At 66.3% G+C, this 57208-nt stretch carries 48 protein-coding genes, 1 tRNA gene and 1 pseudogene (2 of these 50 only partly in view); 28 read left to right on the top strand and 22 right to left on the bottom strand.

Annotated features, from left to right (window positions below):
• From ABD017_RS03420 to ABD017_RS03445, 6 genes are all read right to left on the bottom strand, one after another.
• Positions 1-643: the 5' portion of a DUF2064 domain-containing protein gene (locus ABD017_RS03420; RefSeq protein WP_343880146.1), read on the bottom strand. Its footprint begins 38 nt before the window's first position; only the first 643 of its 681 coding nucleotides appear in the window; the start codon lies at positions 641-643; the stop codon falls past the left edge of the window.
• A gap of 44 nt (positions 644-687) precedes the next feature.
• On the bottom strand, positions 688-1422 hold the full coding sequence (locus tag ABD017_RS03425; protein ID WP_343880148.1) for a TIGR04283 family arsenosugar biosynthesis glycosyltransferase: 735 nt from the start codon (positions 1420-1422) through the stop codon (positions 688-690).
• Positions 1422-2498, bottom strand: coding sequence for a methyltransferase domain-containing protein (locus ABD017_RS03430; protein WP_343880149.1), 1077 nt, complete (start codon positions 2496-2498; stop codon positions 1422-1424). The genes ABD017_RS03425 and ABD017_RS03430 overlap by 1 nt, the downstream gene beginning before the upstream one ends.
• A 127-nt stretch (positions 2499-2625) precedes the next feature.
• Positions 2626-3609: an arsenosugar biosynthesis radical SAM (seleno)protein ArsS gene (gene arsS / locus ABD017_RS03435; protein WP_343880151.1), complete on the bottom strand. Its 984-nt coding sequence runs from the start codon at positions 3607-3609 to the stop codon at positions 2626-2628.
• Positions 3602-4348: a DUF3047 domain-containing protein gene (locus ABD017_RS03440; protein WP_343880153.1), complete on the bottom strand. Its 747-nt coding sequence runs from the start codon at positions 4346-4348 to the stop codon at positions 3602-3604. Before ABD017_RS03440 ends, arsS begins: the two co-directional genes overlap by 8 nt.
• On the bottom strand, positions 4345-6486 hold the full coding sequence (locus tag ABD017_RS03445; RefSeq protein ID WP_343880155.1) for an FAD-dependent oxidoreductase: 2142 nt from the start codon (positions 6484-6486) through the stop codon (positions 4345-4347). Before ABD017_RS03445 ends, ABD017_RS03440 begins: the two co-directional genes overlap by 4 nt.
• 311 nt (positions 6487-6797) lie before the next feature.
• Here ABD017_RS03445 and serS point away from each other — a divergent pair, with 311 nt between their 5' ends.
• The 12 genes from serS to ABD017_RS03505 all read left to right on the top strand — a co-directional run bounded on the left by serS (position 6798) and on the right by ABD017_RS03505 (position 19328).
• Positions 6798-8075, top strand: coding sequence for a serine--tRNA ligase (gene serS, locus ABD017_RS03450; protein WP_343880157.1), 1278 nt, complete (start codon positions 6798-6800; stop codon positions 8073-8075).
• Complete coding sequence (locus ABD017_RS03455) at positions 8072-8455, top strand: LrgA (protein ID WP_343880159.1); 384 nt, start codon at positions 8072-8074, stop codon at positions 8453-8455. Before serS ends, ABD017_RS03455 begins: the two co-directional genes overlap by 4 nt.
• A 112-nt stretch (positions 8456-8567) precedes the next feature.
• Positions 8568-8657: transfer RNA gene (locus tag ABD017_RS03460), tRNA-Ser, on the top strand.
• A 181-nt stretch (positions 8658-8838) separates the two neighbouring features.
• A complete protein-coding gene (locus ABD017_RS03465; protein ID WP_343880650.1) occupies positions 8839-9465 on the top strand; it encodes an HD domain-containing protein in 627 nt (208 codons plus the stop codon).
• A gap of 92 nt (positions 9466-9557) precedes the next feature.
• Positions 9558-9806: a type II toxin-antitoxin system Phd/YefM family antitoxin gene (locus ABD017_RS03470; protein ID WP_108472895.1), complete on the top strand. Its 249-nt coding sequence runs from the start codon at positions 9558-9560 to the stop codon at positions 9804-9806.
• 11 nt (positions 9807-9817) lie between these two features.
• A complete protein-coding gene (locus tag ABD017_RS03475; RefSeq protein WP_343880162.1) occupies positions 9818-10072 on the top strand; it encodes a Txe/YoeB family addiction module toxin in 255 nt (84 codons plus the stop codon).
• 145 nt (positions 10073-10217) lie between these two features.
• Complete coding sequence (hsdR, locus tag ABD017_RS03480) at positions 10218-12692, top strand: EcoAI/FtnUII family type I restriction enzme subunit R (protein WP_343880164.1); 2475 nt, start codon at positions 10218-10220, stop codon at positions 12690-12692.
• Between the two features lie 139 nt (positions 12693-12831).
• Positions 12832-14310, top strand: coding sequence for a type I restriction-modification system subunit M (locus tag ABD017_RS03485; protein WP_343880166.1), 1479 nt, complete (start codon positions 12832-12834; stop codon positions 14308-14310).
• A 190-nt stretch (positions 14311-14500) separates the two neighbouring features.
• Positions 14501-16231: a restriction endonuclease subunit S gene (locus ABD017_RS03490; RefSeq protein ID WP_343880168.1), complete on the top strand. Its 1731-nt coding sequence runs from the start codon at positions 14501-14503 to the stop codon at positions 16229-16231.
• A 244-nt stretch (positions 16232-16475) separates the two neighbouring features.
• Positions 16476-17048, top strand: coding sequence for a hypothetical protein (locus ABD017_RS03495; protein WP_343880170.1), 573 nt, complete (start codon positions 16476-16478; stop codon positions 17046-17048).
• Complete coding sequence (locus ABD017_RS03500; protein WP_343880172.1) at positions 17045-18049, top strand: restriction endonuclease; 1005 nt, start codon at positions 17045-17047, stop codon at positions 18047-18049. The genes ABD017_RS03495 and ABD017_RS03500 overlap by 4 nt, the downstream gene beginning before the upstream one ends.
• 421 nt (positions 18050-18470) lie before the next feature.
• Positions 18471-19328 carry a hypothetical protein gene (locus ABD017_RS03505; RefSeq protein ID WP_343880174.1) on the top strand — a complete coding sequence of 286 codons (858 nt, stop codon included), beginning with the start codon at positions 18471-18473 and terminating at the stop codon, positions 19326-19328.
• A gap of 120 nt (positions 19329-19448) precedes the next feature.
• On the opposite strand, the gene ubiM is transcribed toward ABD017_RS03505, so the two are convergent.
• Positions 19449-20768 (bottom strand): 5-demethoxyubiquinol-8 5-hydroxylase UbiM, encoded by a 1320-nt coding sequence (gene ubiM / locus ABD017_RS03510; protein ID WP_343880176.1) that lies wholly within the window; start codon positions 20766-20768, stop codon positions 19449-19451.
• Between the two features lie 201 nt (positions 20769-20969).
• Here ubiM and ABD017_RS03515 point away from each other — a divergent pair, with 201 nt between their 5' ends.
• Positions 20970-22331, top strand: a complete 1362-nt coding sequence (locus ABD017_RS03515; RefSeq protein ID WP_343880178.1) for a GGDEF domain-containing protein — start codon at positions 20970-20972, stop codon at positions 22329-22331.
• A 74-nt stretch (positions 22332-22405) separates the two neighbouring features.
• Here the strand turns inward: ABD017_RS03515 and ABD017_RS03520 are convergent, their stop codons facing one another.
• Positions 22406-23926 (bottom strand): FAD-dependent oxidoreductase, encoded by a 1521-nt coding sequence (locus ABD017_RS03520; protein ID WP_343880180.1) that lies wholly within the window; start codon positions 23924-23926, stop codon positions 22406-22408.
• Between the two features lie 80 nt (positions 23927-24006).
• Between ABD017_RS03520 and ABD017_RS03525 the strand changes: the two genes are divergently transcribed.
• From ABD017_RS03525 to rsgA, 4 genes are all read left to right on the top strand, one after another.
• Positions 24007-24465 (top strand): MarR family winged helix-turn-helix transcriptional regulator, encoded by a 459-nt coding sequence (locus ABD017_RS03525; RefSeq protein ID WP_343880182.1) that lies wholly within the window; start codon positions 24007-24009, stop codon positions 24463-24465.
• A gap of 101 nt (positions 24466-24566) precedes the next feature.
• Complete coding sequence (locus tag ABD017_RS03530) at positions 24567-25391, top strand: helix-turn-helix domain-containing protein (RefSeq protein WP_343880184.1); 825 nt, start codon at positions 24567-24569, stop codon at positions 25389-25391.
• A gap of 81 nt (positions 25392-25472) precedes the next feature.
• Positions 25473-26039, top strand: a complete 567-nt coding sequence (locus ABD017_RS03535) for a DUF1579 family protein (RefSeq protein WP_343880186.1) — start codon at positions 25473-25475, stop codon at positions 26037-26039.
• 302 nt (positions 26040-26341) lie between these two features.
• The gene (rsgA, locus tag ABD017_RS03540) at positions 26342-27409 is read left to right on the top strand and encodes a ribosome small subunit-dependent GTPase A (protein ID WP_343880188.1); all 1068 of its coding nucleotides are present in this window, start codon (positions 26342-26344) and stop codon (positions 27407-27409) included.
• Between the two features lie 99 nt (positions 27410-27508).
• On the opposite strand, the gene ABD017_RS03545 is transcribed toward rsgA, so the two are convergent.
• Entirely contained in the window at positions 27509-27841 is a 333-nt protein-coding gene (locus ABD017_RS03545) for an MliC family protein (protein ID WP_343880190.1), read from the bottom strand.
• A gap of 199 nt (positions 27842-28040) precedes the next feature.
• Between ABD017_RS03545 and ABD017_RS03550 the strand changes: the two genes are divergently transcribed.
• Genes ABD017_RS03550 through ABD017_RS03560 form a run of 3 tightly spaced genes read left to right on the top strand, consistent with a single transcriptional unit; the run spans position 28041 to position 28616 of the window.
• Positions 28041-28199, top strand: a complete 159-nt coding sequence (locus ABD017_RS03550) for a BrnT family toxin (protein ID WP_343880192.1) — start codon at positions 28041-28043, stop codon at positions 28197-28199.
• A complete protein-coding gene (locus ABD017_RS03555; RefSeq protein ID WP_343880194.1) occupies positions 28181-28336 on the top strand; it encodes a BrnT family toxin in 156 nt (51 codons plus the stop codon). Before ABD017_RS03550 ends, ABD017_RS03555 begins: the two co-directional genes overlap by 19 nt.
• A complete protein-coding gene (locus ABD017_RS03560) occupies positions 28320-28616 on the top strand; it encodes a BrnA antitoxin family protein (RefSeq protein WP_343880196.1) in 297 nt (98 codons plus the stop codon). Before ABD017_RS03555 ends, ABD017_RS03560 begins: the two co-directional genes overlap by 17 nt.
• A 78-nt stretch (positions 28617-28694) precedes the next feature.
• Here the strand turns inward: ABD017_RS03560 and ABD017_RS03565 are convergent, their stop codons facing one another.
• The 10 genes from ABD017_RS03565 to ABD017_RS03610 all read right to left on the bottom strand — a co-directional run bounded on the left by ABD017_RS03565 (position 28695) and on the right by ABD017_RS03610 (position 39220).
• A complete protein-coding gene (locus tag ABD017_RS03565) occupies positions 28695-29462 on the bottom strand; it encodes an ABC transporter permease (RefSeq protein ID WP_343880198.1) in 768 nt (255 codons plus the stop codon).
• Positions 29459-30385 carry an ABC transporter ATP-binding protein gene (locus ABD017_RS03570; protein ID WP_343880200.1) on the bottom strand — a complete coding sequence of 309 codons (927 nt, stop codon included), beginning with the start codon at positions 30383-30385 and terminating at the stop codon, positions 29459-29461. The genes ABD017_RS03565 and ABD017_RS03570 overlap by 4 nt, the downstream gene beginning before the upstream one ends.
• Before the next feature lie 156 nt (positions 30386-30541).
• Positions 30542-31324, bottom strand: coding sequence for a 3-keto-disaccharide hydrolase (locus ABD017_RS03575; protein WP_343880202.1), 783 nt, complete (start codon positions 31322-31324; stop codon positions 30542-30544).
• 22 nt (positions 31325-31346) lie between these two features.
• Entirely contained in the window at positions 31347-32249 is a 903-nt protein-coding gene (locus ABD017_RS03580) for a hydroxypyruvate isomerase family protein (RefSeq protein ID WP_343880204.1), read from the bottom strand.
• Positions 32246-33304, bottom strand: coding sequence for a sugar phosphate isomerase/epimerase family protein (locus ABD017_RS03585; protein WP_343880206.1), 1059 nt, complete (start codon positions 33302-33304; stop codon positions 32246-32248). Before ABD017_RS03585 ends, ABD017_RS03580 begins: the two co-directional genes overlap by 4 nt.
• 3 nt (positions 33305-33307) lie before the next feature.
• Positions 33308-33895 carry a gluconate 2-dehydrogenase subunit 3 family protein gene (locus ABD017_RS03590; protein WP_343880208.1) on the bottom strand — a complete coding sequence of 196 codons (588 nt, stop codon included), beginning with the start codon at positions 33893-33895 and terminating at the stop codon, positions 33308-33310.
• 150 nt (positions 33896-34045) lie between these two features.
• Positions 34046-35737: a GMC oxidoreductase gene (locus tag ABD017_RS03595; protein ID WP_343880210.1), complete on the bottom strand. Its 1692-nt coding sequence runs from the start codon at positions 35735-35737 to the stop codon at positions 34046-34048.
• 167 nt (positions 35738-35904) lie between these two features.
• A complete protein-coding gene (locus tag ABD017_RS03600) occupies positions 35905-36789 on the bottom strand; it encodes a sugar phosphate isomerase/epimerase family protein (protein WP_343880652.1) in 885 nt (294 codons plus the stop codon).
• A gap of 2 nt (positions 36790-36791) precedes the next feature.
• Positions 36792-38033 (bottom strand): nucleoside permease, encoded by a 1242-nt coding sequence (locus ABD017_RS03605; protein ID WP_343880212.1) that lies wholly within the window; start codon positions 38031-38033, stop codon positions 36792-36794.
• Positions 38030-39220 (bottom strand): Gfo/Idh/MocA family protein, encoded by a 1191-nt coding sequence (locus ABD017_RS03610; protein ID WP_343880214.1) that lies wholly within the window; start codon positions 39218-39220, stop codon positions 38030-38032. The genes ABD017_RS03605 and ABD017_RS03610 overlap by 4 nt, the downstream gene beginning before the upstream one ends.
• 413 nt (positions 39221-39633) lie before the next feature.
• Here ABD017_RS03610 and ABD017_RS03615 point away from each other — a divergent pair, with 413 nt between their 5' ends.
• The gene (locus ABD017_RS03615) at positions 39634-40713 is read left to right on the top strand and encodes a LacI family DNA-binding transcriptional regulator (RefSeq protein WP_343880216.1); all 1080 of its coding nucleotides are present in this window, start codon (positions 39634-39636) and stop codon (positions 40711-40713) included.
• Positions 40714-41358: 645 nt separating this feature from the next.
• Here ABD017_RS03615 and ABD017_RS03620 read toward each other — a convergent pair.
• The 3 genes from ABD017_RS03620 to ABD017_RS03630 all read right to left on the bottom strand — a co-directional run bounded on the left by ABD017_RS03620 (position 41359) and on the right by ABD017_RS03630 (position 45271).
• Positions 41359-42237 carry a formate/nitrite transporter family protein gene (locus ABD017_RS03620; RefSeq protein ID WP_343880218.1) on the bottom strand — a complete coding sequence of 293 codons (879 nt, stop codon included), beginning with the start codon at positions 42235-42237 and terminating at the stop codon, positions 41359-41361.
• Positions 42238-42261: 24 nt separating this feature from the next.
• The gene (locus tag ABD017_RS03625) at positions 42262-43590 is read right to left on the bottom strand and encodes a PQQ-dependent sugar dehydrogenase (RefSeq protein ID WP_343880220.1); all 1329 of its coding nucleotides are present in this window, start codon (positions 43588-43590) and stop codon (positions 42262-42264) included.
• A 124-nt stretch (positions 43591-43714) separates the two neighbouring features.
• Complete coding sequence (locus ABD017_RS03630) at positions 43715-45271, bottom strand: SDR family NAD(P)-dependent oxidoreductase (protein WP_343880221.1); 1557 nt, start codon at positions 45269-45271, stop codon at positions 43715-43717.
• 251 nt (positions 45272-45522) lie between these two features.
• On the opposite strand from ABD017_RS03630, the gene folC reads away from it, so the two are divergent.
• The 7 genes and pseudogenes from folC to ABD017_RS03660 all read left to right on the top strand — a co-directional run.
• Positions 45523-46830 (top strand): bifunctional tetrahydrofolate synthase/dihydrofolate synthase, encoded by a 1308-nt coding sequence (gene folC / locus ABD017_RS03635; protein ID WP_343880223.1) that lies wholly within the window; start codon positions 45523-45525, stop codon positions 46828-46830.
• Between the two features lie 88 nt (positions 46831-46918).
• Positions 46919-47962 (top strand): SPOR domain-containing protein, encoded by a 1044-nt coding sequence (locus ABD017_RS03640; RefSeq protein ID WP_343880225.1) that lies wholly within the window; start codon positions 46919-46921, stop codon positions 47960-47962.
• Between the two features lie 37 nt (positions 47963-47999).
• Positions 48000-48620: a CvpA family protein gene (locus tag ABD017_RS03645; RefSeq protein ID WP_343880227.1), complete on the top strand. Its 621-nt coding sequence runs from the start codon at positions 48000-48002 to the stop codon at positions 48618-48620.
• Between the two features lie 24 nt (positions 48621-48644).
• Complete coding sequence (purF, locus tag ABD017_RS03650) at positions 48645-50120, top strand: amidophosphoribosyltransferase (RefSeq protein ID WP_343880229.1); 1476 nt, start codon at positions 48645-48647, stop codon at positions 50118-50120.
• Positions 50121-50215: 95 nt separating this feature from the next.
• Positions 50216-51037, top strand: coding sequence for a ferritin-like domain-containing protein (locus ABD017_RS03655; protein WP_343880231.1), 822 nt, complete (start codon positions 50216-50218; stop codon positions 51035-51037).
• Positions 51038-51474: 437 nt separating this feature from the next.
• A pseudogene (locus ABD017_RS16760) lies at positions 51475-51603 on the top strand (ESPR domain-containing protein); the annotation flags it as partial.
• A 33-nt stretch (positions 51604-51636) separates the two neighbouring features.
• Positions 51637-57208, top strand: the 5' portion of a protein-coding gene (locus ABD017_RS03660; protein WP_343880233.1) for an autotransporter-associated beta strand repeat-containing protein. It continues 152 nt past the right edge of the window; only the first 5572 of its 5724 coding nucleotides appear in the window; the start codon lies at positions 51637-51639; the stop codon falls past the right edge of the window.

The raw sequence follows: 57208 nt of genomic DNA on the forward strand, positions 1-57208 counted from the left end.
GCAATCTTTCGAGGCCTCTCGGGTCGTCCATGCATTCGTCCAGCAGCCACGCGAGCAGTTCGCGTTGTTCGGGCAGCGGCTCGGCCAATGCTTTCAGCTCGGTGACGAGCGACGCCAAATCGTCGACGTCATCGACGTCATCGAGCATGGGCAGCGACGCGATCGCGCCATGGCGCGACAAGGCATCGATCAACATGCTGGCGGTGTCGGCGCATGAATAACGCGGCGCCAGCCACACCGCTTCCGGCACCCGCTGGCGCGTGCCGAACAGCCAGAAACCGCCGTCGTTCGCGCGTCCCAGCACGAAGGGCGTGACTGGAGCGCGCAGCGCGTCCACGGCGGCGCGCAACAGCCCGGCGCCGATCTGCGGCGCATCGGCGCCGATCAGCAACACGCGCCCGTGGCGCTGCTGCAGCGACGCACAGACGTGATGCAGCCGCGCGCCCAGCGAGCCTTCCCCTTGCCACAGGGTGGGCAGCGCGTGCCACATCGGATCGTCGAGGGCGTCGCGTTCGGCGACCGCCCAGCACGGTTCAACCGCGGGCATCGCGGCTCGCGCCACGGCGGCCACGGCGGCGGCTGCCCGTCGATGGAACTGTTCTGCACGGCGTTGCCCGATGCTCGCCGCCAGGCGCGTCTTCACCGGCGAATGGCCCGGCGTCTTGACGAAGATGGCCAGCGCCGTGTTCATCGCCGCTCACGCCGCAGGCGGCGCCATTGCGGCCACGCCTGCACCAGGGTCAGCCAGAGATGCCGCGAAGTGGTTCGCCACCAGCCATGCCGCGCGTATTTGCGAGCACTGGTTTGCAGTGCCGCGCCCACGCCGACGATGGGCAGGCCGGCGCGGCGCGCGGTCCATACCAGCAGGTGATCCTCGCCGTAGCGCACGCGCTCGTCGAAGCCGCCGAGCGCGGTGAAGCAATGCGCCGGCAACAACAGTCCCTGGTCGCCGAACGGCATTTTCAGCCAGTGCGAGCGACGGTTGGCGCCCCAGGCGTTCAACGCGGCCAGCCGCGGGCCGTCGCGATCGAAAGCCAGCTCGAAGAAACCCAGCGCGTCATCCGCGCGCTGCGTGAATCGCTGCAAGGCCGTCAGCGTTTCCGGTTGCAGCCGGGAGTCGGCATGCACGAACCACAGCCAGTGGCCGCGCGCGATTTCCGCGCCATTGTTCTGCTGCCGCGCGCGACCCGCTGGACTGCTGATCTGGCGCAGCGTGGCTCGCGTCGACGGCAGCGGTGGCAACGGCGGCGCGTCGGCGTGCACCACGATCACTTCGCAATCGTCGGGCAGCTCTTCGGCCAGTTGACCGACCAAGCCGCGCCATGCTGTTTCACCCGGCGCCAGTGGCACGATCACCGACAGGCGCAGCGTGCCCGCGGCCACCATGTCCTGATCGATGCCGCTGGCGGGCTTCGCGTTCATCAGCAGCAGGCGCCGCCCGTGCCAGCGACGGCGCGCGTATCAGGCACGCCATCGAACAAGCCGAAGTGCCGTTGCTTGTCGCCGTCGATGCGGAAATGCGCCGCGTAGCGGCTGGCGCTCAGCATGTCGGCGGTGTTGCCGCAGACGCGCAGCGGGCGGCCGGTTTCGAAATGATGGTGGTCATCGAGGTCGAACGCATGCGGCTGGTGCGGCAGCGTGCCCAGATAGGTGGCGACCTGGCCGTAGTCTTCGCAGCGGTCCTCCAGCGGCAGCTTGAACGCGCGCCAGGTGATGGATTCGAAACGGGCAAAGCCGATGCGCTGCGCCACCGCGGGGTCGGTCAGTTCGACCGGGCTGCGCTCGCATACGCGCGCGTCGGCCACACCCAGCGTGCCCAGCAGGCGGCGGAAATCCTCCACGTACAACGCGCCGGCCAGGCATTCGCCCAGCAGCACCGGATCGAGCATCAGTGCGGCGGGCAGGCGGCGGTCGGCGAACACGTCGGAGAAATACAACTCGCCGCCGGGTTTCAGCACGCGCAGGATCTGCGCAAACGCGCGCGCCTTGTCGGGCACCAGGTTGAGCACGCAGTTGGAGACCACCACGTCGACCGAGTTGTCGGCGATGCCCAGCGCATCCAGATCCGCCAGATCACCGGCCAGCAAGCTGACGTTGCTGCGAGCATGGCCGAACGCACGGGCGTGGTAATCGCGATGGCGTTCGGCCACGGCCAGTTGTGCGGCGGTCATGTCCACGCCAATCACGCGGCCTTGTTCGCCCACCAGGCGCGACAACAGGTAGACGTCGCGACCGGTGCCGCAGCCAAGGTCCAGCACGGTGGCGTCGGTCAGCGCGGGCGGGATGGGCGAGCCGCAACCGTAGAAGCGCGCGGTGATTTCCGGGTGCAGCAGGGCGACGGTTTCGCGCAGGTGAAGCGGCATCGCGCTGGTGCTGCAGCACGCTGTGGTACGCAGGTCGGTGCTGTTTTTCAGCGTCTCGCCGTAGTACGCGCGCACGTCGTCGCGAACGCGGGAGTCATCACCGCAGCAGGTTCTGGTTTGGGTGTGGTCGGTCATGGTTGTGATTCGGGTGGTTGTTTGGTGAATGGCGCGCGACCTGCTCCCTTGTGGGAGCGACTTCAGTCGCGACGCTTTTACTGTTCGTCGGAGAGCGTCGCGACTGAAGTCGCTCTTACAGGTCCCGCTACATGGTGAGCGCGCCGCCGCAGGAGCTGCCGGCGCCGGCGGTGCAGCCGTAGCAGTGGCTGCCGAAGGCGATGGGTTCGTTCTCGATTTCGGTCAGCGCCTCGATGTCCCACAACGTGAGCTCGCGGCCGCCCAGCGGCAGCTCCAGGGCCTGGTTGAAATCGCAATCGTACAAATGTCCGCGCCAGTCCACCGACAACTGGTTGCGGCACATCACCCCCAGCGCCGCCTGCGGGTTGAACGCATCCAGCAGGGTCTGCATGTAGCTGTCGTAGCGGCCCTCGCGCTCCAGCAGGTGCAGGAAGCGCTTGATCGGCATGTTGGTGATGGTGAACAGGTGGTTGAAGTGGATGTCGAAATGCAGCGCCAGCTCACGCTTGTAATCCGCCTCCAGCGCGGCCTGTGATGGCGGCAGGGTGGCGCCGAGCGGGTTGTAGACCAGGTCGATTTCCAGCCCGGTACCCTCGCGCCCGTAGCCCAGCTGCGACAGCATGCGCAGCGCCCGGATGGACGGGTCGAACACGTGCTGCCCCCGCTGTTTTTCCACATTGGCCTTGGTGTAGCAGGGCAGGGAGGCCACGATTTTCACGCCCTGGTCGGCCAGGAATTGCGCCGTATCCTCCTGGCCCTCGCGCCACAGGACGGTGAGGTTGCAACGGTCGATCACCGTCTTGCCCATCGCGCGTGACTCGCGCACCAGCTGGCGAAAGTGTGGATTCATCTCCGGCGCGCCGCCGGTGAGATCCACCGTGTGAATGGCCGGCGCGTCGGCCAGCAGCGCGAGCAGGCGATCCACCGTGGCGGTCTGCATGATCTCCGTGCGCCTGGGGCCGGCCTCGATATGGCAGTGATGACAGGCCAGGTCGCACAGCTTGCCCACGTTGACCTGCAGGATTTCCAGCGGCGTGCGCGGCAGGGCCACGCCATGCGTGCGCAGCGTGCGCGCGAACGACGGTCGCGCCTCGACGGTGATGTCATTCATCGGTGGACTCGGATGCGGCGGCGGGCGCCGAGAAGGTGAGGTCGCCGAACCAGGCGTTGACATGGCCGCTGGTGTTGTCGGTGTCGCTGGCGACGGCCACGCCGGTGATTTCTGGCGCCGGGCGACCGAAGGCGGCGCGGAAATCGGCGGCGACATCGCGCCGCTCGCTCTGCCATTGGCCTGCGTGCGCGTTGCCGCTTTGCAGGACGATGGTGCGCACGGCGCCATAGTAGGCGTTCGGCGCGATGGTGCCCACGGGGTGGGTGTTGTCCCACACGTAGCACAACGCGGCGCGTGGCAAGGCGTGGCCCATCACCGCGCGCGCCATGCGCAGTTTCAGCCGCTGGCCGAAGCTCAGCGCGCTGGCCGGCACGTCGAAGAACACGTACACGCGCGCCGCGAAATCGTCGCCGCGCTTCCTTGCCAGGTTGGCCTTCGCCACGCTGTGGTCGACCTTCCAGCGCCAGCTCAGGATCTGCTCCGGCGGCAACCGTAGCGCATGGGCGATGCCGCCCGCGCCGCGGTTGGCATCGATGTGCAGCACGGTGGTGTCGCCGTCGCGCACCAGCCCGATGGTCGCGCGGGTCTTGTGCCGCGACATCGGGTAGTGCTTCCAGCCCGCGGGCAACTGGCTGCCGGTGGCGCTGTCGGAAAAGCGCAGCGACAGCGCCTCGTCGCCCGCCATGGCCGACGAGGCGACAAGGCCCAGCGCGATGCACAGGAGTAACCGGGTCTTCATCGTCGCCGCCAGCGAAACCAACGTTCCGCCCAGCGTAGCGCGCCCTGCGGTGCGTGTGCCTTGCGCCAGGCGCCGGCGGCGTACTTGTTCGCTTCCGCCCAGGTCGGATAGGCGTGGATGGTGCCCAGGATCTTGCCCAGGCCCAGGCCGTGGGTCATCGCCAGGGTGAACTCGGCCAGCAGCTCGCCGGCCTGCGCACCGACGATGGTGGCGCCCAGGATGCGATCCTTGCCCGGCACGGTAAGCACCTTGACGAAGCCGCGCGTGCCGTCCTCGGCGATGGCGCGGTCCAGGTCGGCCAGGTCGTAGCGGGTCACCTCGTAGCGGATGTCCTGCTCGCTGGCCTCGCGTTCGTTGAGCCCCACCCGCGCCACTTCCGGGTCCACGAAGGTGGTGGCGGGGATGGCCGAGTAATCCGCCTTGAAGCGCCACAACCCGCCCAGCAGGGCGTTGAGCGTGGCGTACCAGGCCTGGTGCGCGCCGACGTGGGTGAGCTGGTAGGGGCCGGCAACGTCGCCGCAGGCGTAGATGTTGGGATACAGCGTCTGCAGGTACGCGTCGGTTTCGACCGTGCGCGGTGTGGGAATGCCCAGTTCCTGCAAGCCGTAACCCTCGACGCGCGGGCGACGGCCGACGGCCACCAGCAAAGTGTCGAAGGGCAGGGTGACGGTTTCGCCGTCGTGCTCGCAGCGCAACGATTTTCCCTGCGCGTCCGATTCGACTGCCACGGCCTTGTGCCCGGTGCGCACGTCGACGCCGTCCTCGCGCAGGCGAGCTTCGACAAACGCCGAGACGTCGGCATCCTCGCGGCCCAGCAGGTGTTCCCCCAGCTCGACCTGGGTCACGCGGGAACCCAGCCGCGCAAACGCCTGCGCGAGCTCGCAACCCACCGGGCCGCCGCCCATCACCACCAGCCGTGGCGGCAGTTCGCGCAGTGCCCACAAGGTGGCCGAGGTGAGGTAGCCGGAACCGGCCAGCCCCGGCAGGTCCGGCACCAGCGGTTCCGCGCCGGCGGCGATCACGATGGCGCGGGTGGTGAGGGTTTCGTCGCCGATGCGCACTTCCCATGGCGACACGATCGTGGCGTGGCCCTTGCGCACGTCCACGCCCAGCTCGCTGTAGCGCTCCACCGAATCGTGCGGCGCCACGTCGCCGATCACCCGCTGCACGCGCGCCATCACTGCGGCGAAATCGACGCTGACCTCGCCCACCTGCACGCCCGCCGCGGCGGCATCGCGCGCACGCGCGGCCAGCCGTGCGCTGTGGATCAACGCCTTCGACGGCACGCAGCCTTCATTGAGGCAGTCGCCACCCATCGCGCCTTTTTCCACCAGCGTCACGCGGGATTTCACCGTGGCGGCGATGTACGCGCTGACCAGCCCCGCCGCGCCGGCGCCGATCACCACCAGGTTGCGATCGAAGCGCCGCGGCTTCTTCCAGCGCGCATAAAGCTTGCGCCGGCGCACCAGCGCCACCAGCGCCCGTGCGATCCAGGGAAAGATGCCCAGCAACACGAACGAGCCCAGCAGCACCGGCGAGAAGATGCCTGATGCGGAGTCCAGTTGCGCCAGCTGCGTGCCCGCGTTCACGTAGACGATGGTGCCGGCCAGCATGCCGACCTGGCTGACCCAGTAGAACGTGCGCGCCGGCAGCGCGGTCACGCCCATCAGCAGGTTGATCGCGAAAAACGGCAGCGCCGGCACCAGCCGCAAGGTGAACAGGTAGAACGCGCCATCGCGCTTGAGGCCCTCGTCGATGACGTGCAGCCGCTTTCCGAAGCGGCGCTTCACCGCATCGCGAAACAGGAAGCGGCTAGCCAGAAACGCCAGCGTCGCACCGATCGACGAGGCAAACGAGGCCAGCAGCGTGCCTTCCACCAGCCCGAACACTGCGCCGGCGGCAATCGTGGCCAGCGCCGCGCCGGGCAGGGACGCCGCCGCCATCGCGATGTAGCCCAGCAGAAAGCCGCCAGCCAGCAGCCATGGATGCTCGCCGCGCCACGCCTGCAGCGACTGCTGCTGCGCCTTGAGCGTGTGCAGGTTGAGGTAGTGCGACAGGTCGAAAACGAAGAAGCCGGTGATCGCCGCGGCGATCAGCAGCGCGATGAACAGGCGGGGCAGCAGGCGGCGCCCCTTCATGGGTGACGCGCCTGCACTGGCTTGAGGCGAGTCGGCGACGGCGGCCCGCCATCGCCAATCCAAGTTGCAGCTTGCTTCGTCATCAGTTGGTCATCCTCGTGATTGATGCGTTGCGATTCCCAAGCTCGGGTTTCCCGCTTGCGCGAGGATGACGAGCTCCTGCTGCAAGCATTCCAGCCATCCTTCGCTGCGGCCAATGGAAAAGTTACCTGGGCCCCGCCATTCTCTGGCGCCACCGCGCCTGCCGATGCGTTTGCCCCCTTCACCGGCTGCCACGATAATTGCCGGTCTGATCACCCAAAGGAACGACCATGCTCGACCCCACGCTGCTGCGAGCGCATCTCGCCGAAACCGCCGAGCGGCTGGCGACGCGCGGCTATGTGCTGGATACGGCGGCCGTGGAGCAACTGGAAGCCGACCGCAAGCGGCTGTCGATGGAAACCCAGGAACTGCAGAGCGTGCGCAACGCCCGTTCCAAGGCCATCGGCCAGGCCAAGGCCAAGGGCGAGGACACCACCGCACTGATGGCCGAAGTCGCCGGCCTGGGCGACAAGCTCAAGAGCAACGAGCAGGCGCTGGCCGACGTACAGGCAAAGCTGGCGCAGATCGCGCTGGGCATTCCCAACATCCCGCATGAATCCGTGCCGGTGGGCAAGGACGAGAACGACAACGTCGAAGTCAGCCGCTGGGGCACGCCGCGCCGCTTCGACTTCGACGTGAAAGACCACGTCGAACTGGGCGAGCGCCACGGCTGGCTCGACGGCGACGCGGGCGCCAAGCTGTCCGGCGCGCGCTTCACCGTCATGCGCGGCCAGCTGGCGCACCTGCATCGCGCGCTGGGCCAGTTCATGCTCGACCTGCACACCGCCGAGCACGGCTACCTGGAATGCAACGTGCCGGTGATCGTCAACGCCGACAGCATGCAGGGCACCGGGCAACTGCCGAAGTTCGAGGACGACCTGTTCGCCACCGAAGTCGGCGAAACCCGGCGCTACCTCATCCCCACCGCCGAAGTCCCGCTGACCAACCTACTGCGCGACACCATCCAGGATGCCGACGCGCTGCCGCTGCGCCTGACCGCGCACACGCCGTGCTTCCGCGCCGAAGCGGGCAGCTACGGCCGCGACACCCGCGGCATGATCCGCCAGCACCAGTTCGAGAAAGTCGAGATGGTGCAGATCAGCCGCGCCGCCGACTCCTACGCGCAGCTCGAAGAACTGGTCGGCCACGCCGAAAGCGTGCTGCAGAAGCTCGGCCTGCCATACCGCAAGCTGCTGCTGTGCACCGGCGACATGGGCTTCGGCGCCAGCAAGACCTACGACCTCGAAGTGTGGCTGCCCAGCCAGCAGACCTACCGCGAGATCTCCAGCTGCTCCAACTGCGAGGATTTCCAGGCGCGCCGCCTGCAGGCCCGCGTGCGCAACCCCGACACCGGCAAGCCCGAACTGGTGCACACCTTGAACGGCTCCGGCCTCGCCATCGGCCGCACCCTCATCGCGGTGATGGAAAACAACCAGAACGCCGACGGCTCCATCACCATCCCCGAAGCCCTGCGCCCTTACATGGCCGGGCTGGACCGCATCGCATGAACGCGCCCGCCGGGGCGCCGGGGCGCTGGGGCAGGGTGGAGTTCTACACCAGCTTCTTCCTGCTGGCCGTGCTGGCCACCGTGATCGGCATGCGCCTCGGCTTTGCCGACGTCTGGCACCTGCCCACCATCGACCTCGACCTCTCCGTCGTCGCGCTGATCCTCGTGGTCGCCGCCTTCTGGCTCGCCCGCCACAGCCGCCGCTGGCGCCTCGCCATCATCACCTTCGCCGCCGCCACCCAGCTCGTGCCCATGGTCGTGCGCGAACCCATCCTGCTGCTGCCATTGCTGGGCGCGCTGATCCCGGTGGCCATCCTGGCGGTTTGCCTGGTGGCCCTGTCGAAGAAGGACGCCAGCCGTCCCCCGCAAAGCCGTTCCTGATAGGATTGCAGCCCGCGCAAGCGCCCTCTAGCCGTTCTCCCTGAGCGTAGCGCAGCGAAGTCGAAGGGCAATTCACCGGTTTGTTTGATGCGGCGGATAAAGAACCAAGTTTGGAGAGATGGCCGAGTGGTTTAAGGCAGCAGTCTTGAAAACTGCCGTAGGTGTAAGCCTACCGTGGGTTCGAATCCCACTCTCTCCGCCAAAAAACAAACGCCCCGCATGGGGCGTTTTGCTTTTCTGATGGTGATGACTGGGTGGACCCAGCCAGGTCGAACGAATTCGTCTTCAGCGAACTCGGGCAGACTGAGACACCACTACGCTCTCAACCCTTGCGACGCGCCACCATCATCATTGGCCACGATGAAACCGCCACAGGGGGCAATATGACCACACTCTCCGACCGCGTCAGCCAGGCCGTCGACTACGCCCGCATTGCCCACGCCGCGCAGGTGCGCAAAGGCTCGAATATCCCGTACCTCTATCACCTGCTCGGCGTAGCCAGCCTGGTGATCGAGTTTGGCGGCAACGAAGACCAGGTCATCGCCGGCCTGCTGCATGACACGGTCGAGGATTGTGGGGCGGGGCAGGAAGCGATAATCCGCAGGCAGTTCGGCGACGCGGTGGCCAACATCGTCATGGACTGCACCGATGGCACCGCCGAAGGCAAGGCCAGCCACACCGATCCGGAAGCCAAACGCCGCGACTGGGTCGAGCGCAAACTCGCCTACCTCGCGCACCTCAGGCAAGCGTCGGATGCCACGCTGCTGGTCTCGGCCTGCGACAAGCTGCACAACGCCCGCGCCATCGTGCAGGACCTCGAAGACCCCGAAGTCGCCACCCGCGTGTTCGACCGCTTTACCGGCGGCCGGGATGGCACGCTCGGCTACTACCAGGCGCTGACGGAAATCTTCTCCACCCGCGGGGTCAAGGTTGCCAGGGTGCTCGACAGCACGGTGGACGTGATGCATGCGTTGGCAGGGGTGGAGAAACGCAAGGCGCTCGCTGGCTGAACCGCCGGCTTGAACCCATCATCGGGGCATTTGACTGCCTGCGGGTCGTCGGCTAGATTGCGTACAGAATATTGTACATATCGAGACAGCCCATGGACACCATCACCTATACCAAGGCCCGCTCCAGTCTCGCCGAGACGATGGAGCGCGTCTGCGAGGATCATGCGCCGGTGATCATCACCAAGAAGGACGAATCGGTGGTGATGATGTCGCTGGCCGATTACCAGTCGATGGAAGAAACCGCCTACCTGTTGCGCAGCCCCAGGAATGCGCGCCGTCTGCTGGAGTCGATGGCGCAACTGGAATCCGGTGGCGGCAAGCCGCGCAAGCTGGCCCGCTGAACCTGGCCGGCATGCAGCTGATCTTCTCCGATGCAGCCTGGGAGGATTACCTCCACTGGCAGGCCCACGACCGCAAGCTGGTGGCGCGCATCAACAAGCTGATCGACGACAACATGCGCCATCCCCTCGAAGGCATCGGCAAACCCGAACCCTTGCGGCACGGGTTGGCGGGTTACTGGTCGCGCCGCATCAACGACGAGCACCGCATGGTGTACAAGGCCACCGCCGACGCACTGCTGATTGCGCAGTTGCGGTATCACTATTGAGCAGCGGGCAACGGTCACGGCTGGTTTGAGAGCCGCGCACGCGGCGGTGCGAAGACATCGACATGCACCGTCGACTGGCCCGGTTCGATCCGACGCCCTATGCTCTGGCGTGTTCGAGCCGGGGGAATCGCCAGAGTCATGCTTCATGGATAAGAAAAAGCTGTCCGAAGCGGACATCTGCCTGAAGTTCATCACGCCCGCCCTGATCGCCAGCGGCTGGAACGTGAATGAGCAGGTGTTTCAGGAATTCACGCTGAAGGCCGGCCGCATCGTGGTGCGGGGCCACCGTGCCGCGCGCGACAAGTCGAGCATCCGCCGCGCCGACTACATGCTGTGTCATCGCGCGGATCGCCCGCTGGCGGTGATCGAGGCCAAGGACAACACCCATTCGCTCAACGCCGGCATGCCACAGGCGATGGCATACGCCGACCTGCTGGATGTGCCGTTCGCGTTTTCCAGCAACGGCGACGGCTTTCTCTTCCGCGACCGCACGCTGGGCGATGGCGTGCTGGAACGCGAGATCACCCTCGACGAATTCCCCGGCCCCGACGAACTGTGGCAACGCTACTGCGCCTGGAAAGGCTGGTCGGCTGACGTGCGTCATGTGGCGGAATCGGCGTGGTTTCCCGGCAAGCCGCCACGCTATTACCAGATCGCCGCCGTCAACCGCACCGTCGAGGCGATCGCCGCGGGTCGCGACCGCGTGCTGCTGGTCATGGCCACCGGCACCGGCAAGACCTTCACCGCCTTCCAGATCATCTGGCGGCTGTGGAAGTCCGGCGCGAAGAAACGCATCCTGTATCTGGCCGACCGCAACATCCTGATCGACCAGACCATGGTCAACGATTTCAAGCCCTTCAAGGGTGCGATGGCCAAGCTCAGTCCGAACCAGAAGGGCGTGGAGCGGGTCGATGCCGAGACGGGCCAGCGCTTCATCGACCAGCTCGACCTGGCCGTGCACAAGACCACCAAGCTGGTCGACAAGTCCTACGAAATCTACCTGTCGCTGTACCAGGCCGTATCCGGCCGCGAAGACGAGGACAACATCTACAAGCAGTTCTCGCCGGATTTCTTCGACCTGATCATCGTCGACGAGTGCCACCGCGGCAGCGCCGCCGAGGATTCCGCGTGGCGCGAGATCCTGACCTACTTCAGCAGCGCCGCGCAGATCGGTCTTACCGCCACGCCGAAGGAAACCGAGGAGATTTCCAACAGCGACTACTTTGGCGAGCCGTTCTACACCTACTCGCTGAAACAGGGCATCGACGACGGCTACCTGGCGCCGTACAAGGTCATCCGCATCGACCTCGACCGCGACGTGCACGGCTGGCGCCCGAGCGCCGGCATGACCGACAAGCACGGCAACCTGATCGAGGATCGCATCTACAACCAGCGCGACATGAACCGCTCGCTGGTGCTGGAAGCGCGCGACCAGCTCGTCGCCGACAAAATCACCCAGTACCTCAAGGCCACCGACCGCTACGCCAAGACCATCGTCTTCTGCGAAGACATCGACCACGCCGGACGCATGCGCCAGGCGCTGTCGAACGCCAACGCCGACATCTGCGTCAACCAGCCAAAGTACGTGGTGCAGATCACCGGCGACAATCGGGAAGGGAAGCTGGAGCTGGACAACTTCATCGACCCGGAGAAGACCTTCCCGGTCATCGCCACCACCTCGCGGCTGATGTCCACCGGCGTCGACGCGCAGACCTGCAAGCTGATCGTGCTGGACCAGACCATCAAGTCGATGACCACCTTCAAGCAGATCGTCGGTCGCGGCACGCGGCTGCGCGAGGATCTGGGCAAGACCTGGTTCACCATCATGGATTTCAAGCGCGCCACCGAGATGTTTGCCGACAAGGATTTCGACGGCGATCCGGTGCAGGTCTACCAGCCCGGCCCGAATGATCCCGTCGAGCCGCCGCCGACTCCGGCATCACCGTCGACCGGCGGGACGCGGGAAGAGCCCGGTCCGTGGAGTGCCGAGGGCGGCGATTCCCCGAGCACGGCCAGCCCCGGCGAAGGCGGCGAGATCGTCAAGCGCTTCGTCATCGACGGCAGGCGCGTGCCGGTCAGCGTCTCCAAGGAGCGCGTGCAGTACCTCGATGCGGACGGCAAGCTGATCACCGAAAGCCTGCGCGACTACACCCGCATCAACATCAAGAGGCAGTACGAGTCGCTGGATGCGTTCCTGCAGGCATGGAGCACGGCCGAGCGCAAAGCCGCGCTGATCGCCGAGCTGGACGACCACGGCGTGTTCCCCGACGCGCTGGCCGACGAAGTGGGCAAGGACTTCGACCCGTTCGACCTGGTGCTGCACGTCGCCTACGACATGCCGCCGCTCACCCGCGCCGAACGCGCCAACCATGTGCGCAAGCGCAACGTGTTCACCCAATACGGCCCGGTCGCCCGCCAGGTCATCGCCGCGCTGATCGACAAGTACGCCGACAGCGGTGTGCAGACCCTGGAAAGCATGGACGTGTTGCGCCTGCCGCCCATCGACCACCTCGGCACGCCGATCGAGCTGGTACGGGCGTTCGGCGGCAAGCCACAATACCTGCAGGCATTGCAGGCGCTGGAAGCGGAGCTGTACCGCCCAGCTCCACCCGGCTCCTAGCCCCCTCTCCCTTCGGGAGAGGGTTGGGGTGAGGGTACGGCCGAAGCCCGAACCCCACGCTCCACCTGAACCCTCATCCGACCCTTCGGGCCACCTTCTCCCAATGGGAGAAGGAATCCCATCAAACACAGAACCATCCATGTCCAACCTCAGCTCCATCGTCAAGTCCATCCAGGACATCATGCGGCAGGATGCCGGCGTCGACGGCGACGCCCAGCGGATCGGCCAGCTCACCTGGCTGTTCTTCCTGAAGATCTTCGACGCCCATGAAGAACAGCTCGAAGTGATGCACGACCACTACAAGTCGCCGCTGCCCGAGCACCTGCGCTGGCGCGACTGGGCTGCCGACCCGGAAGGCCGCACCGGCGACGACCTGCTGGACTTCCTCAATATCCAGCTGTTCCCCACGCTGAAGGAGCTGCCCGGCGACCTGAAGCGCAACCCGCGCGGCTTCGTCATCCGCAGCGTGTTCGAGGACGCCTTCAACTACATGAAGTCCGGCCAGCTGCTGCGCCAGGTGATCAACAAGATCAACGCGATCGACTTCAACCGTCAGGCCGACCGCCACCAGTTCAACGACATCTACGAAAAGATCCTGCGCGACCTGCAGTCCGCCGGCAACGCGGGCGAGTTCTACACGCCGCGCGCCGTCACCCAGTTCATGGTCGACATGATCGATCCGCAGCTTGGCGAAACCGTGCTCGATCCCGCCTGCGGCACTGGCGGCTTTCTGGTCTGCGCGCTGGAGCACCTGCGCAAGCAGGCGCGCAGCGCGAAGGACGAAGCCATCCTGCAAACCTCCATCCGCGGCGTGGAGAAGAAGCAGCTGCCGCACCTGCTGTGCGTCACCAACATGCTGCTGCACGGCATCGACGTGCCCAGCGAGATCCGTCACGACAACACGCTGACCTATCCGCTGCGTAACTACGGCGCCAAGGATCGCGTGGACGTTATCGTCACCAATCCGCCGTTCGGCGGCACCGAAGAGCCAGGCGTGGAGGGCAACTTCCCTGCCGACGTGCGCACCAAGGAAACCGCCGACCTGTTCCTGGTGCTGATCAAGCACCTGCTGAAACCCCACGGCCGCGGCGCCGTGGTGCTGCCCGACGGCACCCTGTTCGGCGAAGGCGTCAAGTCACGCATCAAGGAGCAACTGCTCACCGAGTGCAACCTGCACACCATCGTGCGCCTGCCCAACGGTGTGTTCAGCCCGTACACGGGCATCAGGACCAACCTGCTGTTCTTCACCAAGGGCCAGCCCACCCGGCACGTCTGGTACTACGAGCATCAATACCCGGCCGGCGTAAAGAACTACAACAAGACCAAGCCGATCCGCATCGAGGAATTCGACGTGGAGAAAGCGTGGTGGGGAGACCCGGCCGACAACTACGCCAGCCGCGTGGAGAACGCGTTCGCCTGGAAAGTCGACATCGACACGATCAAGGCGGCCAACTGGAACCTCGACCAGAAGAATCCGCACACGGCGGAGCAGGTCAGTCTCGATCCGGATCAGTTGTTGGCTGACTACCAGCGATTGCAGGCCGAGGCGCGGGGGATGCGCGATCAGCTCAAGGCGTTGCTCGGTGCCGCGTTGAGCGGTGACGAGGCGCAGGCATGAGCCAGATGCAACTGCATACCCCCACGCCGTCATCCCAGCGAAAGCTGGGGTCCAGCGCCTCCGCGCACTCTGAAAGTCACTGGATGACTCGCTTCGCTTGCCCCTGCGAGGCCGTCCTCCGGACGTTCTGCGCGCTGCGCGCTTGTCCAGCGTTCGCTGGAATGACGATGGTTGAACTGTCGAGGCAAGTATGAACGCATCGCGTATCGCGGAACGCGGCATGTCGTATGCACTGCGAGCGGAGCCAGCGTTTGCGATATCGTTCGATCTGCTGGCGACGGCGCCGCAGGGCGTGGCGAAGTTGCGGGAGTTGATTTTGTCGTTGGCGGTGCGGGGGAAGCTTGTCGAGCAATCCCGCACTGATGCACCAGCAATTGTCCTGATGCAGATGGTTGACGAAGAAAAGGCCAAGTTGGTTGCAGTTGGTGAGATCAAACGTGGGAAACCCTGTCTTCCAATCTCTGAAGACGAGGTTCCTTATGAGCTTCCAGCAGGCTGGCAATGGATTCGTCTCGACCAACTGCTTTCAAAAATCGGAGCCGGAAGTACGCCACTGGGAGGACGCGAGGTCTATGTCTCTGCAGGCGTGAAGTTCCTTCGCTCTCAGAACGTCTGGAATGATGGCCTCGCGTTGAACGGCGTGGCCTACATTTCGGAGGCGGTTCACAAGCGGATGAGCGGCACCAAGGTTGTGGCCGGCGACATCCTCTTCAACATTACGGGTGCGTCCATTGGGCGTTGCGCGCTGGTGCCCGACGATTTCGATGAGGCCAACGTAAGTCAGCACGTCACCATCATCCGAACGGTGCTCGGAAGCGTCCGGAAGTTCTTGCATCTCGTGCTGATGTCTTCGCACGTACAACAAACTGTGATGGATGTGCAGGTCGGCGTGTCACGAGAAGGTTTGAGCATCGGAAAGCTTCGACAGTTTGTCATTCCGCTTCCACCCCTCGCCGAACAAGCCCGCATCGTCGCCCGCGTCGAGGAGCTAATGCAGCTTTGCGACACGCTGGAAGCGCACGGCCGGCTGCAGGACGAGCAGCATGCGCGGCTGGTCGCCACGCTGTTCGACGCGCTCGCCGCCAGCGAGTCCGCCGAGGCGCTGGCCGGAAACTGGCAGCGCATCGCCACCCACTTCGACCTGCTGCTCGACCGCCCCGAAGCCGTCGACGCCCTCGAACAAACCCTCCTGCAACTCGCCGTCCGCGGATTGCTCGTTGCGCAGGACCCCACTGACGAACCAGCCAGCGAATTGCTCGGTGGCATGACGTCTGCAGATGTGCCTGAGGAAAGTCAGCCATTCGACTTGCCAGAAGGCTGGGAGTGGCGGCAACTTGGGTCGCTGCACCCTGAATTTCAGAACGGCGCCTCAAGTAGGGGCGATCCAAATGGAATTCCGGTAACAGTCATTCGGCTCGCTGATATCAACAACGGCCGGGTTGCGCTACATGACCCGAGAGTGCTGCCCATCAATGCCGTTTCAGTGCGAAAGTACGGGATCGACCCAGGTGACATCCTGATCATCAGGGTCAACGGTAGCTCCGACTTGGTAGGGAAATTTGTACGCTGTACCCAAAAGCTAGACGCAATCTACTGCGATCACTTCATCCGCATGCGGTTGCCAGCATCGGTTGTTGCACCCGAATTTCTTGAGCTGGTTGGATCGGCGAAGGTGGTGAGGGACAAAATATCGGCCATGTTTGTTACGACTGCTGGCCAGAAGACCGTAAACCAAGGTCATATTCGGGCGCTCTTGATACCCCTCCCGCCCCTCGCCGAACAACACCGCATCGTCGCCCGCGTCGAACAACTGCGCCGCCTCTGCGCCGAGCTGCGCGAGCGCCTGCAGCAAGCCCGCGCCACCCAGTCCCGCCTCGCCGATGCATTGGTGAGCGCAGCCGCCCAATCGCCTTCATGCTGAGCGCCGTTATCAAACCCGCGCTGGATTTGTGCCGCGACGGGATGGCGGCTTGGAAGAGGCGCCGCAATCCCGCCTGCGCCCAGGCACAACGCCTGCTGGATGCCTTCGCCGCCCACGGCGTCGCCGGTGTGCAGATTCCCCGTCTGCTGCCCGAGGCACTGGCCCTGCCCAACGCGGCCTTCGCCGACGCGGATGATCTCAAGGACAAACTCACGCCACGCTTGCTCGACTGGGCGGCGGACACGTGGCCCTTCGCCGTGGTTGGCTGGATGGCGTTGACTCCCAGCGCCATCATCGCGTGCAGGGCTACAAGCACCCGTCGATCTATCACGACTGGCTGCAACAGCGGCAGAAACTTTTCCCCGACCTCGATCGCATCATCCACGTCTTCGTGGCCAGCAAGGAACCGCTAGGCCCGCAAAGCACGGGGTCGCTGTGCATTGCCTACGGCGAGTGTTTCGACACGCTCGATACGCAGGAGCTGAGCCGCTACTGGCTGCTCTCCGATCACTGGCGCCTTGATCATTCGCCCTGCACCGTCAACCTGATGGCGCTCTGCGCCATCGCGGCCGATCTCGACATCATGGTCATCGGCCATGGCATCAGGCAGGAGGCGCTCGCGCGTCTTGACGATGGCCAGCTGTTCGTCCCGCAGGTGCTAGCCCTCGACACCCATCGCTGGTTTCCCTCGGATCTGATCGACCCGCCACCGGGCCAGGACAGCGAATGGCAGCGAATCCTTTGGAATGACGCAAGGGCCATGCTTGAATCCGGAAATCCATTGAACACGAGCGCGACCAGGGGGAGTGTCGAATGAGCGAGAACGCGATCTGGGGTATCCATGCAGGACGCACTGGTGATGCGGACGTGTTGTTCCTCAAGCAGAACTGCATTGCGTTGGGCTGGGATGCGATGGGCGACTTGTCCGAACTGTCGCCTGACCGCGAAGCGTTCAGGCAGCGGTATGTGCAGGCCTATCCAAACGCCAAGAAGGGCGGCATCGCCACGGTCTCGGGCGTCCCGTTTCGTTTTCTGCATGAAATGAAGCAGGGCGATCTGGTGGCGTACCCATCCAAGCAGGACAAACAGATCCACATTGGCCGCATCGTCGGTGAGTACCGCTACGAGCCCAGCGGCGAAAAGGGTTATCCGCATCGCCGCAAGGTGAAATGGCTCAAGCACGTACCGCGGCTCGATTTCACTCAGGGCGCGCTGTACGAGATCGGCTCGGCGCTCAGTCTGTTCCAGATCAAGAACTATGCGGACGAGTTCCGCGCCGTGGTGGAAGGCAAGGACACTGCGGTTGTGACCGTGGATCAGGACGAGACCGTGTCGGGGGTTTCGGAAGAGATCGAGGATACGACCCGTGACTTCGTGCTTAAGCGGTTGGCGCAGCAGCTGAAGGGTTTGCCGCTGGAAGGTTTTGTCGTACACCTTCTGCAGTGCATGGGTTATCACGCGCGCCTGACGCCGAAGAACGAGCCGAGCGTCGATGTCATCGCGCACAAGGACGATCTTGGCATCGAGCCTCCCATCATCAAGGTTCAGGTAAAAAGCAGCCCCGGCACCGCTACCGACAAGGACGTGTCCGCGCTCTACGGCAAGCTCTCACTCAGCGAGTACGGTCTGTTCATCACCTTGGGCACGTTCAGCCCGCAATCCCGAAATTTCGAGCAGAGCAAGGCAAATCTTCGACTGATCGATGGCGACGAACTGGTTGAACTGATCTTTCAGCACTACGAGAAGTTCGATTCCCAGCACAAAGGCATGATCCCGCTGAAAAGGGTCTATGTTCCGCAAGTTTTGGGCTCGGACTAGCCAGGGCTGGTGCGCCAGCACAAAGGTGCACGGTCAATTTTGCTTGACCAGCGAAGTTGTCAGGGACTATGTCCCGCCGCTTCCAGCGCTGCGTCGTCCAGTGCCAGCAGGGCCTGCATTTTCTGCGGTGGCAGGGTCAGCCACCGAGGATGTGTAGGGATCATGCAGCGGCAGCAGGGCCATGGTCTGGCCAATGTCCAATCATTCCCACGCCACCTGATCGTGCGCAACGTCGTGTTGGAGAAAACCTGTCGAGGACAATATCGCGAGCCACGCGAACTAGGCGTATCGTTCGCAGACGGCGCCGACTCAGGGGTGAGGTGCCGCCATGCACTGGAATGCCGCGCCGATGCGGGTGCCACGGGCGTGGAATCATCGACGCATCCCCCAGCGAATTCCAAACCACGCGAGGGTTCCACACATGTCACGTTTCGATTTTCTCCGCGGCGCCGTCGGCGTGGGGCTGGGCCTGGCTGTGGCCTGCGTATCGCTGCCCGTATCCGCCGACACGCCGGTTGCCGTGACCTTTGCGCCAAACAGTGTGTGGGCGCAGGAAATCGGCAGTCTTGACCGTTCCAACAAGTCGGTCGAATACACGGTTGCCGGCGTGGCGGGCAAGACGTTCAAGCTCAATCTCCTCACCCGCAACCCGAACGTGCAACTCAAGGTGAAAGATCAGAACCGCAGAAAAGCAGTCCTGGATTCGCAGAAGACTGGCGAGACCACCTGGACAACGGTCAACCCGGCGGACACGACGTATACGATCCAGGTCTACATCGATCCTGCCGCGGTGCCCTCCGGTGAGACCGTGAAATACGCGTTGCAAATCGGCCAATACGGGGTCGAAGACTTTCAGGCGCCGGCGACTGCCGTGACGTTCGAACCCGGCAAACCATGGGCGGTGCAAAGCTGGATACTGGGGGCGGACGCCACGTCGCAGAACTTCAGCGTGGCCATCGCTGCAGGCATGACCGTCAAGGTCAATGTCATCTCCAGCAACGCCAAGGTGCACTTCAAGGTGGATGACCAGACCCATGGCAAGCCGCTGGTCGACACGGCGACGTCCGGGGCGGAGACGTGGTCGCAGTCCGTTGGCGCTGCGACGACTTACAGGATTCAGGTGTACGTTGATCCTGCCGCAGTGGCATCAGGACAAAAAGCACAGTTCACCTTGCAGGTGGGGCAGTACGCGTCCGGGGACGCCCGTCCCGAGAAGCTGGCCGGCGCGAGCAGTGCCGCGTCGCCGGCGGGTTCGGTGGTTTCCGAAAGCGGCCACTGAGAAACGGGGCGGAGAGTCATTCTCCGCAGACAAGGTGTCAGGGACGAATGGCTGATTTGAGCGTGAATCGCCACTCTTTCGTCATTCCCGCGAAAGCGGGAATCCAGTGACTTCGGTTTTTTACGGACGGCCAATGGCACTGGATCCTCGCTTTCGCGAGGATGACGGGCTTAGGTCAGTGCCATTCGTGTCAGGGGTGATTGGTCCAACAGGTAGCACCCGTCCCAGACGCGGGAATCGAAACCGGGAAATGCGTACTCCCGTCCCACCTTCCGCCACCAGCCCCTTCATCACCGCCATCCGGAACGGCCGCAGCCGCGCGCCCGCCCGCAATGTCAGCTTGCGCACCACCCGCGCCGGCCGTCGGTCGTCGGTATACAAACCCGCCAGCATCTGGGTGGCCAGATACAACGGACGCGTAGCCAGGCGGTGCTGGCGCTCGTAGCGGCGCAGGAGCTCGGGGCTGTGGATCGGTTGCCCGGCCGCAGCCGCAGCGCGCAGTTCGCGTGCCAGGGTGGCCTGGCCGAGCAGGCCGAAATTGAAGCCGTGCGCGGTGACGGGATGCATGCCGACGGCAGCGTCGCCGATCAGCGCGAAGCGTTCGGCCACGAAGCGTTTGGCGTACACGCCGACGAGCGGATAGCTGCAACGCGGGCCGGCCACCCGCATCGCGCCCAGGCGTTGCTGGAAGCGGGTGGCCATCGCCGCTTCCAGCGCCGCATCGCCCAGCACCAGTAGGGCCTGCATGTGCTGCGGTGGCAGGGTCAGCACCACCGAGGAGGTGTGCGGATCGTGCAGCGGCAGCAGGGCGAGTGTCTGGCCGACGCCGAACCATTCCCACGCCACATGCTGGTGCGCCACATCGTGCTGCATGCGCAGCACCAGCATGGTTTTGCCGAAATCGTGCATGTCCGCGGCGATGCCCATGGCGCGGCGTGATTCGGAGTAGCGGCTGTCCGCGGCGACCACCAGTTGGGCGTGCACGATGTCGCCGGTACTCAACTCGACCTGGGCGCCGTCGCTGGCGGCGCGCACGCCGGTGACCTGCACGCCGGTGATCCGCTCGACCTCGGGCAGCGCCATCACTTCGGCGTACGCCGCGCGGCGGATGGCATGGTTGGACAGCAGCCAGCCCAACTGCGGTTTGCCGGTCTCGTCGTGGCGGAACATCAAGCCGTCGCGATCATCGCCATCGATCACCATGGCGTCGCGCAAGGTGCCGATCTCGTCCTCGCGCAGCCGTGCCCACAGGCCCAGTTCGCGCATCAGGCGCTGCGAGTGATGGGTGATCGCGATTTCGCGCCCGTCATCCGCCGGGGCGCTCAACGCCGCCTCGGGCTGTCGCTCGACCAGTGCGATGCGCAGGCCGCTGCCGGCCAGCGAGCGGGCGAAACACAGTCCGGCGGGGCCGGCGCCAATGATCACGATATCGAACGACATATGCAGGACGCTCCCATTGAGTCGCTGCAAGCTACCGTTTGACTCGCCCGCCCGTGCTGATCCTGGTCATGGCGTGGACGCCTCGCCGGGCTATTCTCCGGGTTCGGTTCAACAGCCTCATTGGCTCGGCGACCTGCCATAACGCGTGCGTTTCGCTATTCCGGCGCCTAACATGCGAAAAAATCGGAGCAAGCGCAGGCGATGGATACCCAGGGGTCAATAGTCGCGTCGTCGCAAACGGTCGAGCAACTGGAACGCGCCTGCGAGGGCTGGCGACGGGTCGACAATCTGTTGCGTCGGTTGTGTTCCCGCCTGACCTATGCGGCCGAAGGCCGCGCCGGGATACTCGACGCCACCTTGAGCGAACTGCGCCAGCGCCTGCGTGAGCCGCTCGAAGAGGCCGCGCTGGAGTCGTTGCTGCTTCGTCTTACCGATGCCGTGCGCGCGCTTGATGCCTTGCCTGTCGAAGCAGCGCCGGTCGCGCCGATGGACGAGGTGGCGGCGGAAGTAGTTGTGCCACCGCGTTCGGCCACCGCCAGCCTGTTGCTGCAATTGATCGACCGCCTGGGACTGGAGGACAACGCCACCGAGCGCCTGGACAACGTCCGCAAGGCGATTCTGCAGGCCAGTGATGAGGCGGCACTGGCCGCGCAGGCCGAAATTGTCGCCTGCATGGTCAACCGCCATCACCGGCAGCTCGACGACCAGCGCGCAGCCGCCGAGGCGCTGTTGGCCCAGGTCACCCTGCAACTGGGCGAACTGACGCGCTACCTCGACCACGAGAGCACCGACCGTCACGACGGCAAGGGCGCACGACAGGAACTGGACCGTCACCTGACCAGCGAAATCGACGCGCTGGGCACCCATTTGCATCAGGCGCGCGATGTGAGCAGCCTGCACCAAGAGGTGCAATCACGGCTGGGCGCGATCGCCAGCCACCTGAAGACGTTTCGCGAGCGCGAAGACGCGCGCGAACGCGAATGGCGCCTACAGTCGGAGCGGATGAGCCAGCGCATCGGCGAACTGGAGCGTTCCGCGCAATCGTTCGAGGCCCGTCTCAGGCAGAAGCAGCAGCTTGCCTCGATCGACCCGCTTACCGGCATCGCCAACCGGCTGGCGTTCGAGCAGGACATCGAGCGGGTCTGCGCGCAGGTAACGCAGGATGGCGCCGAAGCCTGCCTGCTGGTCATCGACATCGATCACTTCAAGAAGATCAACGATCGCTTCGGCCACGCCGCGGGTGATCGCGCATTGCGCATCGTGGCCGAGCAACTCGCCACCCGGCTGCGCGCCGACGACTTGCTGGCGCGCTACGGTGGCGAAGAATTCGTGGTCCTGCTGCCACGAACCGATGCGGCGGCCGGCCGTGCGATGGCCGAAAACCTGCGCGCCTGCATCGAAAGCGTTGCTTTCCGCGGTCAGAAACGACCCGTGCAAATTACCCTTTCATGCGGGGTCACCGTGCTGGGCAAGGGTGATACGCCGGGGGATGCCTTCGATCGCGCGGACCGCGCGCTGTACCGCGCGAAGCACCGCGGACGCAACCGCTGCGTGATGTTGTGAGAAGGGTTTGACCACCTGCGGCCAGCGGGACGGTTGAGCCGGTTTCCCGCGTTGCCGAACAGTCGCGCGTGCGCTCAACGGCACGCCGCTGCCGCCATACCCGTGGCCGTGGTCACGCCGACCTGATGCAGATAAGTCAGCAGCGCATCAGTGTCCGTTGTGGTCGCGAAACCGGCCGTGTACCCGTCCGGGCGCACCAGCACCCAGCTGCCTGGTTCCAGTCCGTAGCCGTCGCGGACATAACCCTGCGTGTCGACCACATCGCCGCGCTCGCCAAATACATGCACGCGCAGTTGCGCGTGTACGGGGATCGCGTCGTGGTCCACCGCGTTGCCCAGCAATGTCCAATGCGGCCCCCGGAACAGATCGAACAGCCGAGCCTGCGTACCCGAGGCGCGATGGATCGGGGCATCGGGTGCGCGGTCGCCGGCCTGCAGTGCATGCGATCGGACCGGACCTTGCAGCACGAGCGACGAGCCGGCGTAGCCCAGGTCGAGCTGGCGCGCGTCGCGACCGCGCTGGTAGTCGCCCTTGCGGGCGGCGTCGAGCAGCCGGGTGGACAAGCCGAGCACGTTCGCGGCAACGGGGCGGCGTTCCTCCTCGTAGCTGTCGAGCAGGGCACCAGGCGCGCCGGCCAGCACGGCGGCCAGTTTCCAGCCCAGGTTGTAGGCATCCTGCACGCTGGTGTTGAGGCCCTGGCCGCCGGTGGGCGGATGGGTGTGCGCGGCGTCGCCGATCAACAGCACGCGGCCCACGCGGTAACGGTCGGCCAGGCGGGCGTTCATGCGGAAGACGGAGGCCCAGGCCACGGCGCTGACGCGGATGTCGTGACGGCCGGTGCGCTCGGCCACCAGCGCATCGAGGTTGGCGGCGGAGAGATCGACGTCGCCCTCGAGTGGCACCGGCGCCTGGATCTGGAACAGCTCCGTGCCCCGCAGCGGGCAGATCCCGACCTGCCGTGGCGAGCCATCGCCAAAGCGGTGCCAGGCGTCGCGATCCAGCCCGCTGAGCGTCACGTCGGCCACCATGCCGCGAATGTCCAGTGTCTTGCCGGGAAAGCCGATGCCCAGCGCCTGGCGCACGAAGCTGCGGCCGCCATCGGCGCCGATGAGGTAGCGGGCGTGCACGGTTTCCTGACCGTTGGCGGCCGAAAGCGTGGCCTTCACGCCTTGCGCGTCCTGTTGCAGCGCCACCAGCTCGCAACCGAATTGCACCTGATGTCCCAATTCGGCGAGCCGGCCCCGCATCACCCGCTCGGTGAGGAACTGCGGCAGCATCCATGGCATGCCGTAGGGCTCGGTAGGCGTGGCGACCGCATCGGCCGACATCGGCGTATCGGCATGGCTGCCGTCGTCGCGATACGCGCGCTGCGGCGGGTAGGGCCCGCCGAGGGCATGGATGCGGTCGGCGATGCCCAGGTCGTCGAACACCTCCAGCGTGCGCGGCTGCAGCCCCTTGCCGCGCGAGCCATGGAAGGGACGTTCCATCTTTTCGATGAGGCGGAAGGCCACGCCGCGGCGTGCCAGGTCGATGGCCAGGGTGAGGCCGGCGGCGCCGGCGCCGCAGATCAGTACATCGACGTTCGATACGTTCATGGCGTTCTCCAGATATGTGTAAAATGCACGTAATTGGAGGGAAGAATATGGCTACGAAGAAAAATGTGCAAGATGCACATATGTCGGTGAACATCCGTGCGCTGCACGATGCGTTGCTGAGCGTCATCGGCGTGATGAGCCGTCCGGACGTGGACGAGCGCATGGTGCGCGAGGCCGGTATCGCGCTGGACGGCGCGCTGTTTCCGCTGCTGGTGATGGTCGAGCGGTTCGGCCCCATCGGCATCGTGGAACTGGCCAACCGCGGCGGGCGCGACTACACCACGGTGAGCCGACAGGTGAGCCGGCTGGAAAGCCAGGGCCTGGTCGAGCGGCGTTCGCACGACAACGATGCCCGTGTGCGCGCCGTTGCGGTGACGCCCAAGGGTCAGGCGATGACGGATGCGCTGGATGCGGCGCGCGAGCGCATGGCGCGCGCGATGTTCGCCGACTGGAGCAAGTCGGACGTCGATACGCTGGTCAGTCTGCTGCAACGGTTTGCCGGCGGCCTGGAACGGCACGCGCGCGGGGAGCAGGAATAGGCTGCGCCGCGAATCGCCGAACGAGATCGCCGAACGAAACGATCGCCCGCCGGCGCTGCGCATTGGGTAGCATCCGGCATCTTTCCGTCGCGGACCGCAGCATGGCATCCCCAACGCAAGCGCTTTCTCCGGGCCATCCGCCGATCGGCGCGCTGCTGCGCGAGTGGCGCACCCTGCGGCGCATGAGCCAGCTCGACCTGGCGCTGGAAGCGGGCCTGTCGGCGCGGCATCTGAGCTACGTGGAAACGGGCAAGGCGCGCGCCAGCCGTGAACTGGTTTGTCGCCTGGCCGACGTGTTCGGCATGCCGCTGCGCGAGCGCAACGCGCTGTTGCTGGCCGCCGGTTATGCGCCGCAGTATCCGGAGAACGCGCTGGCCACGCCGGCGCTGGAGCGGATGCGGCAGGCGATCGAGCTGATCATCGCGCACCAGGAGCCGTATCCGGCCTTCGTGATCGACCGGCAATGGAATGTGCTGATGGCGAACGACGCGGCGGTGAGGGTCAACCGCCTGCTGATGGACGGCCGCGAAAGCCGGCACGCCAACCTGCTGCACCAGGTATTCGACCCGCTGGATTTCCGCCCGGTGATCGTCAACTGGCCGGAGGTGGCGGAGAAGTTCATCCGCCATGCCCACGAACAGCTCGCCGCCGCACCCACCGATGCCGCGTTGCAGACCTTGCTGGCCGACGTGCTGGCTTATCCCGGCGTGCCCGCTCATTGGCGCAGCCGCGACCTAGAACGCGCGCCGGTGCCGGTATTGACGCTGGTGTTTCGCAGCCGCCGGGGCGAGCTGCGCTTTTTCGAAACGATCACCACCTTCTCGATGCCGCGCGACGTCACCCTGGACGAACTGCGCATCGAATGCGCGTTTCCCGCCGACGATCACACCGCCGCGGTCTGCGCCGAACTGGCCGCATCCGCGTGATGGGCGATGACCTCGGAGGTTATTGAGCACTGCCGACCGGCTCTTCATCCTTGGCCCTCCTTCACCATCAGGATGGTCACGATGAGCAAGCGTTCGTTGGCGGCATGGAGCTGGATGTTGGCGATCGCCACGACGATCTCCACCGGACTGGCCATCGCCGCAGGCAGCCCGGCAAGGGCACCCCAGGTCGACGCGCAACATGCGCAGCTCGCCGGCCTGACCGGGCATTGGTCCGTGCGGCAATTGATGTGGACCGATCCGCAGTCGCCGCCCGTCATCGATCAGGGCGACGCCAGTTATGCGATGGTGCTCGGCGGCCGCCATCTGCGGCAGCAGTTGCACATCGCGTCCAGCAAGGCGTTCGAAGGCCTGGGCTACATCGGTTACGACGACGCCACGGGCAAGTACTACAGCAGCTGGATGGACACCAATTTCTCCGGGATCATCCTGGCGTACGGCAGCTACGACGCGGCGAGCCGCACGTACAGTCTGGTCGGCGAAATGGCCGGCAAGCACGGTGCGTCCGTTCCGGTGCGCGAGGTGATGCGCATCGCCGACCGCGATCATTTCACCTACGAGTTCTACGAAACGCGTGGCGGCAAGGAAGCGCTGGCCGTCCGCCTGCAGTACACGCGGATGGATGGATGAAAACCGGTTTGCCGCGGCGGTGCCGATGGTTTCCACCGCGGCGGCGCGGCCTGGTTATGGCTTGCGTGGCGCCCACGCAGGCGATACCCTGCGTGACCCTTTCCACCCACCCGAGCTTGGAGGATCGCTGACCATGATTGTTCATCCCACGACTTCCGCCGGGTTGGCGTTGCGCTGAACCCAAACGCCTGGATGGCCGTCCATCGGCCCATCCACTTTTTCCGCTACGCGTTGACCCCGGCGTTCCGTTCGACCTCCCGCGAGGGCGGTCGCCACGTTCTGTCACTTTTCCCGGGTTACGCATGTCCATTCAGGCATACACGCTGTTCCAGCTCGGCTGGCGGCCGGGTTATTCGCAACATCTCACCCTGCAGGATTTCGAGGCGGGTTATCCAGCGCGCGTCGTTGGTGTGCATCGCAGTGGCCTGTCGGTGCTGTCCGCGCGGGGCCTTGCGACGGTCGCTTTGCCGCGCGACGTGGCTGCGGGCGTCGAACCCGCGGCCACGGTGGGCGACTGGCTGCTGGTCGAGATGGAAACGCCGCGCGTGCTGCGGCTGATCGAGCGGCAATCGTTGATCGCGCGCATCGCGGCCGGCTCGGAGCACCGCGTGCAGGCGATCGCGGCCAACCTCGACACCTTGTTCGTGGTCACCTCCTGCAACGACGACTTCAACCTGTCGCGGCTGGAGCGCTACCTGGCCGTGGCGTTCGAGGCGGGCGTCGAACCGGTCATCGTGCTGACCAAGGCCGATCTCTGCGCCGACGTGGAAACCTGTCTCGACGCCGCGCGTTCCATCGCACCCGCCATTGCCGTCGTATCCATCGACGCCACCTCGGCGCCATCGGTGGAAAACCTCGCCCCATGGCTGGGCAGCGGACAGACGGTGGCTTTCGTGGGCTCGTCCGGCGTCGGCAAATCGACCTTGGCCAACACGCTGATCGGTAGCGCGGCGCAGGCCACCGGCGGCATTCGCGAGGATGATGCGCGTGGCCGCCACACCACCACGGCGCGGGAGATGTTCGCCTTGCCCGGCGGCGCGTGGGTCATCGATACGCCGGGCATGCGCGAGTTGCGTGTCGGCAGCGTGGAAACCGGCATGAACGCCGTATTCGACGACATCGAGGCGCTCGCCGCGCAATGCCGATTCCACGATTGCCGCCACCAGGGCGATCGCGGTTGCGCCGTGGCGGCGGCGATCGACGACGGTTCGCTCGATGGCCGCCGGCTCGACAACTATCGCAAGCTGCAACGCGAAGCGGCCAATGCAGCGCGTTCGACCAGGGAGCGCCACGAGCACGATCGCCACTACGGCTTGCTGAACCGCCGCACGCAACGATCGCAGCGCGAAAAGAAGGGACGCGACTACTGAGGGAGACGGCGGGGCGTTTCGCCGTTCGGCGGGCCGCCCCACGTCTTCGCTAGTGCGCGCGCTGGTGGCGCCGGTTCAACGCGAGGCGCTGCGCGATCTTCAAGGTGCCCGGCACGACACGCCCGGCGCCGAGGCGTAGCTTTCACCCGACTTCAACGGCGCCAGCCACGCCTGCATGCCCTTGCTCCACCATTGCCAACCGTCGCCGATGTAGCGCGCGCCGCTGCCGGAAATGGCGATGTGCAGGTGGTGGGTCTTGCCGTCGAAGGCGAGTTCGGCCGTGTCCGTATCCGGATAGCCAGCTCGCACGATTCGGCCATCGTCGCAGGTGTAGGCCAGCGTTTTCGTCACGGCGGCGGGCGCCGGGGGCGGCGACGACTGGCAGCCAGCGAGCAGGAGGGTGAGGGCGATCAGCGGAATACGGTCGGCCATCGTTTGCGCTCCTGTGTCGATGTTCGGCGCGCGCTTGTGCGGCAGCCGTTCGCGGTCGAGGGTATCCGCTGATGCCACGGGCGTGTCGAGATTTCATGAAGCGGCGGCGCAGACATGCCGTGGCCGCCCAATACCGGGATTTGACGTCCTTACCTCATGTAACTACTTTTGATAACTACATATTCAGGAGCCCAAGGAAATGGACTTCGAATGGGACGACGCCAAGGCGGCCTTGAATCTGCGCAAGCATGGCATCGCGTTCGAAGAAGCTGCACGCGTGTTTCTCGATCCGGGCCGCGTCGACATGATCGATGATCGCGAGGAGTACGGAGAGGAGCGTTGGCTGAGCGTTGGCTGAGCATTGGTTGGGTGGATCCCGTGCTTCTGGTGGTAGTGCATGCCGTGCGTGGCGTCCACGGTGAAATCATCCGCATCATTTCCGCCCGCAAGGCCAACGCCTACGAACGAGCCATTTATCATGAAGCACAAAATTGACCCCAAACATCCGAAGCCGCTGGGCGCCGCACAACGCAAGCGCCTGCAGGCCGTCGCGGACATGCCGGACGAGGCCATCGACTACAGCGACATTCCCGCGCTGTCGGCGGCGTTCTGGGCGGCGCATCGCCCCGCGCGTACCGAGCCGAAGGCGCAGGTGACCTTGCGTATCGACCGGGATGTGCTTGATTACTTCAAGGGTGGCGGTTCGGGTTACCAGACGCGGATCAACGACGTGCTGCGCAGCTTCGTCATCGCGCACACGTCCGGTCGGCGTTGAACCTGCGGTTGGCGTTCCGGTGGTGTCGCCGGCGTCGTGAGGACGCTGGGCGGTTTTACCTTGCGGCAGGGCGCCGCATCAAGCCTTCAACCGATACCCCGTGCGGAAGATCCACCACACCCCGGCCATGCAGGCGGCCAGGAACAGCAGCGTCATGCCCATGCTGATTTCCACGCTGACGTCGGATACGCCGTAGAAGCTCCAGCGGAAGCCGCTGATCAGGTACACCACCGGGTTGAACAGGCTGATCTTCTGCCACAGCGGCGGCAGGATGTGGATGGAGTAGAAGCTGCCGCCCAGGAAGGTCAGTGGGGTGACGATCAAGAGCGGTACCAGCTGCAGTTTCTCGAAGCCGTCGGCCCAGATGCCGATGATGAAGCCGAACAGGCTGAAGGTCACCGAGGTAAGGATCAGGAACGCCACCATCCAGATCGGATGGGCGACGTCGAAATCCACGAACAATCGCGCGGTGACCAGGATGATCACGCCCAGCAGCACCGACTTGCTGGCGGCGGCGCCCACGTAGCCGCCCAGGATTTCCAGATACGACACCGGCGCGGAGAGGATCTCGTAGATGGTGCCGGTGAACTTGGGAAAGTAGATGCCGAACGAGGCGTTGGAGATGCTCTGGGTCAGCAGCGACAGCATGATCAGCCCGGGCACGATGTAGGCGCCATAGCTGACGCCGTCGATGCCGCCCATGTGCGAGCCCATCGCCGCGCCAAACACCACGAAGTACAACGTGGTGGAGATCACCGGCGAGACGATGCTCTGCAGCAGGGTGCGGCGGGTGCGGGCCATCTCGAAGCGGTAGATCGCGCCCATGCCATGCCAGTTGAATTTCATGCGCGGTCCTCCACCAGGCTCACGAAAATATCCTCCAGCGAACTCTGGCGGGTCTGCAGGTCCTTGAAGTCGATGCCCGCTTCGCCGAGCCGGCGCAGCAGCGTGTCGATGCCGGTGTTCTCGCCCTGGGCGTCGAAGGTGTAGACCAGTTGCTGGCCGTCGTCGGAGAGCGCCAGCGGATAGCCGGCCAGGGCGGCGGGAATCGCCTGCAACGGCGCCTGCAACTGCAGGATCAGCTGCTTGCGCCCCAGCTTCTCCATCAGCTCGGCCTTGCCCTCGACCAGGATCAGCTCGCCCTTGTTGATCACGCCGATGCGATCGGCCATTTCCTCGGCCTCGTCGATGTAATGCGTGGTGAGGATGATGGTGACGCCGGTGTCGCGCAGCGCGCGCACCATCGCCCACATGTCGCGCCGCAGCTCCACGTCGACGCCGGCGGTGGGCTCGTCCAGGAACAGGATCGGCGGCTCGTGCGAGAGTGCCTTGGCAATCATCACGCGACGCTTCATGCCACCGGACAGCGTCATCAGCTTGCTGTCCTTCTTGTTCCACAGCGAGAGGTCCCTCAGCACCTTCTCGATGTACGCGCTGTTGGGCCGCTTGCCAAACAGCGCGCGGCTGAAGCTGACCGTATCCCACACGGTTTCGAACGCGTCGGTGGTGAGCTCCTGCGGCACCAGGCCGATGCGCTCGCGTGCGGCGCGGAAATCGCGCACCACGTCGTGGCCATCAGCCAGCACGTTGCCGCTGCTGGGGTTAACGATGCCGCAGATGATGCTGATGAGGGTGGTCTTGCCGGCGCCGTTGGGGCCGAGCAGGGCGAAGATCTCGCCGCGGCGGATCTGCAGGTCGATGCCCTTGAGCGCGCTGAAGCCTGAGGCGTAGGTTTTTGTCACCTGGCGCACGTCGATGATCGATTGCACGGTGCGTGTTCCTGTCGCATGCGAAGCGGCCGAGTATAAACACTGCGGCCGTCGGGGCTGTTCGCTTTTTGTTGCGCGGCTCCCGGGCAACGCATCGGGCGACTTGATGGTTGCTTGATCCCCTCTCCCGGAAGAAGGTTCGGGCGGAGCGGTCGCTCAATCCAGCGGACGCACCCAGATGTTGCGGAAGCTGATCGGCTGCGAGGGATCGCCGTGCGCCTGCAGCTTGATCGGCGCATCGGTGTAGGACGTGTACTTCGGCTTGCCGATGTAGACGGTTTCGCCGGCCAGCGCGGTGTGGTTTTGCACCAGCACGCCGTTGTGAAGCACGGTGACATGGGCCGGCGAGGTGAGCGCGCCGTTGGCGGCGAATACCGGCGCCGTCCAGATGACGTCATAGGTTTGCCATGCGCCCGGCGGACGCATCGCATTGACCAGCGGCGGCGTCTGCTTGTAGATGCTGGCGGCCTGGCCGTTGACGTAGGTGGGGTTGTTCCACGAATCCAGAATCTGCAGCTCGTAGCCCGCATCACGCGGCCCGGTCGAGGCGAGGAACAGGCCGCTGTTGCCGCGCGCCTGGCCTTCGCCGGTGATGTCCGCCGGCACCTGCCATTCCAGGTGCAATTGATAATTCCTGAACCGCTGCCGGGTCTGGATGTTGCCCAGCGCCTTGTCGACCGTCAGCACCCCGTCGCGGACCTTCCAGCGCGCCGGCGAATGATCGGCGACGGATTCCCATGCATCCAGGTTGCGGCCGTCGAACAGCACGATCGCATCGGAGGGCGGTGCGCCGGGGTGATCGCCCGGCGTCACCCGCTTGGGCACGGGCTGCCATTGTTCGGTGGCCGCGGGGTCGGTGGATGGGTGATCCGCGGCAACAGCGAACGGCGGCATCGTGGTTGCCAGCGCGGTGAGGACGAACGCGGTTTGCCACTTCATGGGCAGCTCCGAGAAAGGAAAATCACACCGTGCACAGCCGCGCCGCATCGGCGAAGGCGGCGAACGGGTCGGGTCCCGCCGGCACGAACTCGTGCGCGATATAACCCTTGAAACCCAGGTCCGCGATCGCCTTGGCGATGGCGTGGTAGTTGAGCTCCTGCGTGCCGTCGATCTCGTGGCGGCCCGGCACGCCGGCGGTGTGGAAATGACCGATCCAGGCGATGTTGTCGCGGATCGTGCGGATCACGTCGCCCTCCATGATCTGCATGTGGTAGATGTCGTAGAGCAGCTTCACGTGGGGCGAGCCCACGCCCTTCATCACGGCCACGCCGAAGCGTGTGCTGTCGCCCTGGTAGCCGGGGTGGTCGACCTTGCTGTTGAGCAGTTCCACGCAGATCGTGATGCCGTTTTCGGCCGCGTACGGCGCGATCTTCGAAAGCCCCGCGACGCAGTTGTCGATGGCGTGGCCTTCGTCGATGCCCGGCTGGCGGTTGCCGAACATCGTGATCAGGTTGGTGACGCCCGCGCGTCTGGCCAGCGGAATCGCGGTTTCCAGCTCCTTCAGCAGCACGGCGTGATGGGCCGGGTCGTTGAAGCCCATGGTGAGGAAGTTGTCGCGTTTGGCGGGGTAACCCATCGATACCGCCAGGCCGCTGTCGTTGACCACCGCCCATTCGTCCGCGTAGACCAGATCGACACCGGTAAAGCCGATCGCCTTCAGGCGCCGGCAGAGTTCGGGCAGCGGCGCCTGCGAGGTCCAACGGCTCAGCGATTGCTTCAGGCGTCCTGGCGCGATGTTTTGCGACACCGGCGATCGTGAGCCGCTGTCCGCCGATGCGGCCAGCCATGGCGCCGCGCCCAGCGCGGTGAGCGTGGTGCCGAGCCAGGCCAGCGCATCGCGCCGGGTAAGGCCGCCGGTGCTCATGGGTCGATACCCAGCACGCGGCGATTCAACGCCGCGTCGGCGCCAGTGGCGGCGAAGTCATCGAAAGCGCGCCCGGTGACCTTGATGATGTGGTTGCGGATGAAGGCCGCGCCTTCGGCCGCGCCCTGCTCGGCGTCCTTGATGCAGCACTCCCATTCCAGCACCGCCCAGCCCGGGTAGCCGTATTGCGCGAACTTGCTGAAGATCGAGCGGAAGTCGATCTGTCCGTCGCCCAGCGAGCGGAAGCGGCCGGGGCGATCGATCCAGTCCTGGTAGCCGCCGTAGACGCCGGAGCGGCCATTGGGGCGAAACTCGGCGTCCTTCACGTGGAAGGCGCGGATGCGCTCGTGATAGAGGTCGATGAAGGCGAGGTAGTCCAGCTGCTGCAACACCATGTGGCTGGGATCGTAGAGGATGTTGGCGCGCGGGTGCTGGTCCACCGCGTCGAGAAAGCGCTCGAAGGTGGCGCCGTCGTGCAGGTCCTCGCCCGGATGCAGCTCGAAACAGACGTCTACACCGGCGTCGTCGAAGGCATCGAGGATCGGGCGCCAGCGCTTGCCCAGTTCCGCAAACGCCTGCGCGATCAAGCCGGCCGGACGTTGCGGCCACGGATAGAACAGGTGCCAGGCCAGCGCGCCGGAGAAGGTCGCATGCGCGGTGAGGCCGAAGTGCTCGCTGGCCTTGGCCGCCAGCTTCAGCTGTTGCACGGCCCAAGCCTGGCGCTCGGCCACGTTGCCGCGCAGCGCCGGCGGGGCGAAGCCGTCGAACAGGCGGTCGTAGGCCGGGTGCGACGCCACCAGCTGGCCTTGCAGGTGCGTGGCCAGCTCGGTCACCGCCAGTCCGTGTTCGGCCAGCATGCCGGCGATGTCGTCGCAATACGTCTTGCTGGCGGCGGCCTGTTCCAGGTCGAACAGGCGGGTGTCGTTGGTGGGAATCTGCACGCCGACAAAACCCAGCGACGCCGCCCAGCGGGCGATATGGGGCAGGGTGTCGAACGGCGCGGTGTTGCCCGCGAACTGGGCCAGGAAGATGCCCGGGCCTTTGAGTGTTTTCATGGGTCAGAGCCTCAAGACGGTTTCGACGGCCCAGGCGCGGCCGTTGCCCGCCTTGGACAGGGGCACGTCGGCCTGGTAGCCGCCGGGGACGGCCACGTACTGCAGCACCTGCGTGCAGCCGGGTTCGGACATGAAGAAGCCCAGCATCGCCAGCTTCTTGGTCATCAGCACGAAGGCGGGGGCGGAGAGGTGATCGATGTGGCGGCCTTTGGCGAGCGCTTCGGCGTGCAGCCGGGTGACCAGCGCCTTGCGCTGCGCGGCATCGAGGCGCAGGAAGGGCGTGTCGCTGGCGCCACGGAAGCTGGCCATCGCGGCCAGGTAGCGTGCCTGCTCTTCCTTCGAATACACATCCTTGAACATCTGGTCGATGAAACGCGGCACGCCCGCGTCCACGGCGCCGGGCGTGTCGGTGCGGGGAATGATGATGTCGACCACGGCGGCGATCAGCTCGCCCTGGGGCTCGGTGAAGAAACCGGCCCCGGCGGCCGGCTTTTGCGCGGCGGCGTGCGCGTCGAACACGGCCAGCAGCGGCGCACCGGCCGCGCTGAGCGCCAGCGCGGACATGCATTTCAACCATTCGCGACGGTTCATGGCGTCTCTCCTCAATGCTTGAGAAGAAAACCACATCCCGTGGTTTCTTCTGTCGCGCGTCCGGTACATGCCCGGACGCGCTCACGTGAATCAGTCGATTCGCGCCCGGCCATCCGTGGCCGGGCTTCGAGGTTGAAAATGCACAACCTCTCAGATATTGCCGCGCTTGAGTTCTTCCACCGCATGGTTGGCGGCTCGCGCCGTCAACGCCATGTAGGTCAGCGACGGGTTCTGGCAGGCGGACGAGGTCATGCAGGAGCCGTCGGTGACGAAGACGTTCTTGCAGGCATGCATCTGGTTCCAGCCGTTGAGCACCGAGGTCTTCGGGTCGCGGCCCATGCGCGCGGTGCCCATCTCGTGGATGCCGGCGCCCACGTTGGCCTTGATCTTGTAGGGCGTGACGTTGCGGTAGCCGGCGGCGGTGAGCATCTCCACCGCATCGTCCATGATGTCCTTCTCCATGCGGATCTCGTTCTCGCCGTGGGCGGCGTCGAAGTTGAGCAGGGGCAGGCCATACTTGTCCTTGCGGTTGCGGTCCAGGGTGACGTGGTTGCGGTGCGACGGCAGCATCTCGCCGAAGCCGGTCATGCCGATGCGCCACTGGCCCGGCGACTGGGCCGCGCGTTTCAGCTCGTCGCCAAGCAAGGGCTCGTCCACCAGCCGCGTCCAGTCCTGGCGGCTGGCGCCGCCCTGGAAACCGAAGCCGCGCAGGTAGCCGCGCTTGTCGTTGCCGATGTTGCGGTAGCGCGGGATGTAGAAGCCGTTGGGGCGGCGGCCGGTGTAGTAGCGATCCTCGTGGCCGTCCACCAGCGCGCCGGCGCCGCTGCCGAACACGTGGTCCATGATGTTGTGGCCAAGCTCGCCGCTGTCGTTGCCGAAGCCGTTGGGGAAGCGGGTGGAGGTGGAGTTGAGCAGCAGCTGCGCGGTGCCGAAGGTGGAGGCGCAGACGAAGATGATGCGGGCGAAGTAATCGGTCTGCTGGCCGGTTTCGGCATTCAACACGCGCACGCCGGTGGCCTTGCCCTTGGCGTTGTCGTAGATCAGCTCGTGCACGATGGCGTTGGCCACCATGGTCATGTTGCCGGTGCGCTGGGCCGAGGGCAGGGTGGAGGAGTTGCTGCTGAAGTAGGCGCCGTACGGGCAGCCGCGCATGCACAGGTTGCGGTACTGGCAGGGCGCGCGTTGCGGGCTCTTGTCGTGCTTGAGCGGCGCCGACAGGTTGGCGGTGCGGCCGATGATCAGGCGGCGCCCCAGCTTGCTGGCCAGCTTCTCGCGGAAATCCTTCTCGACGCTGTTGAGCTCCATCGGCGGCAGGTACTGGCCGTCGGGCAGCTGCGCCAGGTGGTCGGTGTTGCCGCTGACGCCGATGAATTCCTCGACGTAGTCGTACCAGGGCGCCAGGTCGTCGTAGCGGATCGGCCAGTCCACGCCCACGCCGTCCTTCGCATTGGCCTCGAAATCCATCGGGCTGAAGCGGTAGCTCTGGCGCCCCCACATCAGCGAGCGGCCGCCGACCTGGTAGCCGCGGAACCAGTCGAACGGCTTGGTTTCCTCGTACGGGTTGTCGAGGTCGTCCACGAACCAGTGCTTGGTCGATTGCTTGATGCCGTAGAAGGACGGGCGCGTGTGCACCGGATGGCGGCGGATGTCCTCCTGTGTGGGTTCGTCGGCATAGGGCAGTTCCCATGGCGCCTTCATGGCGGTGGGGTAGTCGCCGTGCTCGACCATGCGGCCGCGCTCCAGCACCAGGGTCTTGAGCCCTTTCTCGGTCAGTTCCTTGGCGGCCCAGCCGCCGCTGATGCCGGTGCCGATGACGATGGCGTCGTAGATGTGGTTGTTCATGCGGGCCTCGGGGAAAAGGCGATCAACGGAAAAAGTGCGCGTTTAGGGAAAGTCAGAACAAACCTTTACTCGTCATTCCAGCGAAAGCTGGAATCCAGTGTCTTCAAGAGGCTACCGAGACGCTGGATCCCAGCTTTCGCTGGGATGACGACTTGTTCAAACCATCCTTAGCGCCACGGACGCAGGTAGTCGTAATCGATGCGCGCGGCATCGAGCTGGCTGATGCGGGAGAACGGGCCTTCCTGCTCGACAAAGCAATGCTTCAGCCCGGCGCGGTCGGCCGCGGCCATGATCGGCTGGTAGTCCAGCGTGCCGCGGCCCAGTTCGGAGCCGGGGTAGCTGCCGTTGCCGGCGCCGGGCAGGAAATCCTTGGCGTGCATCAGCGGCATGCGGCCGGGATTGGCCTTGAAATAGTCCGCGGGGTTTTTGCCGCCCATGTGGACCCAGCCGCAGTCCAGTTCGAACTGCACCAGGTCGTGCTGGGTTTCCCTCAGCAGCACGTCGTAGAACGTCTGGCCGCCGCCCACGTCGGAAAATTCCAGGTGATGGTTGTGATAGGCGTATTGCAGGCCGGCCTGCTTCGCTTTTTCGCCCAGGCGGTTGGCGTATTCCGCGGTGCGCTTGGCGCCGTCGAGCGAATAGTCCTGCTCGCCGGGCTTGCCGCTGGCGGCGGCCTCTTTCTGCATGATCGCCGGCAGCATGCTGCTGACGATGTAGTGCGCGCCCAGCGTGTGCGATGCCTCGATACCCGGCTCGAAACCGATGCCGTCGAAGTGCAGGCTGGGGCAGCGCAGGCCGGTGGCGTCCAGTTGGCCGCGCAAGGTGGCCGCGGTGCTGGTGATGATGGCCTCGATCTCGGTGTAGCCGATCGACTTCAGCGTTTTCAACGCACCGATCGGATCGTCCTGGTAGGCCTTGAGCACCATGTACAACTGGATGCCGAGCGGCTTGCCTTGCGAAGCGGCGGCGAACGCCTTTCCGGCCGTGCCGGTCGCCAGCCACGCGGCGGTGCCGCAGAGCGCGGAGCGGGCCAGGAATTGCCTGCGCGTCATCGTCACGGGGTTTTCTCCCGGGTGGCCAGGTTGAGGTGGGAAAGCTCGGGGTCTGCGGCGCGTTCGCGGTCCTTGAACAGCAGCAGGAACAGCACCAGCACGGCGGCAGCAAAGCCGGCGGCGGTCAGCCAGATCGGGCGCCACTGGTGCGCCACGAGGCCCTGGGCATCCGTCGCGGCATAGGCGTCGACGGCCAGCCCGGACAGCCACGAGCCCACGAACATGCCCAGGCCATAGGTGATGAAGGTGATCAGGCCCTGGGTGGCCGCGCGCAGGGCGGGCGGCGCCTCGCGATCGATGTAGATCTGCCCGACCACGAAGAAAAAGTCGAAGCAGATGCCGTGCAGGATGATGCCGAACCACAGCATCCACATCAGCTCGCCGGGCGCGCCGAAGGCGAACAGCACATAGCGCACCACCCAGGCCAGCATGCCCACGGCCAGCATGTACTTCACGCCCAGGCGCCGGAAGAACCAGGGGATCAGCAGCATGCAGAGGATTTCCGACATCTGCCCGCCGGTCATCTTGCCGGCCGCGTTGACCACGCCCACCTCGTTGAGAAACAGGTTGGTGAACGCGTAATAGAACTGCAGCGGAATGCAGATCAGGAACGAGGCCAGCGCGAACACCGCCATCGAGCGTCCGCGCAGCAGATGCAGCGCTTCCAGCGGCAGCGCCTGGCGCAACTCGAAGCGCTTGTTGCCGGCCAGCGGCGGGGTGGCGGGGAGGGTGAGGCAGTAACCGGCCATCGCCAGCGACAACCCGGCGGCGAGGTACAGCGGCGAGGCGGTGGCTTCGATGCTGGCCGCACCGACCACCAGGCCCACCACGATCCAGCCGATGGAGCCGAACACGCGGATGGCGCCGAACTCCTCGCGCGGATCGTCGATGTGGCGCATCGCCAGCGAGGTGGTCAGCGCCAGGGTGGGCATGTAGCAGAGGCTGTAGACCAGCAGCGTGGCGTACAGCACGCCGAACGCGTGCTGCTGCGCCGCGAAGCCCAGCAGCGCGGCACCCAGCACGTGCAGGGCGGCAAGCACGCCGCGGGTATCGAACCAGCGATCCGCCAGCAGGCCGGCGAACAGCGGCGAGATCATCGCGCCGATGGCCGTGGTGCCGGCGATGGCGCCGATCTCCGTGCCGCTGAAATGCAGCGTCTGGCCCAGCCAGGTGCCCACGGTGACGTACCACGCACCCCAGATCGCGTATTGGAAAAGCATCATCAAGCGAAGGCGCCACTTCATTTCCGTACTCCCCTTTTGCGTGGTTCGCGGTCGTCTTCCACGGTTTGCCATGTGCCGCCGGCGGCATGGCTCCTGAGCATGGCATCGATCACCAGCGCATTGCGGTAACCGTCGGCGAAGGTGGGCAGGGCCGCCGGTTTCGCCTGTGGCGTGGCGCCCTTGCGAATCCACGCGTAGGCATCGGCGATCAGGTTGCGGAAGGCGTCGCTCCAGGCTTCCGGATGGCCCGCGGGCAAGTGCGCGTAGCCGCGCGCGGCCGGATCGAGCAGGGCCGGGTCGCGCGACAGCACGGCGTTGGCGCGGTCGTGGTGGCCGATCCACAGTTCGTTGGGGTTTTCCTGCCGCCACGCCAGCGAGGCGAGGCGGCCGTTCACCTCCAGCCGCAAGTCGTTTTTGTGGCCGGGCAGCACCTGGCCCACGGTGACGCAGCCGCGGGCGCCGTTGTCGAAGCGCAGCAGCACGCTGGCGGTGTCCTCGCTGGTGATCTTCACCACGCGCCGCGTTGTCGCTTTTGCCTTGGCGAAAGCGCGCGTCGGCGCTTCCGCCACACGACGCACCGGTACGCCCGTGTACAGGTCGGCAAGCACCGCCACGATGCGCGCGCCGGTGACGTGTTCGGCCAGGTCGCACCAGTGCGAGCCGATGTCGCCCAGCGCGGAGCTGGCGCCGCCGCGGCGGGGGTCGAGCCGCCAGGAATAGGTGGTGTCGTCGGTGAGCCAGTCCTGCAGGTAGCAGCCGTGCACGAAGACGGGCGCACCCAACTTGCCCTTGGCGATCATGGCGCGCGCCTGCTGCACCAGGGCATGGCCGCGGTAATTGAACGTGACCACGTGCGCCACGCCGGCATCGCGCGCGGCCTCGTGCAACTCGCGGCTTTCCTGCAGGTTGCTGGCCAGCGGCTTGTCGGAGACCACATGCTTGCCGGCGCGCAAGGCCGCCAGCGAGATCTCCCGGTGCAGGTGGTTGGGCGTGGTGTTGTGAACGACGTGCACGGCCGGGTCGGCCAGCAGGTCGCGGTAGCTGGCGTAAGCGCGCCCGACGCCCAGTTCGCGCGCGCGCTTCTGCGCCGAGGCCTCGCTGGAGCCGGCCAGGCCCACGATTTCCACATCGCCCAGCCGTCGCACCGCATCGATGTGATGCGCGGCGATGAAGCCGGGCCCGACGAGCCCCATGCCGAGGGTCTTCATGCGGACGGCTCCCGATCTGGCGTCGATGCGATCGCGGTGGCGCCCTGGCCACCGGTCGATGCGCCGTTGGCGCCGGCCCTTGCGCGGGTGCCGATCGATCCGGACTCGCTTGCCATCTCCCCTCCGGCGGCATGCTGCCGCGTGCGATGTATTCGATTACATGGTGACCGACGGCGGCGAATTTCGGCTGCCGACTCCAGCTGGCCACGCAGAACAAAAATGCAAAAAACGACGGGACACGTGGCAAGCTGTGTAGCAGATGCGCAAATACTGGCGCAAGCGTTTCATGTAATCCATTACATTGCGTTGCACAAAAATGATGGCGGGCCGGCCGGGAGCCGGCCCGCCCGGCGCGTTGGGTCGCCGGGCGGATGCTATCGTGCGGCGCAGCGTCGACGAGGAGAGGGCTGACCGTGAGTTCGGAAGGATCCAGAGGCAAGCGAGCCGTTGCCCGTGCGCCGCGCAGCGCCGCAGTCGCGCCGGCGCGGGTAAGGACGATCAAGGAAATCGCCGCCATCGCCAATGTTTCGGTGGCGACGGTGTCGCGCGCGCTGCAGCGGCCCGAGGTCGTCAGCGACGCCACGCGCCAGCGCATACAGGAGGTGGTCAAGCGGCTCGGCTACACGCCCAACGCGCTGGCGCGCAACCTGCGCACGGCGCGCACGCGTCTGATCGTGGCCTTGCTGCCGGACATCGCCAATCCCTTTTTCTCCGAGGTGATCCGCGGCATCGAGCAGGTGGCGCACGAGAGCGGCTATTCGGTGCTGCTGGGCGAAACCCGGAGCAGCCTGGTGCGCGAGCAGGCCTATGCCGACATGGTCGCCGCGCGCCAGGCCGACGGCATCATCACCATGTCGCACCGCGTGCCGAAGATTCCGATGCCGGGCCGGCTGCCGGTGGTCAACGCCTGCGAGTACGTCAAGGACAAGCAGATCTCCAGCGTCTACGTGGACAACGTCGCCGCCGCCGGCGCCGCCGTCGATTACCTGGTGACACTGGGGCATCGCGAGATCGCCTTCATCGCCGGGCCGCCATCGAGCCCGATCTGCGTGGACCGCGAAAAGGGTTACCGGCTGGCCTTGCAGCGGGCGCAACTTGCCGTCGATCCCGCGTTGATGGTCAGCGGCGATTTCTCGATCGAGGCGGGTGAGCGCGCCGTGGAGTTGTTGCTGTCGCAGGGGCAGTCGTTCAGCGCGGTGTTCTGCTCCAACGACGAAATGGCGATCGGCGCCATGCGCGCACTGGGCTCGCGCGGGCTGCGCGTGCCGGAGGATGTCTCGGTGGTGGGTTTCGACGATATCCGTTTCGCGCGCTACACCTCGCCTGCGCTGACCACCGTGGCCCAGCCCAAGAACGCGCTGGGCCGCGAGGCCATGGCGATGCTGATCGAGCTGCTGGCCGATCCGGAGGTTCCGCCACGCAAGCGGGTGCTGTCGGCGGATCTGGTAGTACGCGGCTCGACCGCGCCGCCGTCGCCGCGCAAGCGGAAGTGACGATTCGGAGAGGGCTTGATTTTACAGCCCTTGGAGCAGCGAACTCCTCACCCGATCACACTGAGCGTAGCCGCCCGCAGGGCGGTGAAGTCGAAGTGGTGCGGGAAAGTTCAACGAGGCATGCCCTTCGACTCTGGCCGCTGCGCGGCCGACGCTCAGGGGGAACGGCGAGGGGGAGTGGAGTCTTCACAGCACCTGGAGAAGCGGCATCCTCCTCACCCGATCACACTGAGCGTAGCCGCCCGCAGGGTGGTGAAGTCGAAGTGATGCGGGAAAGTTCAACGAGGCATGCCCTTCGACTCTGGCCGCTGCGCGGCCGACGCTCAGGGGGAACGGCGAGGGGGAGTGGAGTCTTCACAGCGCCTGGAGAAGCGGCATCCTCCTCACCCGATCACACTGAGCCTAGCCGCCCGCAGGGCGGCGAAGTCGAAGTGCTGCGGGAAAGTTCACGAGGCATGCCCTTCGACTCTGGCCGCTGCGCGGCCGACGCTCAGGGAGAACGGCGAGGGGGGAGTGGAGTCTTCACAGCGCCTGGAGAAGCGGCATTCTCCTCACCCGATCACACTGAGCGTAGCCGCCCGCAGGGCGGCGAAGTCGAAGTGCTGCGGGAAGATACGGGACGTTCAAGCATGCGATAACTACGGATCAAGCCTCATCCCCGCGCACTTGCGCGTGGCTGATCAGGGCGAAGATGCAACTGCCGCCCACGATATTGCCCAGCAGGGTGGGCAGGCCGAAGTGGGCGGCGTAGTCGCCAAGCCCGGCGCCGCCGCTGAACACCAGATACAGCACCTCCACCGAGCCCACGATGATGTGGGTGAAGCCGCCCAGCGCGATCAGGTAGGTGGTCAGCACGATCACGGTGATCCGCGCCTGCTCGGCGGCCGGTACCAGCCACACCATGGTGGCAATCAGCCAGCCGGCCAGGATGCCCTTGGTGAACATCTGCCACGGCGAATTGCCCATCACCTCGGTGCCGATCCCGACCAGGGCCTCGTGCGTGGCCTGGTCGAACAACTGCATGTGCAGGATGCCGTACGCGAACAGGGCGGCGCCGATGAGGTTGCCCACGAAAACCACCGACCACAGCCGCAACAGCGAGCCGAGTTTGGCCAGGTCAGGATGCGTCATCAGCGGCAGCACGGCGGTCATCGTGTTCTCGGTGAACAATTGCTGCCGCGCCAGGATCACCACCAGAAAGCCGAACGGATAGCCCAGGCTTTCGATCAGGAAAGCGCCGGGCACCTCGCCGAGCCAGCGATGCAGCAGGCCGCGCGCCAGCATCGAAAACCCCATCGACAAGCCCGCGGCCAGCGCCGACCAGCCCAGCGCCGGAATGCTGCGGCCCAGCTCCTCCTCGCCCTGCAGCCGGATCGTTTCGTGCAGCACGGCGGCGCGCGGCGGCTGCTTTTCCTCCACGTCGTGCTTTTCTTCGGTTGAGAGGGAGAAGCCGTCTTTTTCGTCCGCGGTCTGGTGGTCGTCCGGCGTGGCGTCGGTGGCGAGTCGGTGCTGGTCGTCGTTCATGGCGCGCTCGGTGGGGACGGGCGCTCAATCGGCCCTGGTTGGCGCCGGTGTTACGCGCCAGACCGTGTTGCCCACGTCATCGGCCACCAGCAGGGCGCCCTTGGCGTCCACCGCCACGCCGACCGGCCGCCCTCGCGCGCGGCCCTGGCGGTCGAGAAAACCGGTCAGCACATCCTGCGCCGGGCCGGCGGGCTCGCCGTTGGCGAACGGCACGAAGATCACCTTGTAGCCACTGCGCGGACGGCGGTTCCACGAGCCGTGCTGGCCCACGAAGGCGCCGTTGCGATAACGCGCGCCGAGCAGTTCGCCGCGGTAGAAAACCAGGCCCAGCGAGGCGGTGTGCGGACCCAGCGCGTAGTCGGGCACCAGCGCCGATGCCACCAGGGCGGGGTCCTGCGGTTTCACCCGCGTATCGACGTGCTGGCCGTAGTAGCTGAACGGCCAGCCGTAGAAGCCGCCGTCCTTCACCGAGGTCATGTAGTCGGGTACCAGGTCGCTGCCCAGTTCGTCGCGCTCGTTCACCGCCGTCCACAGCGCGCCGCTCTGCGGTTGCCAGTCCATGCCGTTGGGGTTGCGCAGGCCGGTGGCAAACGGGCGCGCCGTGCCGCTGGCGATATCCACTTCGAGGATGCGCGCGCGATCCTTCTCCGCCGCCAGGCCGTTCTCGCCCACGTTGCTGTTGGAGCCCACGGTGACGTAGAGCTTGCGCCCGTCCGGGCTGGCGATGACGTTCTTGGTCCAGTGATGGTTGATGGTGCCGGCGGGCAGGTCGATCAGCTTGCGGCCGGGCGCGGTGATCGAGGTTTCGCCGCTGCGGTACGGAAACGCCAGCAGCGCGTCCGTATCGGCCACGTAGAAGGTGTCGCCCACCAGCGCCATGCCGAACGGGGAGTTGAGATGCTTGAGGAAGACGCGCCGCGTCTCGGCGACGCCATCGCCATCGACATCGCGCAGCAAGGTGATGCGGTTGGCGCTGGGCACGCCGGCCCCGGCGCCAGCCATGATCAGCCCGGCGATCCAGCCCTTGATGCCCTTGCTGTCGTGGGGCCGGGGCGGCGCATTGGTTTCGGCCACAAGCACGTCGCCGTTGGGCAGCGTGTAGAGCCAGCGGGGATGATCCAGGTCGCGCGCGAACGCCTGGACGGTCAAGTCGGGCGCAGCGACAGGATGTTCGCCCTTGGACCAGCCCACTGCCTTGGCGGTGTGCACGGTGGGGATCAGGGTTTTGTGCGGCGGTGGCAGTTGCGGGTTGGCGCCCATGCCCTGGCGCACGCTCAGCCGGGCCGATTCGCCGCAGGCGGCGAGGGCGAGCGGGGCGAGGGCGATGATGGCAATGGTGAGGGCGTGGCGCATGGCATCGCTCCCTGGAAGAAGCCGCAGTGCATACCGTTGACGGGCAAGGTGAGGTGAATGCGAAGAGCGCCCTCATCCGCCCTTCGGGCACCTTCTCCCGCAAGCGGGAGAAGGGGAACGGCGTTTACCAATCGGTGGGGCGGTAGTCCTTCAGGAACTGGCCCCACACGTGTTCGCCGGTGTTGAAGCCATGGATGATCGGATCGACGATGCGCGCGGCGCCGTCGACGATGTCCAGCGGCGGGTGGAAGCGTTCCTCCAGCACCTTCTTCGCCGCCAGCTCGGCCGGGTCCTCGTCGGTCACCCAGCCGGTGTCCACGGAATTCATGTGGATGCCGTCGTTGTGGTAATCCGTTGCCGAGGTACGCGTCATCATGTTGAGCGCGGCCTTGGCCATGTTGGTGTGCGGGTGGCGGGTGGTCTTGAAGCTGCGGTAGAACTGGCCCTCCATCGCCGACACGTTGACGATGTGCTTGTCGCGCTCGTCCGTGCGCAGCATCAGCGGCTTCAGCCGCGCGTTGATGATGAACGGGGCGATGGCGTTGACCAGTTGCACCTCCAGCAATTCCACCGACGGCACCTCGGCCATCAGCAGCCGCCAGGAGTTGCGCTGGCGCAGGTCGACCTGCTGCAGGTCCTGGTCAAGCCGGCCTTCGGGAAACAGGTGGCTCTGGGCCAGCAGTTCCTCGGGCAGCAGCGGCAGTTGCGACAGCTCGGCGGCACGGGTGAGGCCGGGGACGGCGGTATCGCCGCCCGCGCCACGGGGCAGGATGTTCGAGCCACGCAGGCCTTCGTAGTGACCGACCAGCTTGCGCACGTGCTCGGGCATGTCGTGCAGCGCGGCGGTTTCGCCCTCCATCATGTGCGCGTAGAACTCCGGCGGGCGGCGCACGGTCTGGCAGGCGTTGTTGATGATGAAATCCAGCCGCGGCCGGGTGGCCACCAGCTCCTGGCAGAACGCTTCCACGCTGGGTGTGTGGCGCAGGTCCAGGCCGTAGACCTGCAGGCGGTGACCCCACTCGGCGAAGTCCGGCTCCGCCGCGTAGCGCGCCGCCGAGTCGCGCGGGAAACGCGTGGTGACGATCAGCTCCGCACCGGCGCGCAGCAGCTTCAGGCCGGCCTGGTAGCCGATCTTCACGCGGCCGCCGGTGAGCAGGGCCACGCGTCCACGAAGGTCGGCCAGCTCGGTGCGCTTGGCGTAGTTGAACGCGGCGCAGGTCGGGCACATCTGGTCGTAGAAGAAATGCAGGGTCGAATATTTCTGCTTGCACACGTAGCAGTGTTTCGGCTCTACCGATTCGCGCGGCTGTGCGGCGTCGGCGTCGGGACCGACGTCGTGCGCGATGAAGCCCTCGGGCGCGAACACGTTGGGCGTGGTGAACACCGGCTTGCGGCGCAATGTGCGGATGCCGGTGCGGTTCAGCACACCGTCTTCGGCCTGCAGCTTTGCCGCGTGGCGTGCCTTTTCCGCAGCCTTCAGCTTCACCCGCCGCGCCACCGGGTCGGGATGGTAGACGTTGGCCACGGCCAGGTGCAGCCGCGCGCGCTCGTCGGCGGGCAGGCGGTCCAGCAACTGGCGATCGGCGGCCAGCGCTTCCAGCAGGGCGGTGGTTTCGCGCAGCTGCGCCAACAATGCAGACTCGGCGGCATCGTGCGCGGGCCGGGTGGGGTGGGCATTCATCGAAAGGTCTACCGCTGTGATTGATGGATCAGCGCAGTCATGCAGGAGCGACTTCAGTCGCGACCTGCATTGGAAAGAAGCAACACCGCAAGCACCGAAGCCGCATATTTTGCCTGCTTTCCCCCATCCCCGCCCGCCGCGCACGTTTCCCCGCGCCGCGGCGGCGACCATGGACAGTAGAATGACTGGCTGATCCCGCCGCACTACGCGACCGCTGGTGCCGCGCCCGCATTCAAACAAGAAGCTTCCGCATGACCCGCACCCTCGCCGAATGGCTGGCCTACCAGGAACACGTCAACCTGCACAGCATCGAGCTGGGGCTCGATCGGGTGCGGCAGGTGTGGCAGCGGATGGGTGCGCCGCCGGTGGCGCGGCGTGTCATCACGGTGGGCGGCACCAACGGCAAGGGGTCCACCGTGGCGCTGCTGGAAGCGATGGCGCAGGCGGCAGGTTTGCGCACGGGCAGTTTCACCTCGCCGCATTTGCTGCGCTACAACGAGCGGGTGCGGATCGACGGTGCCGAGGCGGACGACGCGGCGCTGGTGGCCTCGTTCGAGCGCATCGAGGCGGCGCGCGCGACTGTGCCCCTCACCTATTTCGAATTCGGCACGCTGGCCGCGCTGGATCTGTTCGCCCGCGCGGGACTGGACCTGGCCGTGCTGGAGGTGGGCCTGGGCGGGCGACTGGATGCGGTGAACATCATCGATGCCGACGTGGCGGTGATCACCACGGTGGATCTGGACCACATGGACTGGCTGGGCCCCGACCGCGACAGCATCGGCCGCGAGAAGGCCGGCATCGCGCGGCGCGAACGGCCGGCCATCGTGGGTGAGCTGGAGCCGCCGACCGGGTTGCTGCAAGCACTGGCGGCGTGCGGCGCCCGCGTCGAACGGGCTGGCGTGGATTTCCACGCGCCGCGCCACGCCGACGGTGGCTGGCGCTGGCAGCACCGCGACGGCACCGCCATGGAGCTGCCCGCCCCGCGGCTCTCCGCGCCGGTGCAATACGCCAATGCCGCCGCCGCCATCGCGGCCCTGCACGCGCTGTGGGCGCTGGAGCCGGCGCTGGCGACGCACGACTGGCCCACGGCCATCCGTGCAGGACTGCGTGCCGCCTCGCCGTCGGCACGCCTGCAGCCGCTGGGCGGCGAGCCGCCCGTGCTGGTGGACGTGGGCCACAACCCGCAGGCGGCGCGCGCGCTGGCCGACTGGCTGGACGCGCAACCGCCCGCGCGCGTGCAGGCCGTGTACGGCGCGCTGGGCGACAAGGACGTGGCCGGCGTGATTGCCGCGCTGGGCACGCGCATCGACCATTGGCACCTGGCCGGGCTGGAGCGGGCCAGCCCGCGCGGCCTGGCGGTGGATGCGCTGGCGGACATCCTGCAGCAGGCCCAGCCTGGCGCCTCCTTCCATACCCATGCCGACGTGCCTGCCGCGCTGGCAGCGGCACGCCGGACGGCACAGGCGGGAGATCGCATCCTGGCCTTCGGCTCCTTCTTCGTGGCCAGCGCCGTGCTGGCGCAGATGGCGCTGGAAGCTGCGCCATCCGCGGCGGCGTGACGCGTGCCGGTCGGTACGGTTCCATGAGCGGGGACGCTGGCGGTTATAATCGCCGCTTGCCTGCCGCGAGCCGCCTTGGAGCGAGACCTTGAATACACGCCTGCTGGGTGCTGCCGTCCTGATCGCCTTGATGGTGCTGTTCGTTCCCATGTTCTTCTCCGGCAAGCCGCCGGCCGAAGGTGGCGACGCGGCGGTGAGCCTGGCCATTCCGCCGGCGCCGGATCGCGACCTGCAGACGCGCACCATGGACCTGTCCACCAGCGGCACGGCACCGGCGCAGGCGCCGGTTTCGGGCGATCAGCTGGCCACGGTCAACATCGGTTCCAACCGGCCGCTGGATGTGGAGAACGACCCCCGTGCCGGCAAGGCGCACGAGCCCACCACGGTAACCACCGGAACGGGCACCTCGGCCACCGAGCCGGTGATCCCGATGCAGCCTGCGACGCGCACGGACACACCGGCGCCCACCGCCGCCGACCAGCCCGTCGCGACCCGGGCGGCCGCTCCCGCCAAGACCGAGACCAAGCCCGAAGCCAAGCCCGAACCCGCGCCGACGCCCAAGCCCGCCGAGCCAGCGCCCGCCGTGGCTGATGCCGGCGGGCAGGGCAGCTACATGCTCAACCTCAGCGCCTACGCCAGCGCCTCGGGCGCGGCCAGCTTGCAGCAGAAGGTGCGCGCGCTGGGTTACCCGGTCAGCAGCCATCCGATCACCCAGGCCGGCCAGCGCCGCACCAAGGTGGTCGCCGGGCCGTTCGCCACGCGCACGGCGGCCGAGGCCGCGCGGCTGAAAATCACCCACAGCATCTCCGGCGTGCCGGCGACGCTGGAACACGGCGACGCGCCAGCCAGCTCCGCCGCGCCGACGACATCTGCGCATACCGCCAGCGCCAGCAGGGCCGGCGGCTGGGCGGTACAACTGGCGGCGGTGAGCGGCCAGGCCGACGCCAATGCGCTGCGCGACAAGCTGCGTGCGGCAGGCTTCGACGGCTTTGTCGATTCGGTCAACGTGGGCGGCAAGCAATTGTGGCGGGTGCGCGCCGGCCCGCAGACGCAGCGCGCGGATGCGCAGCGCGTGCACGACCAGATCAAGGCCAAGCTGGGCATCGACGGCAACATCGTGTCGGTGCCTTGAGCTTGCATCGCCCACCGCGAGCCGGACGGATTCATCCATGAACTGGATCGACTACGCGATCATCGGCGTGCTCGGCCTGTCGGTATTGATCGGGCTGTGGCGTGGCCTGATTGCCGAGGTGCTGGCGCTGCTGGTGTGGGCAGCGGCGTTCTGGGTGGCCTGGGTTTTCGGGCCGGCGGTGGCGTCGCACTTCGGCACCATCATCACGCTGCCCTCGGCGCGGATCATCGCCGGCTACGGCCTGTGTTTCGTGGCGGTGCTGATCCTGGGCGCGCTGCTGCGCTTCGTGGTGGCGCGGCTGGTGGCGAGTACCGGCTTGTCCGGCACCGACCGGCTGCTGGGCATGATCTTCGGTTTCGTGCGCGGCGTGCTGCTGGTGACCCTGCTGGTGTTCCTGATCGGTTTCACCGCGTTCACCCGCGATCCGTGGTGGCAGCAATCGGTGCTGCTGCCGCATTTCCAGCACGTGGCCGCCTGGCTGGAACAGCGCGTGCCGGCGGAAGTGCGCAACCTGCACGCGCCCGCGCAGCTGAGCCAGTTGCCGCGCTTGCCGGCTTCGCTGCTGGCCCCCATATCGGAGCGGACGCCCGCCCCGGCAGGCACCGCCCGCGCGGCCCACCCCGCGGCTGCAGGCAGCGCCTCCGCCCCTCATTTTTGAACGACTTTCGAAGCAGGCAACCACATGTGCGGAATCATCGGCATTGTCGGTACCACCCCGGTGGCATCGGCGCTCTATGACGGCTTGACGGTGTTGCAGCACCGCGGCCAGGACGCTGCCGGCATCGCCACCGTGGACGGTTCGCGGTTGCGCCTGCACAAGGGCAACGGCCTGGTGCGCGACGTGTTCACCGAGGCGTCGATGAAGACGCTGCCCGGGCGCATCGGCATCGGCCATTGCCGCTACCCCACGGCCGGTTCGGAGGGTTCCTCGGAGGCGCAGCCGTTCTACGTCAACTCGCCCTACGGCATCGCGTTCGCGCACAACGGCAACCTGGTCAACACCGACGAGTTGCGCCGCGAGATGTTCGAGGGCGACCGGCGCCACATCAATACCGATTCCGATTCCGAGGTGCTGCTGAACGTGCTGGCGCACGAGCTGCAGATCCAGGACCGCATGGCGCTGACGCCGGATCACATCTTCAAGGCCGTGGCCGGCGTGCACGCGCGCGCCAGCGGGGGCTATGCCTGCGTGGCCCTGCTGCTGGGCTACGGCCTGCTGGCCTTCCGCGACCCGCATGGCATCCGCCCGCTGGTGCTGGGCGAACGCGTCACCGCCGAGGGCCGCGAATACGCGGTGGCGTCCGAATCGGTGGCGCTGGACGTGCTGGGCTTCAAGCGCATCCGCGACGTGGAGCCGGGCGAGGCGGTGATCGTCACCGACGCGGGCGAGCTGTTCAGCCGCCGCTGCGCCGAGGGCGCGCTGCACACGCCGTGCATCTTCGAATACGTCTACCTGGCGCGGCCCGATTCGATGATCGAGGACGTCTCCGTCTACAAGGCGCGCCTGCGCATGGGCGAAAAACTGGGCGCGAAGATCCTGCGCCTGCGCCCGGAGCACGGCATCGACGCGGTGATCCCCATCCCCGACACCGCGCGCACCGCCGCCAGCGCGCTGGCCGGTGTGCTGGGCGTGCCGTTTCGCGAGGGTTTCGTCAAGAACCGCTATATCGGGCGTACCTTCATCATGCCGGGGCAGGGCGAGCGGGTGAAGTCGGTGCGGCGCAAGCTCAACGCGATCGACCTGGAGTTCAACAAGAAGAACGTGCTGCTGGTGGACGACTCGATCGTGCGCGGCACCACCTCGAAGCAGATCATCCAGATGGCCCGCGATGCCGGCGCAAGGAATGTCTATTTCGCCTCCGCCGCGCCGCCGGTGCGCTATCCCAACGTCTACGGCATCGACATGCCCTCGGTGACCGAGCTGGTGGCCGCCGGCAAGACCGAGGCCGAGGTGGAGAAGATCCTGGGTGCCGACTGGCTGGTCTACCAGGACCTGAAAGACCTGATCTGGGCTGTGCAGGACGGCAACGAGGACCTGCAGCAGTTCGACGCCTCGTGCTTCTCCGGCGAATACGTCACCGGCCTGGACCAGCGCTACCTGGAGCAGATCCAGATGCTGCGCTCCGACGACGCCAAGGCCGCCAGGCGCACCGTCTAGCGCCGCGCTTCCGCCCATGCGGGAGCGCGGCTCGCGCGATGCTTTTCGCGACCGCATCGGGGCATCGCGCCAGCTGCGCTCCGGCAGGAAATGCCATGACCGATCTTCACGCTGCCGCCAAGCGCTGCCTGGACGCCACCGACCCGGCCGAAAAGCTGCGGCTTACGCACCTCACCTGGCAGCGTTTTCTCGACGGCGAGCTGCAGCCCGATGCGGCGTCGCCTGCGCCCGAGCCGATCGCCGCGCCCGGGCGGCCTTCGAAACCCGTTCTGGTGAATGCACGTCATTTGCCGCAACGCGGCCTGGGTAGCGAAGAAGGCCGCGCGGCGCTGGTGCACGCCGTGGCGCATATCGAGTTCAACGCGATCAACCTCGCCTGGGACGCGGTCTACCGCTTCCGCGGCAGGCCGCTGGCGTATTACCGCGACTGGGCCAGTTGCGCCCACGACGAGGCACGCCATTTCGCGATGCTGGCCGAGCGGCTGCAGGAACTCGGCCACGCCTACGGCGATTTCGATGCCCACGACGGCCTGTGGCAGATGGCGGAGAAAACCGCCCACGACGATACCGCCCGCATGGCGCTGGTACCGCGCGTGCTGGAAGCGCGCGGACTGGATGTCACGCCTGGCATGATCGAGCGCCTGCGCCGCCTGCGCGACACCCGCACGGTGGCGATCCTTGAGGTGATCCTGCGCGAGGAGGTTGCGCACGTCGCCGCGGGTACGCGCTGGTACCGCCACTGCTGCCAGCGCGACGGCATCGAACCCATCGCGCATTTCTTCGCCCTGATCCGCCACTACATGGGCGTCAACCTGCGCGGCCCGTTCAACCGGCCCGCGCGACTGGACGCGGGCTTCGTGGACGCGGAGCTCGATCGCCTGGCAGCGCTGGCGGCGGACAACACACCGGCTTCCTGATCTGCCGGCGTTTCGCGCGCGGCGCCGGCCAATCATTGGCGCGCCGGCTGCCGCGCTGAGGTCACAGGTGACGGAATAAGACACTTCCTGGCGCGGGAATGCGCAGATCTTGCTTTCGCGCTGTGCCAGCACGCGTGCCGCCGGCACGTGTGCTTCTTCCGACCATGCGCCACATCGCCGCAGGAAGTTCGTTGGTGAATGCCGACACGGCTTGCGCCAACACGGTGGCGCAAGCGCGCTCGCGATGTTTCCCAGCTGAATGGCTGGTCCTCATTGCGGATGGCATGGCCATTGCTTTGTGAGCCGTGGGGGTTTCGCCGCGTTGTCAGGAGTCCGCCTCGCGCGGCGAAAACGACCATCACCACAGCGTTCTCAACCACCGCTCCGCCTGGAGCGGGCGTTGCCGCGCACCTTAAATTCAGAGTCGGGGCTCACCAATGAATCGCATTTTCCGTATCGTCTGGAACCGCGCGCTGGGGCAGTTTGTCGTGGCGTCGGAGCTCGTACGCTCCCGCGGGAGGTCCGCAGGCGCCTCGCTTGCCCACCCGTTGCGCTCCGGATGGGCGCGGGGACTCCTGTTCACCGCGCTGGCTGCCGCGATGCCGCTGAGCCACGCGCACACCACCTCGGTGGGTTACATCGCGCCGCTGGGCACCAGCAATACGATCACGTTCTGGTACGGCACGTATCACGCCGATGTGACCCTCGGCCAGTTCGAAGGCCAGTTCAAATTGCAGGGTGTGGACAACGGTTTCTCCGCGACTGTCAATTTCACGCAGATCATGGGAGTCGGCCAAGCTGTCACCGGGAGCCCATTTGGGCTGGAGGATGGTGTAAACAACTTCTACGCCGTGGGGCCAACCGGCACGGAACTGGTTGACACGTGGGGGACGTATGGCGCGTCACTGGTCTGGCAAGGGGTGACGTTCAACGATATCGGCCCTGGTACCTACACCTACAGCTACATCAAAGCCGCCAGTCCAACCGTTCAATGGGATCCGTACGAGCCCGTGCTTACGAACACGCTGACCGTCACGGCGGCGGATCTCAACGGCTTTCCGCTACTTCCCGGGCATATCTATACGCAGGATTCCCCCGAGCTCAACCAGGCTGATTCCATCGTGTTCAACGAAGGCACGTTTGCGCCCACCGAGGACACAACGAAGAGTCAGCAGGTCACCATTCGCTCGGGCGGCGGCACCGTGGACACCACAGGTGGTGACGTCACCTTCGATGGGGGCATCGATGGCACCGGCCTGCTGACCAAGACCGGCGACGGCACCCTCACCATCGAAGGAACCAACACCAGCGTGGGCGGGCTTGCCATCAACGGTGGTGTGGTCAGTGTCGGCTCCGACAGCGCGCTGGGCGATCCGTCCGCGGAGCTGAGCTTCGATGGCGGCACGCTGAACACCACGGGCGATATCGATAACGGCCGTGACATCACCCTCAACGCCGGCAGCGGTACCTTCGACACGAATGCGGGCACCACGCTGACCAACAGCGGCACCATCAGCGGCAACGGCGACCTGACGAAGGAAGGCGACGGCACGCTGGCGCTGACCGGCGACAACACGTTCACCGGCGACCTGAACATCAATGACGGCACCGTGCAGGTGTCGTCCGACAACAATGTGGGCACCGGCACGGTGACCATTGGCGACGGCACGCTGCAAGCCACGGGCGATTTCAATATCGACAACGCGGTGACGCTGACCGACGCCAACTCGACCATCGACACGCAGGACAACGACGCCACCCTGAGCGGCCCCATCGACGGCAGCGGTGCGCTGAACAAGATCGGCGATGGCACGCTGTCGTTGGGAGGCACCAACACGTTCAGTGGTGGCCTGAACATCGACGAGGGCACCGTGCAGGTCTCGAACGCCGACAACCTCGGCACGGGCACGGTGACCGTCGGCGACGCCACGCTGCAGGCCACCGGCAGCTTCGACGCCGGCAACGCATTTGCGCTGACCGACGACAACTCGACCATCGATACGCAGGGCAACGACGTCGGCCTGACCGGCAATATCGGCGGCAGCGGCGCGTTGAACAAGAGCGGCAGCGGCACCCTGGCCCTGAGTGGCGACAACGACTTCAGCGGCGGCCTGAACATCGACGAAGGCACCGTGCAGGTTTCGGACGCCGACAACCTCGGCACCGGCACGGTGACCATCGGCGACGGCAGCCTGCAGGCCGCCGGCGACTTCGATGCCGACAACGCGATCGCGCTGACCGATGCACATTCGACTGTCGATACGCAGGACAACCAGGTCGGCCTGGGCGGCGACGTCAGCGGCGACGGCACGCTGAACAAGGACGGCACCGGTACATTGGAAATGACCGGCACGCTCTCGCACACCGGTGGCACCACGGTGAACGACGGCACGCTGGTGCTCGCCGGTGACAACACCTACACCGGCGGCACCACCGTCAACGGCGGTACGGTCGAGATCGGTAGCGACGACAACCTGGGCGATGCCGGCAACGACGTGACGCTCAACGGCGGCAGCTTGCACACCACGGCAGACATCGACACCGCCCGCGACATCTCGGTAGGCGTCGGCAACGGCATCATCACCAGCGATGACGGCACCACCTTGACCAGCACCGGCGCGGTAACCGGCAGCGGCGCGCTGGTGAAGGACGGCGAAGGTTCGCTGGTGCTCGATGGCGTCGCCGCGCAAACCGGCGGCACCACGGTGAACGACGGCACGCTGGTGCTCAACGGCGACAACACTTATAGCGGCGGTACCACGCTCAACGGCGGCACGCTGCAGGTCGGCAGCGACAGCAACTTGGGCGATGCCAGCAGCGACCTGACCTTCAACGGCGGCACGCTGCACACCATCGGCGACTTCACCACCGCACGCGACATCGCGCTGGATGCGGGCAACGGCACCATCGCCAGCGACACCGGCACCACCTTGACCAGCACGGGCGCAGTGACCGGCAGCGGCAGCCTGGTGAAGGACGGCGACGGCACGCTGGTGCTCGATGGCGTCGCCTCGCAGACCGGCGGCACCATCGTCAACGACGGCACCCTGGTGCTCAATGGCGACAACACCTACACCGGCGGCACCACGCTCAACGGCGGCACGTTGCAGGTCGGCAGCGACAACAACCTGGGCGATGCCGGCAGCGACCTGACCTTCAACGGCGGCACGCTGCACAGCACCGGCGATATCACCACGGCGCGCGACATCACCCTGGATGCCGGCAACGGCACCATCGCCAGCGATGCCGGTACCACGCTGACCAGCAGCGGTGACATCGGCGGCACTGGCGCTTTGGCGAAGCAGGGTGACGGCACGCTGGTGCTGGGCGGCGACAACAGTTTCAGCGGCGGCTTGAACATCAACGCGGGTACCGTGCAGGCATCGCATGCCGACAACCTCGGCTCGGGCACGATCACCCTCGGCGACGCGTCCCTGCAGGCGGCCGGCGACTTCACCATCGCCAACACGGTGGTACTGACCGACGCCGATTCGCTGGTGGACACGCAGGCACACGACGTGGCCATCAGCGGCACGGTCGGCGGCACCGGCGACTTGAACAAGGCCGGCTCGGGCACGCTGACCCTGGCCGGCGCCAACACCTATACCGGTGCCACCGCCATCGACGATGGCACGCTGGCGTTGAGCGGCGCCGGCAGCCTTGCCTCGTCCAGCCATGTCGTCAACAACGGCACGCTGGACATCTCGGCGGCGACCGCCGGCGCCAGCGTCAAGGCGCTGACCGGGTCGGGCGAGGTGCAACTGGGCGACAAGGCACTGACCCTGACCAATGCCTCGGGCGATTTCGGCGGCACCATCGCCGGTACCGGTTCGGTGGTCATCGACCACGGCACCCAGAGCCTGAGCGGAAACAACACGTTCTCCGGCGGCCTGCAGGTCAACGGCGGCACCGTGCAAGCGTCGTTGGACGCGAACCTGGGCGGTGGCACGGTCACCATCGGCGCCAGCGGAACATTGCAGAGCACCGGCAGTTTCACCTCGGACAACGCCTTCGTGCTGAAAGGCGCCGGCTCGACCATCGACACCCACGGCAGCGACGTGGTGCTGTCCGGCCAGGTCTCCGGTGCCGGCACGCTGAACAAGGTCGGCGACGGCACGCTGACGCTGACCGGCAACAACAGCCAGAACGGCATCCACGTCAAGGGCGGCACGCTCGCGTTCGATGGCGATGCCGCGCTGGGTGCCAGCACCGGCGTTGTCACCATCGAGGACGACACCACGCTGCGCTCGCTGTCGGACGTGGACATCACGCATTCGATCTACGTCAACGACACCCGTTCGGCGGTGTTCGACACCGGCAACCATGCGGTTACCGTGTCCGGCAACATCGATGGCGCCGGCATCGTGCAGAAGCTGGGCGGTGGCGTGCTGACCCTGTCGGGCAACAACAGCCAGGTGCTGATGGAAGTGAAGGGCGGCTCCATCGCGGTGGCGTCGCAGGCGGCGGCCGGCGCAGCGGGTGGCGACATCTACATCGGCACCGACGGCAACTTCACTACGCTGTTTGCCGGCAAGATCACCCAGAAAGTGCACGTTACCGGCGAGAACGCTCATTTCAATACCAACGGCCACGACGTGACGCTGACCGGCACCGTCGACGGCGATGCCTGCTTCATCAAGAGCGGCGAAGGGCGCCTGGACCTGCGCGGCGGCGGCTCCAACGCCATCGGCGCCTGCGTCAAGCAGGGTGACCTGGCCTTCAACAGCACCTTCACCGGCAAGGTCTGGGTATACGCGGGCGCCATCGCCAGCGGCTCGGGCCGGATCGAGGGCGACATGGACGTGAAGGGCACGCTGTCGCCGGGCAACTCGCCCGGCCACCTGCAGGTGGCCGGCAGCGTCACCCAGCAGGAGGGCAGCCGCCTGCTGGTGGATGTGGACGGGCGTACGGCGGGTATCGGTGCCGGCCACTTCGACACGCTTGAACTGGTGGGTGCGCAGAGCGTCTACACCGCCGGCGGCACGCTGGCGCCGCGGCTGCGCGGCATCACCGGCGATGCAGGCAACACCTTCGTGCCCGAGATCGGCGACACCTTCCATATCGTTCATGCCGAAGGTGGCGTGGAGGGCGCGTACGCGTCGGTGACGGCGGCCAGCGACGGTCTGCCGGACAACGCGCGGTTCGACGTACGCTACACCGCGGACGACGTCATCCTGGCGGTCACGCCCGAGAGCTACAGCCAGTTGCTGGGCGCGTACAGCACGTCCAACGCGGCCTCGGTCGGCGCGGCGGTCGACCAGGTCCGTGGTGTGGCCGGTGCGCGCCTGTCGTCGACTGACCAGTTGCAGGTCGAGTTGCTGGGCATGGACGCGGCCCGGCTTTCGCACACGTTCCAGCAGCTCGGTGGCGAGGTGCATGCCGATCTCATGAACGCGGTGATGCAGTCGGGTTACCGGCTGCAATCCACGGTCAGGCAGCGCATGGCCAGTCCGGCGAACGGCGACGTGGCGGCCGTGGGCGGCACGCAGCAGTCGGAGCTGGGCAACCATTTCTGGACCACCACGATCCACGCCAACGGCCGTATCGACGCCACGTCGGCCGCGCAGGGCTACGGCTTCAACAACAACACGCTGGTGGTGGGCCTGGACAATGCGTTCTCCGAAAACCTCACTGCCGGTGGCGGCGTGGCGTACAGCCGCGACGCGGTCTATGCGGGCTGGCTGGGCGAGGGCAAGCAGTCGAGCTACCAGGCGTTTGCCTATGGCGTATGGCAGTCTGGCGGCAATTACGTCGATGGCATCGTGGGCTACTCCAACGACGAGTACTCGATCGACCGCTCGGTGGACCTGTCCAGTGGCGCGGCGCCGTTGTCGTCCAGCCCGCGGGGTCACTCCGTGTCGGTCGATATCGAAGCGGGGCGACGGTTCGATGCCGGTGCCTGGGCGATCACCCCGGCGGTGGGCCTGAGCAGCCAGAACGTCCATCGCGACGGCGTGCAGGAACACGGTGCGGCACAGGCCGCGCTGGACATGTCCTCCAGCGAGATCGCCTCGCTGCGCGCACGCGTCGGCGGCCGTATCAGCACCAGCTTCGGCTGGCGCGGCTGGGAGATCAGCCCGCACCTGGACGTGTTCGCGGTACGCCAGATGGGCGACACCTCGGCCGTGATCACATCGCGACTCAATGGCACCGGTGCGTTCCGCACGACGG

Origin of the sequence: Rhodanobacter caeni, from assembly GCF_039523575.1 — a bacterium.
Classification (GTDB): domain Bacteria; phylum Pseudomonadota; class Gammaproteobacteria; order Xanthomonadales; family Rhodanobacteraceae; genus Rhodanobacter; species Rhodanobacter caeni.

What these genes read in the sequence shown, in the direction of transcription:
- ABD017_RS03575 (WP_343880202.1), bottom strand. Translation starts at nt 31,324, where the DNA reads ATGAAGTGGCAAACCGCGTTCGTCCTCACCGCGCTGGCAACCACGATG.
- ABD017_RS03525 (WP_343880182.1), top strand. Translation starts at nt 24,007, where the DNA reads ATGTCGGTGAACATCCGTGCGCTGCACGATGCGTTGCTGAGCGTCATC.
- ABD017_RS03545 (WP_343880190.1), bottom strand. Translation starts at nt 27,841, where the DNA reads ATGGCCGACCGTATTCCGCTGATCGCCCTCACCCTCCTGCTCGCTGGC.
- ABD017_RS03605 (WP_343880212.1), bottom strand. Translation starts at nt 38,033, where the DNA reads ATGAAGTGGCGCCTTCGCTTGATGATGCTTTTCCAATACGCGATCTGG.
- ABD017_RS03560 (WP_343880196.1), top strand. Translation starts at nt 28,320, where the DNA reads ATGAAGCACAAAATTGACCCCAAACATCCGAAGCCGCTGGGCGCCGCA.
- ABD017_RS03620 (WP_343880218.1), bottom strand. Translation starts at nt 42,237, where the DNA reads ATGAACGACGACCAGCACCGACTCGCCACCGACGCCACGCCGGACGAC.
- ABD017_RS03430 (WP_343880149.1), bottom strand. Translation starts at nt 2,498, where the DNA reads ATGACCGACCACACCCAAACCAGAACCTGCTGCGGTGATGACTCCCGC.
- ABD017_RS03440 (WP_343880153.1), bottom strand. Translation starts at nt 4,348, where the DNA reads ATGAAGACCCGGTTACTCCTGTGCATCGCGCTGGGCCTTGTCGCCTCG.
- ABD017_RS03655 (WP_343880231.1), top strand. Translation starts at nt 50,216, where the DNA reads ATGACCGATCTTCACGCTGCCGCCAAGCGCTGCCTGGACGCCACCGAC.
- purF (WP_343880229.1), top strand. Translation starts at nt 48,645, where the DNA reads ATGTGCGGAATCATCGGCATTGTCGGTACCACCCCGGTGGCATCGGCG.
- ABD017_RS03550 (WP_343880192.1), top strand. Translation starts at nt 28,041, where the DNA reads ATGGACTTCGAATGGGACGACGCCAAGGCGGCCTTGAATCTGCGCAAG.
- ABD017_RS03465 (WP_343880650.1), top strand. Translation starts at nt 8,839, where the DNA reads ATGACCACACTCTCCGACCGCGTCAGCCAGGCCGTCGACTACGCCCGC.
- ABD017_RS03535 (WP_343880186.1), top strand. Translation starts at nt 25,473, where the DNA reads ATGAGCAAGCGTTCGTTGGCGGCATGGAGCTGGATGTTGGCGATCGCC.
- ABD017_RS03425 (WP_343880148.1), bottom strand. Translation starts at nt 1,422, where the DNA reads ATGAACGCGAAGCCCGCCAGCGGCATCGATCAGGACATGGTGGCCGCG.
- ABD017_RS03490 (WP_343880168.1), top strand. Translation starts at nt 14,501, where the DNA reads ATGAACGCATCGCGTATCGCGGAACGCGGCATGTCGTATGCACTGCGA.
- ABD017_RS03565 (WP_343880198.1), bottom strand. Translation starts at nt 29,462, where the DNA reads ATGAAATTCAACTGGCATGGCATGGGCGCGATCTACCGCTTCGAGATG.
- ABD017_RS03580 (WP_343880204.1), bottom strand. Translation starts at nt 32,249, where the DNA reads ATGAGCACCGGCGGCCTTACCCGGCGCGATGCGCTGGCCTGGCTCGGC.
- ABD017_RS03585 (WP_343880206.1), bottom strand. Translation starts at nt 33,304, where the DNA reads ATGAAAACACTCAAAGGCCCGGGCATCTTCCTGGCCCAGTTCGCGGGC.
- ABD017_RS03595 (WP_343880210.1), bottom strand. Translation starts at nt 35,737, where the DNA reads ATGAACAACCACATCTACGACGCCATCGTCATCGGCACCGGCATCAGC.
- ABD017_RS03530 (WP_343880184.1), top strand. Translation starts at nt 24,567, where the DNA reads ATGGCATCCCCAACGCAAGCGCTTTCTCCGGGCCATCCGCCGATCGGC.
- ABD017_RS03610 (WP_343880214.1), bottom strand. Translation starts at nt 39,220, where the DNA reads ATGAAGACCCTCGGCATGGGGCTCGTCGGGCCCGGCTTCATCGCCGCG.
- ABD017_RS03515 (WP_343880178.1), top strand. Translation starts at nt 20,970, where the DNA reads ATGGATACCCAGGGGTCAATAGTCGCGTCGTCGCAAACGGTCGAGCAA.
- folC (WP_343880223.1), top strand. Translation starts at nt 45,523, where the DNA reads ATGACCCGCACCCTCGCCGAATGGCTGGCCTACCAGGAACACGTCAAC.
- rsgA (WP_343880188.1), top strand. Translation starts at nt 26,342, where the DNA reads ATGTCCATTCAGGCATACACGCTGTTCCAGCTCGGCTGGCGGCCGGGT.
- hsdR (WP_343880164.1), top strand. Translation starts at nt 10,218, where the DNA reads ATGGATAAGAAAAAGCTGTCCGAAGCGGACATCTGCCTGAAGTTCATC.
- ABD017_RS03630 (WP_343880221.1), bottom strand. Translation starts at nt 45,271, where the DNA reads ATGAATGCCCACCCCACCCGGCCCGCGCACGATGCCGCCGAGTCTGCA.
- ABD017_RS03590 (WP_343880208.1), bottom strand. Translation starts at nt 33,895, where the DNA reads ATGAACCGTCGCGAATGGTTGAAATGCATGTCCGCGCTGGCGCTCAGC.
- ABD017_RS03455 (WP_343880159.1), top strand. Translation starts at nt 8,072, where the DNA reads ATGAACGCGCCCGCCGGGGCGCCGGGGCGCTGGGGCAGGGTGGAGTTC.
- ABD017_RS03645 (WP_343880227.1), top strand. Translation starts at nt 48,000, where the DNA reads ATGAACTGGATCGACTACGCGATCATCGGCGTGCTCGGCCTGTCGGTA.
- ABD017_RS03600 (WP_343880652.1), bottom strand. Translation starts at nt 36,789, where the DNA reads ATGACGCGCAGGCAATTCCTGGCCCGCTCCGCGCTCTGCGGCACCGCC.
- ABD017_RS03445 (WP_343880155.1), bottom strand. Translation starts at nt 6,486, where the DNA reads ATGAAGGGGCGCCGCCTGCTGCCCCGCCTGTTCATCGCGCTGCTGATC.
- ABD017_RS03485 (WP_343880166.1), top strand. Translation starts at nt 12,832, where the DNA reads ATGTCCAACCTCAGCTCCATCGTCAAGTCCATCCAGGACATCATGCGG.
- serS (WP_343880157.1), top strand. Translation starts at nt 6,798, where the DNA reads ATGCTCGACCCCACGCTGCTGCGAGCGCATCTCGCCGAAACCGCCGAG.
- ubiM (WP_343880176.1), bottom strand. Translation starts at nt 20,768, where the DNA reads ATGTCGTTCGATATCGTGATCATTGGCGCCGGCCCCGCCGGACTGTGT.
- ABD017_RS03470 (WP_108472895.1), top strand. Translation starts at nt 9,558, where the DNA reads ATGGACACCATCACCTATACCAAGGCCCGCTCCAGTCTCGCCGAGACG.
- ABD017_RS03505 (WP_343880174.1), top strand. Translation starts at nt 18,471, where the DNA reads ATGTCACGTTTCGATTTTCTCCGCGGCGCCGTCGGCGTGGGGCTGGGC.
- ABD017_RS03625 (WP_343880220.1), bottom strand. Translation starts at nt 43,590, where the DNA reads ATGCGCCACGCCCTCACCATTGCCATCATCGCCCTCGCCCCGCTCGCC.
- ABD017_RS03475 (WP_343880162.1), top strand. Translation starts at nt 9,818, where the DNA reads ATGCAGCTGATCTTCTCCGATGCAGCCTGGGAGGATTACCTCCACTGG.
- ABD017_RS03500 (WP_343880172.1), top strand. Translation starts at nt 17,045, where the DNA reads ATGAGCGAGAACGCGATCTGGGGTATCCATGCAGGACGCACTGGTGAT.
- ABD017_RS03520 (WP_343880180.1), bottom strand. Translation starts at nt 23,926, where the DNA reads ATGAACGTATCGAACGTCGATGTACTGATCTGCGGCGCCGGCGCCGCC.
- arsS (WP_343880151.1), bottom strand. Translation starts at nt 3,609, where the DNA reads ATGAATGACATCACCGTCGAGGCGCGACCGTCGTTCGCGCGCACGCTG.